The sequence below is a fragment of the Achromobacter sp. MUI-25009338 genome (genome assembly GCF_057359325.1).
The window spans coordinates 5,611,042-5,666,274 of sequence record NZ_CM170627.1 but is presented as its reverse complement, the minus strand read 5'-3'; the positions used below and the strand labels follow the sequence as shown (position 1 = coordinate 5,666,274).

Here is a 55,233-nt window from a genome sequence, read left to right as displayed (position 1 = left end):
AACCGTCCGCTGCTGGCCACCGCCGACCCGCGCGGCACCCTGCGCGAGCTGATGACGCTGCGCGAACCCCTTTACAAAGAAGTGGCCGACATGGTCGTGGAAACCGGCACCATGCCCGTCCACACCCTGGTCAAGGCCCTGCTGCCCCAACTGCAAGCCTTCGAGAAGCGCATATGAACGTAGTCGACGTCGAAACCCCGGGCGGGAGCTATCCCATCCATATCGGCCCGGGCCGCCTGGACGCCCTGGACCAGTGCATTCCGGCCGACGCCACCGCCATCGCCGTGGTGACCAATCCCACCGTGGCCGCCCTGTACGGCGAGCGCGCCGAAGCCGCGCTGGCCCGCAGCGGCAAGCGGGTGCTGCGCATCGAGCTGCCCGACGGCGAGGCCTACAAGGACTGGCAGTCGCTGAACCTGATCTTCGACGCGCTGCTGGCGCAGCGCCTGGACCGGCGCTGCGTGCTGGTGGCGCTGGGCGGCGGCGTGATCGGCGACATGACCGGCTTTGCCGCCGCGGTCTACATGCGCGGCGTGCGCTTCCTGCAGGTGCCCACGACGCTGCTGGCCCAGGTGGACTCCTCGGTCGGCGGCAAGACCGCCGTCAACCATCCGCTGGGCAAGAACATGATCGGCGCCTTCTACCAGCCGATCGCCGTCGAGATCGACACCGACGTGCTGGGCACGCTGCCGGCGCGCGAGGTATCGGCGGGCCTGGCCGAAGTCATCAAGTACGGGCTGATCCTGGACGCCGGCTTCTGGGCCTGGTGCGAGGAAAACGTGCAGAAGCTGCGCGCGCTGGACCCGGACGCCATCGCCTACGCCATCCGCCGCTCCTGCGAGCTGAAGGCGCAGGTGGTGGGCAAGGACGAACGCGAATCCGGGCTGCGCGCCATCCTGAACCTGGGCCACACCTTCGGCCACGCCATCGAATCGGGGCTGGGCTACGGCGCCTGGCTGCACGGCGAGGCGGTGGGCTGCGGCATGGTGCAGGCCGCCGAGCTTTCCGCCGACGTGGCCGGGTTCGACCGCGACGACGTGGCCCGCGTGCGCGCCCTGGTGGCCGCCATCGGCTGCCCGGCCGTGGCGCCGGACCTGGGCGCGGACCGGTGGCTGGAACTCATGCAGGTGGACAAGAAAACCGAGGGCGGCTCGATCCGCTACGTGCTCATGAACCGCATCGGCGCGGCCGTCATCCAGGCGGCGCCCGACGATGCCGTGCGCGCCGTGCTGGCCCGCACCACCCAATAACCGCGAGGAGGGCGGTGTTGCAGATGAAAGAACTGGCTTCCTATGCATCCCACCCGTCTCAATCGCGCGGACGGACCTATGCCGAGCCGCCGCCGGAAAACCGAACCGAATTCCAGCGCGACCGCGACCGCATCGTGCATTCGGGCGCTTTCCGGCGCCTGGAGTACAAGACCCAGGTCTTCGTCAACCACGAAGGCGACCTGTTCCGCACCCGGCTGACGCACAGCCTGGAAGTCGCGCAGATCGCGCGCACCCTGGCCCGCAGCCTGGGCCTGTCGGAAGACCTGACCGAAGCCATCTCGTTGGCCCACGACCTGGGCCATACGCCTTTCGGCCATGCCGGCCAGGACGAGCTGAACGCCTGCATGCGCGAACTGGCGCCCGAGGCCGGCGGCTTCGAGCACAACCTGCAGAGCCTGCGCGTGGTGGACGAGCTGGAGGAACGCTATGCGGACTTCAACGGCCTGAACCTGTGCTTCGAAACGCGCGAGGGCATCCTGAAGCATTGCTCGGCGGCCCACGCGCGCCAGCTGGGCGAAGTGGGCGAGCGCTTCCTCAACCGCACCCAGCCCTCGCTGGAAGCGCAGCTGGCCAATCTGGCCGACGAGATCGCCTACAACAACCACGACATCGACGACGGCCTGCGTTCCGGCCTGATCACGCTGGAGCAGCTGCAGGAGGTGTCGATCTTCGAGCGCCACCACGCCCACGTGCTGCTGCGCTATCCCGGCCTGGCGCCGCGCCGCGCGGTGGCCGAAACCATACGGCGGATGATCAACACGCTGATCGTCGACCTGACGCGCACCTCGCTGGCGCGCATCCGCGAATACGCGCCGGCCAGCGCCGACGACGTGCGCCGCGCCCCGCCGCTGGCGAGCTTTTCCGAAGAAATCCGGCGCGAGGCCGATCAGCTGAAGAAATTCCTGTTCGACAACCTGTACCGCCACTACCGCGTGCTGCGCATGACCACCAAGGCGCGCCGCATCGTGCGCGAACTGTTCGTCGCCTTCCTGGAAGATCCGCGCCTGCTGCCGCCCGACTACCGCCGCCCGGCGCCGGACCAGCAGCCCCGCGCCATCGCCGACTACATCGCCGGCATGACGGATCGCTACGCGATCCGGGAGCACCGGCGCCTGTTCGAGATGTCGTGACGGCGCATCACCGGTGCTTGCGGTACGGCTCGTCCTCGGGCACGAAGGTGGCTTCGGCGCGGGCTTCCTGCATCCACGACTGCATGGCGGGCAGGGCCAGCACGGCGTCCATGTAGTCGCGCACCGGGCCGGCGGCTGCGATGCCGTAGGTGGTGAAGCGCGACACCACGGGCGCGAAAAAGGCGTCGGCGATGGAGAACGCGCCGAACAGGAACGGCCCGCCACGGCCGAATTCGGCGCGGGTGTCCTGCCAGAGGGCCTGCATGCGGGCGATGTCCTGGCGCGCGGCCTCGGGCAGGTCGATGCCGGGCAGATGGGCTTCGATGTTCATCGGCAGCGCCTGGCGCAGCGCGCCGAAGCCGCTGTGCATCTGGGCGGACAGCGAGCGCGCCCGCGCGCGGGCGCGCGCGTCCTGCGGCCACAGCTGCGCCTCGGGATGGCGTTCCGCCGCGTACTCGCAGATGGCCAGCGAATCCCAGACCGCGAAGTCGCCGTCCAGCAGCACGGGCACCAGGCCCGCCGGCGTGAGCGCGCCCAGGCGTTGCGCGAACGCCTCGGAGAACAAGGCGAGCTTCTGCTCTTCGAAGGGGATGCCGGCGGCGCGCAGCGCGATCCACGGCCGCATGGACCAGGAAGAGTAGTTCTTGTTGGCGATGATCAGGGTGTACATGCCGCGGGTCCCCTTATGGGTTGAGAGTGGTCACGATTGTTGCGCGGTGCGGCGCAGCAGCTTGCCCAGGTACTGGCCGGTGTGGCTGGCCTCGGTGGCGGCGACCTCCTCGGGCGTGCCCTGGGCGACCACGCGGCCGCCGCCGTCGCCGCCCTCGGGGCCCATGTCGACGATCCAGTCGGCCGTCTTGATGACGTCCAGGTTGTGCTCGATGATGAGCACCGTGTTGCCGCTGTCGACCAGCTGGTTCAGCACCTGCAAAAGTAGCTCGATATCGCGGAAATGCAAGCCCGTGGTGGGCTCGTCCAGGATGTACAGCGTGCGGCCGGTGCTGCGGCGCGACAGTTCTTGCGACAGCTTCACGCGCTGCGCCTCGCCGCCGGACAGGGTGGTGGCGCTCTGGCCCAGCCGGATGTAGGACAGGCCCACGTCGATCAGCGTGTGCAGCTTGCGCGCGATGGCCGGCACGGACTCGAAGTATTCGAGCGCCTGCTCCACCGTCAGGTCCAGCACCTCGCTGATGTTGCGGCCGCGGTAGCGGATCTCCAGCGTCTCGCGGTTGTAGCGCTTGCCGTGGCAGACGTCGCAGGGCACGTACATGTCCGGCAGGAAGTGCATCTCTACCTTGACCACGCCGTCGCCCTGGCAGGCCTCGCAGCGCCCGCCCTTGACGTTGAAGCTGAAGCGCCCCGGATCGTAGCCGCGGGTGCGCGCCTCGGGCACGCCGGCGAAAAGCTCGCGGATGGGCGTGAACAGGCCCGTGTAGGTGGCCGGGTTGCTGCGCGGCGTGCGCCCGATGGGGCTCTGGTCCACGCTGATGATCTTGTCGAAATTCTCCAGCCCCTGCATCGAGGCGTAGGGGGCGGGCTCGCTTTGCGCGTGGTGCAGCTGGCGCGAGACGGCGACGGCCAGCGTGTCGTTGACCAGGGTGGACTTGCCCGATCCGGAAACCCCGGTCACGCAGACCAGGCGGCCCGCCGGGATGCGCAGGTCCACGTTCTTCAGGTTGTTGCCGGTGGCGCCCGACAGCACCAGCCAGGGCTGGTCGTCGCCGACCGGGCGGCGCTCGGGAATCGCGATGGCGCGCGCGCCGCTGAGGTACTGGCCGGTCAGCGAGGCCGGGTCGCGCTGCACCGTGTCGGGGTCGCCCTGGGCCACCACTTCGCCGCCGTGCTCGCCGGCGCCCGGGCCCATGTCCACGACCCAGTCGGCCATGCGGATCATGTCCTCGTCGTGCTCGACCACGATGACGCTGTTGCCGAGGTCGCGCAGGTGCTGCAGGGTGCCGATGAGGCGGTCGTTGTCGCGCTGGTGCAGGCCGATGGAGGGCTCGTCCAGCACGTACATCACGCCGGTCAGGCCCGAGCCGATCTGGCTGGCCAGGCGGATGCGCTGCGCCTCGCCGCCCGAGATGGTGTCGGCGCTGCGGTCCAGCGACAGGTAGTTCAGGCCCACGTTGTTCAGAAAGCTCAGGCGCGCCTCGATCTCGCGCACGATGCGCTGCGCGATCTCCTGCTTGGCGCCGGTCAGGCTGAGCGCGCGGAACCACGCCAGGCAGGTCGACAGCGGCATGGCCTCGACCTCGTAGATGGCCTGGCCGTGGCGCTCGCCGCCGCGCGGGTCCTGGCCGATCAGCACGTTGCGCGCCTCGGGGCGCAGGCGCGAGCCGGCGCAGTCCGGGCAGGTCTTGATGTTGCGGTACTTGCCCAGCTCCTCGCGCACGGTGGCCGAATCGGTCTCGCGCCAGCGGCGTTCCAGGTTCGGGATCACGCCCTCGAACGTGTGGCGCTTGACCGTGCTGCGGCCTTTCTCGTTGAGGTAGAGAAACGAGATTTCCTCGTCGCCCGAGCCGTACAGCACCTTGTCGCGCAGCGCCTCGGGCAGCTCCTCGAAGGGCGTTTCGATGTCGAATTCGTAGTGCGCCGCCAGGCTGGTCAAAAGCGAGTGCGTGAACGCGTTGCGGCGGTCCCAGCCGCGGATGGCGCCGGCGGCCAGGCTCAGTTCGGGGAAGGCGACCACGCGCTTGGGGTCGAAGAAGCCGACCTGGCCGATGCCGTCGCAACTGGGGCAGGCGCCCATGGGATTGTTGAAGCTGAACAGGCGCGGCTCCAGCTCGGGCAGGCTGTGGCTGCAAACCGGGCAGGCGTAGCGGCTGGAGAAGACCTGTTCGCGCCCGCCGTCCATGTCCAGCGCCAGCGCGCGGCCGTCGGCCAGCTGCAGGGCGGTCTCAAAGCTCTCGGCCAGGCGTTGCTTGCTTTCGGGCCGGATGCGCAGGCGGTCGATGACGACGTCGATATCGTGCTTCTCGGTCTTCTTCAGCGGCGCCATGCCGTCGATTTCCATCATCTGGCCGTCGACGCGCAGGCGCACATAGCCCTGCGCCTGCAGGCTGGCGCATTCGTCCTCGAAACTGCCTTTCTTGCCGCGTGCGATCGGCGCCAGCACCGCCAGCCGGGTCTCGGGCGCCCAGGCCAGCGCCGCGTCCACCATCTGGCTGACGCTTTGCGCCTGCAGCGGCAGGCCGTGGTCCGGGCAATAAGGCGTGCCGACCCGCGCGTACAGCAGGCGCAGGTAGTCGTGGATTTCGGTGATGGTGCCGACAGTGGAGCGGGGGTTGTGCCCGGCGGCCTTCTGCTCGATCGAGATGGCCGGCGACAACCCCTCGATCAGGTCCACGTCCGGCTTGTCCATCAGCTGCAGGAACTGGCGGGCGTAGGCGGACAGGCTCTCCACGTAGCGCCGCTGGCCCTCGGCGTACAGGGTGTCGAACGCCAGGGAAGACTTGCCCGAGCCGGACAAGCCGGTCACGACCACCAGTTTGTGGCGCGGCAGGTCCAGCGAGACGTTCTTGAGATTGTGGGTGCGGGCACCCCGAATGCGTATCGCGTCCATCGGGCTCTTAAGCGGTTTCAAAGGCCAACTTGGTACTATAGCGCGCCGGCCCCCCTCGCGTTCCGGGCAGTCCTCCAGCCCTCGCAGGCCCCGGGGCCGGCGCCGCACCGCCAAATCAGACCGTGAGCGTATGACTCCCACGCGCGCGCATAGCCCCAGTCATTGTTGAAATTTCCGCATGCCGGCAGATAAAAAACTGAAATTGACCCCGTCCGAGCGCCGCGCCAGCGTGGCGCTGGCGGGCCTGTTCGCCGCGCGGATGCTGGGCTTGTTCCTGTTGCTGCCCGTGTTCGCCGTGGCCGCCAGCGGCATGCCGGGCGGCGACGACCCGGCCCGCGTCGGCCTGGCGCTGGGCATGTACGGCCTGACCCAGGCGTTCATGCAGATCCCGTTCGGCCTGGCGTCCGACCGCTGGGGGCGGCGTCCGGTGGTCCTGTTCGGCCTGCTGCTGTTCGTGATCGGCAGCGTCGTCTGCGCGCAGGCCCCGGACGTCTACTGGATCACCATCGGCCGCGCCATCCAGGGCGCCGGCGCGATCTCCGCGGCGGTCACCGCCTGGCTGGCGGACGCCACCCGCGACGAGGTGCGCACGCGCGCCATGGCCATGGTGGGCGGGTCGATCGGCCTGTCCTTCGCCGTGTCGCTGGTGCTCTCGCCCGTGCTGGTGGGCTGGTGGGGCCTGTCGGGCCTGTTCTGGACCATCGCCTGCCTGGGCGTCGTCTGTGTGGCCGTGGCGCGCTTCGTCGTGCCGGTGGTGCCGCGCACGCAGGCCCGCAGCATGCAGGCGGCCAGGCCGCGCGAGGTCCTGACCCACCGCGACCTGCTGCGCCTGAACTTCGGCGTGTTCGTGCTGCACCTGATCCAGGTGTCGCTGTTCGTGGTGGTGCCGGCGCTGCTGGCGCAGGCCGGCGGCCTGGACGCGCGCGACCTGTGGAAGGTCTATCTGCCGGTGATCCTGGTGTCCTTCGTGCTGATGGTGCCCGTGGTGTTCGTCGCCGAAAAACGCCGCGCCCACCGCGGCGCGCTGCGCGCGTCGGTGGCGGGGCTGATCGTGGTGTGCGCGCTGCTGCCGGCCGCCAGCCACGGCTTCTATACCCTGGCGATCGCGCTGACGGGCTTTTTCGTGGCGTTCAACGTGCTGGAGGCCCTGCAGCCCTCGCTGGTGTCGCGGGTGGCGCCGCAGGCCTACAAGGGCCTGGCGCTGGGCTTCTACAACACCGCCCAGGCCGCGGGCCTGTTCGCCGGCGGCGCGCTGGGCGGCTGGCTGGCCGCGCATTCCGGGGCCAGCGCGGTGTTCATCGCCGCGGCCGTGCTGTCGGCGCTGTGGCTGGCGGTCACCTGGGCGCTGCGGCCCCTGGCGTAAACCCTGGTGGGCGGCAAAGTCACGGATCTCGCGCCGAACGGCGTCCAACAGCGGGCAAATCCCGAAGCAACGGGGACGGTTTTGTCACTATTTCCGTTTGGCGCGCCGGACTCTTTTCGTCGATAATACATACCAATCCAAGGGCTTCACCCGGCGTCGCCGGTCATCGTAATGATGACCGGCGTGTTTCATGAAGCCGGTCTTCAACATCGCTTTTATGTTGTTGCCGGCGCGTCCGCGGCAACGCACAGGCGCAGGCTGTCAACAACAGAGGGACAACGGCATGGCATCGGTTAACAAAGTCATACTCGTGGGCAATCTGGGACGCGACCCGGAAGTCCGCTACAGCCCCGACGGGGCGGCAATCTGCAATATGTCCATTGCCACCACCTCCACCTGGAAAGACAAGGCTTCCGGCGAGCGCCGCGAAGAAACGGAATGGCACCGCGTGGTCATGTACAACCGCCTGGCCGAAATCGCCGGCGAATATCTGAAAAAAGGCCGCTCGGTCTACATCGAAGGCCGCCTCAAGACCCGCAAGTGGCAGGACAAGGAAACCGGCGCCGACCGCTACAGCACCGAAATCGTCGCCGACCAGATGCAGATGCTGGGCGGACGCGACGACAGCAGCGGCGGCGGCGCCAGCTACGGCGGTGGCGGCGGCTTCGACGAGGCCCCGCGCCAGCAGCGCGCCCCGGCGCAACGCCCGGCGCCCCAGCAGCGCCCGGCCCCCGCGGCGGCCCCGGCCAGCAGCGGCGCCAACCTGGCGGACATGGACGACGATATTCCGTTCTAAGCCGGGTGAATTCACGGCGGGTACAGGCCCGCGTCCCCTTGGGGGCGCGGGCTTTTTGTTTGTTGGCGGGGGTGTGAAATATTCAGTTTCACAAAACCGCTGGCGCTATCTACCTAGTAGTAGATAAGATTCATCCATCGACGCAGCACACCAACCGAATCCGCCGCCGTCGAAACCAGAAATACAGTAGTCCGTTTTTTTTATTTACCCAGTTATCTACCTATAAGTAGATAGTTTGTTTGAACAGCAACACCATCCTTATCCGGAGATTGACCATGAAGACCCTCGTATCCGCCCTGATCCTGTCCGCTTCCTTCATCGGCGCCGCCCAGGCCGGCGAACTGGACTATCCGCCCGCCCTGAACACGGAAAGCACGCTGACGCGCGCCCAGGTGCAGCAGGAGCTGGCCGCCGCCCGCGCCAATGGCGAGCTCGCGTTCGGCGAAGAAGGCTATGCCGCCACGACTTACGCCGCCCGCGCCGACAAGACCCGCGCCCAGGTGCAGCAGGAACTGGCCGCCGCCCGCGCGCAAGGCCTGACCGACAGCGCCGAACTGGCTTACCCGCCGGTGCAGGGCTGAGTTTTTTTCCCCGTCATCTATCTATACATAGATAGCGTCATTCACACCGCTATCGCCGTACCGATCCATTAGGAGCCCGACCATGAAGACCCTCGTATCCGCCCTGATCCTGTCCGCTTCCTTCATCGGCGCCGCCCACGCCGGCGAGCTGGACTATCCCCCGCCGCTGAACACCGAAAGCACGCTGACGCGCGCCCAGGTGCAGCAGGAATTGGCCGCCGCCCGCGCCGCCGGCCAGCTGGAGTTCGGCGAAGAAGGCTATGCCGCCACGACTTACGCCGCCAGCGCCGACAAGACCCGCGCCCAGGTGCAGCAGGAACTGGCTGCCGCCCGCGCCCATGGCCTGACCGACAGCGGCGAGCTGGACTATCCGCCCGTGCAAGGCTGAGCGTGATGCCGACGCATGCGGGCCCCGGGAAGCGGGAATCTTCCCGCCGGGGCCCGCGCGGGCGTTACCGCGGCGTAATCCGCCGCATCGATGACGAATCGACCTATTAGTAGGTAATATTCAGCCATGGACACTCCGACCCCCAGCACCACTCGCGAACTGCTACTGGCCCACGCCGAGAAGCTGATTCGCACGCGCGGATGCAACGGCTTCAGTTACCGCGACCTGGCCGAGCACGTGGGCGTGAAGACGTCCAGCATCCACTATTACTTTCCGGGCAAGGACGACCTGCTGTACGAAGCCGTCGAAGCCTACAGCGCGCGCGCGCTCGGCGCCGTGCGCAGCATCGACACCGCGCAGCCCGCGCGGGCGCAGCTCGACCAATACCTGTCGCTGATGGAATCGCGTTCCTGCGGTTCGGGCGAACTGTGCCTGGGCGGCATGCTGGCCGCCGAGGTCAATTCCCTGCCGGAACGGGTGCGCGGCGCCTTGCAGGGTTTCTTCCGGGCGCACGAAGCCTGGCTGGCGCGCGTGCTGGCCGAAGGCGCGGCGCAAGGCACGATGAAGTTTTCCGGCACCCCCGAGGCGGCCGGCCGCGCGGTGTTCGCGACGGTGCAGGGCTGCATCCTGGTGTCGCGCCTGTTCCAGCAGCCCGCCGCCCTGTGCGAGGCGATCGGCGCGTTGTATGTGCAATGCGAGGGCGCGGTCTAGTTTGTGGCGCCCGATGGGTTGCGCGCGCTTGCCGGTTGGTTTCTCATTCCGAATGTCTCGCGCTACACCCATCCTACGGTGGTGAGACCGTAGGATGGGTGTAGCGCGAGATTTTCTGAGCAAAAACTCATATTTCGAACGCGCGCAACCCATCGGGCGCCGCCCACCCCCTACTCCACAAGCAGGGCGCGCGCCATGTCGACGCTGGTGCGCTGCTGCACGCCCAGGTCCCGCATGCGCTGCTGGAACGCCGCCTGCGCGTCGGCGAAGCCGGCCACGGGGCTCATGCAGTCGGTCAACAGCACCAGCCGCGACAGCTCGCGGCCGGGCAGGTGCTCGGCCAGGTGTTCGACGGTGGCCTTGACGCAGTGGCTGCCGGCTTCGCCGGCGACCAGGATGATCTCGGCGCGGTCCAGCGCGTCGAGCAGGCCGCGGTTGAGCTGGCTGCGGGGATCGTCGGCGTCGGGCACTTCGGCCATCAGCGCGCTGTAGTGCTCGGTCCAGGGATTCACGCCCTTGGGGACCTTGCGCACGATGAACTGGCGCTCGTCTTCCCAGCGGCTGTAGGCGGCGCGCACGTCCGCATGCACGTTGTGGCCCCACGTGCCGATCTCGCAGTGCACGGGCCAGACCATCAGCGTGTAGCGGCCGCGCGCCTCCAGTTCGTCCAGGTAGGACAGGGTGCGCGGCAGGTCGTCGGCATGGCGCGGGCGGAACGCGCCGGCGCGCACCTGGGCCGCGGTGATCGGCGTGAACGGCGCCACCGGCTGGCCGTCGCCGGTGCACCAGAACGTCGGGTGGGCGATATCGAGCCGGTGGTGGGAATCCAGCGTGACGGTGATGGCGGTCAGGGCGGGGGCGGCGGCGTCGATGAAGCGCGCCAGCCGCAGCATGTCCTGGTGCGCGCCGGCGACCGGCAGGGCCGGCGCAAGCGCGGCGCCCGTCAGCGGATCGGTGGGCAGGTAGGCGGGAGGCAGGTCGCAGAAGTCGTTCTGCGGGTCGATGATCAATAGATGGCAGGAGCGCGGCATGACGACGTTCGGTAGGGGCGAACCGAAAATATAGAACGGGACGGCCATGGCAATCTAGAAAAGTACCAGATGCTCGGGGCGGTCGGGCAGTTGCCGCAGCAGGGCGCGCCATAGCAGCCAGAGACGCAGGCCGGCGGCCAGCGCGATGAGGGCGATCAATATCCACATGTAAGGCTCCCGAGTGTTTCGCACGACCGTGCGAAATTGAGCGTAAGCAAAGCGCCGCGCCGGTGCGTCCGGGCGGCGCTATCCGATGTACTTGAAGCTGCGGTAGGTGGAAATCAGGCGTTCATAGGCGGCCCGCACGCGGTCGTGGGCCTTGGGGTCGCGCAGGAAGCGCGCGTCGTGCATCAGGCCGATCATCAGGCTGTAGACCTCGAACACCAGCTGTTCGGGGTCGGTGTCCGGGCGCAGGTGGCCGGCTTCCAGCGCCTGGTTCACGGTGCGGACCATGGCCGCGCGCCAGCGCCGCAGATTGTGCTCCAGCACGCTGCGCAGCGGCGATTCGACGTCGTCGTACTCGAAGGCCCCGGCCACGTAGATGCAGCCGGTCAGCATTTCGACGTTGCTGGCGCGGTCTATCCACAGCGACACCAGGGCGTTGAGCCGCGGCAGGCCGCGGGCGTAGGCCATCGCGGGGGTGAAGACCGCGGCCACGAAGCGCCGGTCGTACTCGTCCAACACCGCCTGCTGCAGGGCCTCGAGCGAGCCCACGCGCGAGAACACGCCGCTCTTGCTGATGCCCAGGCGCCGGGCGACCTGGCCCAGCGACAGGCTTTCCAGGCCCTGCGCGGCGGCCATGTCCAGCGCGGCGTCGACGATGGCCGCGAAGGTCAGTTCGCTTTTCTCGGTTTTGGCGGTCATGAGGCAAATTTAGCACGACCGTGCGAAAAAGGCGCCGATTTTTTTTCCGGCAGACAAAAAAAGCCCCCACGCCGCGCACGCTACGCGTGCTTGCTGCCCCCCGGCGACAAAAAAGGCCGGACAGCGGCGCTGTCCGGCCTGTTGGCATCGCGGCGCTCAGGCCTGGGCGGCCTTGAACTCCAGGCGGTACTTGTGCAGCAGCGGCTCGGTGTAGCCGTTGGGCTGCGTCAGGCCTTCGAACACCAGCGCGCAGGCCGCCTTGAAGGCCAGCGAGGTGTCGAAGTGGCCGGCCATGGGGCGGTAGAGCGGATCGCCGGCGTTCTGGCCGTCGACCACCTTGGCCATGCGCTTGAAGGTTTCCATGACCTGGTCGCGGTTGGTGATGCCGTGGCGCAGCCAGTTGGCGATGTGCTGGCTGGAGATGCGCAGCGTGGCGCGGTCTTCCATCAGGCCGACGTTATGGATGTCGGGCACCTTGGAGCAGCCCACGCCCTGGTCGATCCAGCGCACCACGTAGCCCAGGATGCCCTGCACGTTGTTGTCCAGCTCCTGCTGGATGTCGGCGGCCGACCATTTGGACGGGTCGCCCACCGGCACGGTCAGCAGGCCCTGCAGCAGTTCGTCGCGCACGCTGTCCAGGCTGGTGCGTTCCAGTTCCTGCTGCACCGCCTGCACGTCGACCTGGTGGTAGTGCAGCGCGTGCAGCGTGGCGGCCGTGGGCGAGGGCACCCAGGCGGTGTTGGCGCCGGCCTTGGGATGCGCGATCTTCTGTTCCAGCATGGCGGCCATCATGTCCGGCATGGCCCACATGCCCTTGCCGATCTGGGCGCGGCCGCGCAGGCCGGCGTCCAGGCCGACCAGCACGTTGTTGCGTTCGTAGGCGGCGATCCAGGCGGTGGACTTCATGTCGCCCTTGCGCATCATCGGGCCGGCTTCCATGCTGGAGTGCATTTCGTCGCCGGTGCGGTCCAGGAAGCCGGTGTTGATGAAGGCCACGCGGCTGGCGGCGGCCTCGATGCAGGCCTTGAGGTTGATGCTGGTGCGGCGCTCCTCGTCCATGATGCCCATTTTCAGGGTGTTGCGCGGCAGCTTCAGCAGGTCTTCGACGCGGTCGAACAGCTCGCTGGCGAACGCGGCCTCGGCCGGGCCGTGCATCTTGGGCTTGACGATGTAGACCGAGCCGGTGCGCGAGTTCAGCTTGCGCTCGCGGTCGGCCAGGGCGGCCAGGCTGGTGACCACCGCGTCCAGGATGCCTTCGGGGATTTCCTGGCCGTCGCGGTCCAGGATGGCCGGGTTGGTCATCAGGTGGCCGACGTTGCGCACGAACATGAGCGAGCGGCCGTGCAGGGTCAGCGGCGAGCCGTCGGGGCGGGTGTACTGGCGGTCCGGGTTCAGCTTGCGGGTGAAGGTCTTGCCGCCCTTGGTGACTTCCTCGGTGAGGTCGCCCTTCATCAGGCCGAGCCAGTTGCGGTAGATCTGCACCTTGTCGTCCGCGTCGACGGCGGCGACCGAGTCCTCGCAGTCCATGATGGTGGTCAGCGCGGCCTCGACCACCACGTCCTTCACGCCGGCGGCGTCGGTGCTGCCGATGGCGTGGGCGCGGTCGATCTGGATCTCGAAATGCAGGCCGTTGTTGACCAGCAGGATGGCCGTGGGGGCGGAGGCCGGGCCCTGGTAGCCGGCGAACTGGGCGGGCGACTTCAGGCCGGTGGCGCCGTCGGCCAGCGCCACGCGCAGCTGGCCGCCTTCGACGCTGTAGCCGCGCGCGTCGGCGTGCGAGCCCTGGGCCAGCGGGGCGGCGCCGTCCAGGAAGGCGCGGGCGCGCGCGATGACGGCCGCGCCGCGCTGCGGGTTGTAGCCGCCGCCGGTGTCGCCCGGCGTGGCGGGGATGGCGTCGGTGCCGTAGAGGGCGTCGTACAGGCTGCCCCAGCGCGCGTTGGCGGCGTTCAGCGCATAGCGCGGGTTGGACATGGGCACCACCAGCTGCGGGCCGGCCTGCTGCGAGATCTCGGTGTCGACGCGGTCGGTGCTGGCGCGCACGCTGGCCGGCTGCGGCAGCAGGTAGCCGATGCCTTCGAGGAATTTGCGGTAGGCGGCCGGGTCGGCGATGGGGCCCGGATGGGCGCGGTGCCAGGCGTCGAGCTCGGCCTGCAGGCGGTCGCGCTCGGCCAGCAGCTTGCGGTTCTTGGGGGCCAGGTCTTGCACCAGGGCGGCGAAACCCTGCCAGAACGCATCGGCATCCAGGCCGGTGCCGGGCAGCGCTTCCTGTTCGATGAATTGGCTGAGATTGGCCGCCACTTGCAGGCCGTGGTGCTGGATGCGTTGAGTCATGCGGTTCTCTGACGGTAAGTGAGGCTGGCCGGCGCCGCGCGCCGGGCGGTTCTTCGCGACATCATCGTCCGCGCCAGCGGCGATGTCCATATCAAAACCCGCTGGTCATACCAGTTTATTTTGGTCGCCCTGGGCAGACCTTGATTTTTTATGGTTTTATATCAGCTACTTACAGAGGCATGATCGGCCGGTTCCCATGGGGGGCGGGCTTGGTCATACCACTGGTACGGAGAGCGCATGTACGCGGAAACAGAAGCAAAACCCCGCCAGGTGGCGGACGAGGTGGCCGAGCGCATCGAGCGCCTGATCCTGGACGGCGTGCTCAAGGCCGGCCAGGCGCTGCCCTCGGAACGCCGCCTGACCGAAAAGCTGGGCGTGTCGCGCACGGCCCTGCGCGAAGGGCTGAAGCTGCTGCGCGCGCGCGAGATCATCCATACCTCGCAGGGCAAGGGATCGTTCGTGGCGCAGATCTCCAAGGTGGACGCCGGGCCGCTGATGCACCTGTTCAATTCGCAGCCGCGCACGCTCTACGACCTGCTGGAGGTGCGCTCGCTGCTGGAGGCGGAGTCGGCGCGCCTGGCGGCCATACGCGGCACCGAGGCGGATTTCATCATGATCCGCCGGCGCTATGACGAAATGGTGGCGGCGCAGGACGCGGCCACCGACATGACGACGCACGCGCACCTCGACCACGCCTTCCACCTCGCTATCTGCGAGGCCTCGCACAACCCGGTGCTGGTGCATACGCTGCAATCCCTGACAGACCTGCTGCTGGGTTCGGTATTCGCCTGCGTGAACAACCTGTATCACCGAGAGCCGGAAAAGCGCCAGATCGACCGCCAGCATGCGCGGCTGTTCAACGCCGTCACCGGGCGCCAGCCCGAGCAGGCGCGCAAGGCGGCCGCCGACCACGTGGACAGCGTGCGCCGCAGCCTGTCGGATATCGAGCAGGAAGAACAGCGCCTGGTGCGCGCCACGCTGCGCCTGGAAGGCTGGGCCTAGGGTCTAGCGCCCCAGCATCGACAGCGCGATGCCGAGCACCGATTTCCTGAAGGCGCGAGGCCGTTGCGGCAGCGATGAAAAGCGGCCCAGCAGGTGGCTGTACGACACCGTCTTGGTGATGCCATTGAGCAGCATCATCGACATGACCATGGGATCGTGGCGCGCCATCTCGCCGGCGTCCATCGCCGCGGCCAGCAGCGGCGTGAGCACGCGGTAGTACGGCCGCATCACGCGCTCGACCAGCAGGTCGAGCCGCTCCCCGTCTTCCAGCGCCGCCGTGGAAAAGAACAGGCCGAGGTCCGGTTCGCCGATGACCCGGTCGACGAAAAGCGCCAGCGCCCGCTCGACCCGTTCCCGTGGGGCCATCGGCTCGCTGGCCAGCTTGCGCGTGGCCTCGACCATGGGCTCGGCCCGTTGGGCGATCCGGTCGATGATGGCCGTCCACAGTTCCTGCTTGGAGCCGAAGCGATGCGCGATCAATGCCGCGTCGACGCCGGCCGTGCGTGCGATCTCGCGCACGCTGGCCGCTTCGTAGCCGTGGCGCGCAAATACCTGCTGCGCCGTATGGAGCAGCGTGTCCGGGTCCACGGTCTCCCTGACGGCCGGCCGTCCGCGCGCGCGCTTCGTTCCATCGCAGGAATCTGGAAAAGACAATTTCATCGCTCGCCTGTCGTTGATTAATTCATCAGGCGATGAATATACTGGATTCAAGGCTTTCCGCGGCATCGCCGGATCATCGGCATTTTTCAAAGGAGTGCATCATGAACAATCTGAATGGCAAGGTTGCCGTCGTCACGGGCGCGGCCAGCGGCATCGGCAAGGAAATCGCCATGACGCTGGCGCGGGCCGGCTGCGCGGTCGCGATCGCAGACCTGAACGTGGACGGCGCGAATGCGGCCGCGCAGGCGATCCGCAGCGCCGGCGGCAAAGCCGTGGGCGTGGCGATGGACGTCACCGATGAAGCCGCGGTCAACCGGGGCATCGATCAGGTGGCCAAGGAATTCGGCTCGATCGATATCCTGGTTTCGAACGCCGGCATCCAGATCGTCAATCCGATCCAGGACTACGCTTTCGCCGACTGGAAGAAGATGCAGGCGATCCACGTCGACGGCGCGTTCCTGACGACGAAGGCCGCGCTCAAGCACATGTACAAGGACGACCGGGGCGGCATCGTGATCTATATGGGCTCGGTGCATTCGCACGAGGCCTCGCCCCTGAAATCGGCCTACGTCGCGGCCAAGCACGCGCTGCTGGGCCTGGCCAGGGTGCTGGCGAAGGAAGGCGCGCCGCACAACGTGCGCTCGCACGTCATATGCCCCGGTTTCGTCAAAACGCCGCTGGTCGACAAGCAGATTCCCGAGCAGGCGAAGGAACTCGGCATTTCCGAGGAGGAGGTGGTGCGCGACGTCATGCTGGGCGGCACCGTCGATGGCGTTTTCACCACCGTCGAGGACGTCGCGCAGACGGTGCTGTTTCTTTCCACGTTCCCGAGCGCCGCGTTCACCGGCCAGTCATTCGTCGTGAGCCACGGCTGGTTCATGCAGTAAGCCGCGCTCAGAGGGCGACCCCGGCCAGCGCCAGGGGCTTGCCTGCATACACCCGGCCGTAGCGGTTGTGCACAAAGGTCTCCAGGTCGATCGCTTCCTGGCCCACGAAACCGCGCTGCGGCAGCACGCCCTGGGCCACCAGGTCGAGCGCCGCGCAGATGCCCGCCGCCGTGGACAGCTGGATCGCGCTCAGGCGGTGGCCTTCCACGTCCGCGCCGAAGATGCGCACCGGGTAGGACTCTTCTTCCAGCCGGCCGTCGCGCCGGCCCGAGGCCGAAGCCTGGATCACGATCACGTCCTGGCCGGTGGTGGGGATGGCCGCTTCGAAGATCTCCTTGAGCAGGTCGCGGCGGTCGCGCAGGCGCAGATCGTTGAGCAGCAGCTTCATGATGGCGCAGTGTCCGGGGTAGCGCACGGACTTGTAGTCCACGTTGCGGGCGCGGCCCAGCAGGGTGGCGGGCAGGGTGCCCAGGCCGCCCGAGGTGTTGAAGGCTTCGTACTCCACGCCGTCGAGCGCGAAGGTTTCGTAGCCTTCCAGCGCGGGCACGCTGGTGAGCTGGCCGTCGACGATGGCCTCGCACGGGTTGCAGTATTCGTTGATCAGCCCTTCGGTGCTCCAGGTCAGGTTGTAGCGCAGGCCGTTGGAGGGATAGCGCGGCAGGGCGCCGACGCGCATGCGCAGGTCCAGCAGGGTGTCGAAGCGGCGCGCCAGCGCGTTGCCGACGATGCCGATGAAGCCCGGGGCCAGGCCGCATTGCGGCATCAGCACGCCGCGGGACTCGGCGGCCAGCGACTGGATGGCGTGCGTGCTGGCGACGTCCTCGGTCAGGTCGAAATAGTGCACGCCCGCTTTGGCGCACAGGCCGGCCACCGCGATGGCGCGATGGAAGGGCAGTGCGTTGACGACGGCGTAGCGGCCTTCGATGCAGCGCGCCACGGAGTCGTCATCCGAAATCTGCCGGGTTTCGCAACCGAGTTCGGCCACGGCCCGCAGCCGCGCGGGGTCCTGGTCGGCGACCAGCACGCGATAATCGCCGCTGCGTTCGAGCATCAAGGCGATGGCGAAGCCGATCTTTCCGGCGCCCAGGAGCAGGATGGGACGGGGCGATGATGCGAGGGACATGGCGCGGACTCCTGTGGATAGGGGAAGGCAGTGGCCTCATGCTATGCCCGCGTGCTGTCGATGTGTAGAGAGCAGAAAGTCGAATCGGCTTACAAAATAGTCGATTTGACATTAATAAACGTCGAATCGGCAAAAAACAAAGCCCCCCGGCGGGGCCGGAGGGCTTTGGGGCGCTGTTCGCGGCCGCGGGGGGAAGCGGCCGTGGGAGGGGATCAGCTGCCCAGGGGCGGGTAGTCCAGGTTGCCGAAGGTGACCAGGCCTTCCGCCTTGGCTTGCGCCAGTTCGGTCTGGACCTGGGCGCGGCTCAGCGTGGTGGTCTTTTCGGCGGCGGCGACGGGCGGATAGTCCAGGTTGCCGAAAGTCACTTCGCCGGCGTTCTTGGCCTGGGCCAGTTCGGCCTGGACCTGTTGCGAGGTCAGGCTGGACGTCTGGGCGATGGGGGCGGGATAGCCTTCTTCGCCGAACGTGTACTGGCCGGATGCCTTGGCTTGTTGCAGTTCGGCCTGGACCTGGGCGCGCGTGACGCCTTGGTCGGCTTCGGCGGCTTGGGCGCCGGCGGCCAGAACGGACATGGATAGCATCAAAGCGGTAGCAAGGGTTTTCATGGCAGACCTCCGTTGATCTTGAGCTTGGGAGCCGAACCGCCGGCCTGATTGCCTGGGGGTTCGCTTGCTGTGTCCCGATGAGTTGCATTCTGTGCGCAATCACCCCTGGGATAAACCCTTATTACCTGAAAACATTTTTCCAAAATCTTGGCTAATCGGGTGCTATTTCACCAAATAACCCCATCAATGGTGATGTTTCCATTGGATGACGCAATAGGAGGCCGCGCCCCTTGCGGCGGGGCGGGAAGGTGGGACGAACGGGATCAGCGGTTCAGTTCCGCCAGGGCGGCGTCGTATTCGGCGCGGGCCTCGTCCAGCTTGCGCTGGGCCTTGTCGATCTTGTCCTGCTTGCCCTTGGCGCGGGCCGCCTTGAGTTCGCTTTCGCGCTCGGCCACTTCGGCCTGCTTGTCGCGGACTTTGGCTTCGCGGCTGTCCTGCAGCCGGCTGTCGGTGCAGCTGGCGCGGGCTTCGGCCAGGGCCTTGCGCAACCCGGCTTCGCGCCGCGTGTTGTTCTGCGCCTGGGCCGCGGCGATGTCGTTTTCGATATGGCAGAACTTGGCGGCGCAGCCGCGCGCCGCGGAGCAGTCGGCGGCCTGGGCCGGCAGGGCGCCGAGCGCGGCGGCGGCCGCAGCGGCCAGGACCAGGGGTTTGAGCAAAGCGGGCATGCGGATCTCCGTCAAGGGGGAATGGCGGCCGTCTGCGCCCGAACCGGCGCGTTTCAGCGGATCAGGGTGCCCGCCAGCGCGGCGGCCACCAGCAACGCGCCCAGCCAGAGGTTGGCGCGAAACAGCATGAAATTGCGGTCGGGACGCTGGATGTCGAACACCTTGAGCTGCCAGGCCAGGTGCACCGCCACCGCCGCCATGCCGACCTGATAGGCCCACGACAGGCCGATGGCGTAGCCGCCCCAGGCCCACAGCGCCACGGTGGCCGCGTAGAAGCCGCCGATCCAGAGCTTGCCCTGGTCGCCGAAGCGCATGGCGGTGGAGTGCAGGCCCAGGCTGCGGTCGTCGCGCACGTCCACGTAGGCGTAGATGCTGTCGTAGCCCACCTGCCACAGCACGGCGCCCGCCCACATCGCGATGGCGGCCAGCGGCACATGGTTCTGCGTGTCGGACCAGGCCATCAGCATGCCCCAGTTGAAGCAGATGCCCAGCACCACCTGCGGCCAGTACGTGACGCGCTTGCACAGCGGATAGATGAAGACGAAGGGCAGCACGGCCAGGGCCAGCCAGCGGCTCATTTCGTTCAGGAAAAACAGCAGCGAGCCGCAGACCAGCAACTGCCCGAGCAGGAACCAGACGGCGTTCTTCATCGTGAGCTGGCCGCTGGTCAGCGGCCGGAAGCGCGTGCGCTCGACGTGCTTGTCGAAGTTGCGGTCGCACATGTCGTTGACCGTGCAGCCGATGCCGCGCATCAGCAGCGCGCCCAGCGAAAACACGATCAGGCGCTGCAGATCGGGCAGCCCGCCCGCGGCCTGCACCAGCGCGGCGACGGCGGGCAACAGGGTCAGCCAGGTGCCGATGGGCCGGTCCAGCCGGCAAAGCCGGGCATAGGGCCGCCACGATTTCGGCAGCCAGCGTTCAACCCAGTCGGTAAAGACGATGTCGGAGAGGTCGACGGGAGATTGTTGGGGGGCGCTCACTGTCACGGCGAAACGGAGGAAGGAAAACCGACAGCATAAAACAACCGCGCGCCGGCTTCCTGTCCAGCAGAACCCCGAGCGATTCGAGGCACCCTCACCGCACGCCACAAGCGCTCCCAGATCGGGGCCGCACGGATCCGGCTCCGCCGGTCCGTAGCGGCGCCCCCTGGGGGGAAGCGCCAAGGGCGCTTCGGGGGGGGAAACTTACAGCGCTTTCAGCAGCTTGCCGAGGATCGCGATGCCGGTGCGGATCTTGTCTTCCGGCACCGTGGCGAAGCTCAGGCGCAGCGTGTTGGATTTGCCGGCGCCGCAATAGAACGGCGCGCCCGGCACGAAGGCCACGTTCTGCGCGATGGCCTTTTGCAGCAGCGCGGTGGTGTCGATGTGCTCGGGCAGCGTCAGCCAGATGAACATGCCGCCTTCCGGCTTGGTCCAGGTGACGGTGGACGGGAACTCGCGCGCGATGGCGTCCAGCATGCAGCGGCCCTGCACGCGGTAGATCTCGCGCACGTTGGGCAGGTGCTCTTCCAGGAAGCCGTCCTTGACGATCTCGTACACGGCCATCTGGGTCAGCGTGGGCGTGTGCAGGTCGGTGGCCTGCTTGGCCTGCACCAGTTTGTCGATGAGCGGGCGCGCGGCGGCGATGTAGCCCAGGCGCAGGCCGGGGGCCAGCACCTTGGAGAACGTGCCCAGGCGCACGACGTTGGCGCCGTATTCGGCGGCCAGCGCGATCAGGCCGGGTTGCGGCTCGCCGGCGTAGCGCAGTTCGCCGTAGGGATCGTCCTCGACGATGGTGAGGTTCAGTTCCGCGGCGCGCTTGACCAGCGCGATGCGGCGCTCCAGGCTCAGCGTGCGGCCGGTGGGGTTCTGGAAATTGGGCAGGGCGTACAGGAAGCGCGCGCCGGCGGCCAATTCAGGGGTGATGGCTTCCGGGATCAGGCCGCCTTCGTCGGTGGGCACCGGCACGAACTTGGGCTGGTACAGGCTGAACGACTGCAGCGCGCCCAGGTAGCTGGGGTCTTCGACCAGCACCTTGCTGCCCGGGTCGATCAGCACCTTGCCCAGCAGGTCCAGCGCCTGCTGCGAGCCCGACACGATCAGGGTCTGGTCGGGCGTGACGTTGGCGCCGGCCTTGTTCAGGTCGTCGGCGACCCATTGGCGCAGCGGCGCGTAGCCTTCGGTGGGGCCGTACTGCAGGGCGGCGCGGCCGTTGGTGGACAGTACCTTGTCGAATGCCGCGCGAACTACCTCTACCGGAAAGCCGCCGGGCGCCGGCAGGCCGCCGGCGAACGAAATGACTTCGGGACGCTCGGTTACCTTGAGAATCTCGCGGATGGCGGAGCTGGTGAGTTGCTGGGCGCGTTCCGAAAAGGAAAACGCAGGTTCGAGAGGCTTGTCCATGGAGTGCTTCTTGATCAAGAAGGGTAGGAAGGTTCGGGCATTTTTTTCCCTTGGGGAGGCCCGGTTGAGAAATTTGCGAAAAGCATTGTCCCACATGGCGGCAGCCCGGCCCCCATAATGGCGGCTGGCCCTAAAATCACCTGCATCGATAATCGCCTGTACAGTTACATTTCCGCCATGTTCGAAGCCGCCCCGATCCAAGCCGATTCCAAGGCCGCCCTGTACGCCGGGCTGGCTGCCCAGGCCCGCGCCCTGCTCGAGGGCGAACACGACCGCATCGCCAATGCGGCCAACCTGAGCGCGCTGGCCTACCAGGCCCTGCCGGACCTGAACTGGGCGGGCTTTTATTTCTATGACGGCGCCGAGTTGGTGCTGGGGCCGTTCCAGGGCAAGCCGGCCTGCGTGCGCATCCCGCTGAACCGCGGCGTCTGCGGCGCGGCCGCCAGCCAGCGCCGGACGCAGGTGGTGCCGGACGTGCATGCGTTTCCCGGGCACATCGCCTGCGACGCGGCCTCGCGTTCCGAAGTCGTCGTGCCGCTGGTGCACCGCGGCGAACTGATCGGCGTGTGGGACGTGGACAGCCCGCTGCCCGGCCGTTTCGACGAAGACGACCGCCAGGGCATGGAAGCCCTGTGCGCGGTATTCCTGGCCAGCCTGGCGTGATCCGCGGCGCCGCCGCCGTTGACAGGGCGGCGGGCTGCCGGTAGATTTGCCGTCTTTCGCGCTCGCCGCGCACCGATTTCCCGATTCATGATTCCTCAGGCCAACCAATCCGCTTTCCCGCTTCGCGCCCTGTGCGCGATGCTGGCTTGCGCCGGCCTGAAATCCAAAAAACAGCCGCTCATCTGACCGGAGCATGCTGTTCCGTCAGATGGGCGACGGAACAGCGGCCTCCTGGCGGCGCATGGCGCCGTCCGCGCATCCCCTCTGATATCCCGAGCACTTCTGTACGGTCCAACCACGGTCCGTTTCACACCGAAGGAGTGTTCACATGCAATCTCATCAATCTCCGATCCAGGGCGTCTGGGTGCCGCTGGTCACGCCGTTTTCCGGCGGCGCCGTCGACGGCGGGGCCTTGCGCCGCCTGGTGCGCCACTATGCCGCCGCGGGCGTGGACGGGCTGGTCGTCTGCGGCAGCACGGGCGAGGCCGCGGCGCTCGACGACGCCGAGCAGCTGGCGGTGCTGGACGCCGTGCTGACCGAGGCGGGCAGGCTGCCCGTCATCATGGGCCTGGCCGGCAACCACCAGGGCCACGTGCTGCAGCGCCTGGCGGCCTTCGGCACCCGGCCGCTGGCCGGCATCCTGGCGCCGGCGCCGTACTACGTGCGTCCGGGGCAGGAGGGCGCGGCCGCCTATTTCCGCTGCCTGGCCGATGCCTCGCGCTTTCCCCTGGTGCTGTACGACATACCCTATCGCACCGGCGCGACGCTGGAGACCTCGACCCTGCTGGGGCTGGCGGCGCATCCCAACATCGCCGCGATCAAGGATTGCGGCGGCTCGCTGGAAAAGACGGTGGCGCTGATCGCCGACGGCAATATGGCCGTGCTGGCGGGCGAAGACCTGCAGGCCCTGTCCGTGCTGTGCCTGGGCGGGGCCGGCATGATCGCGGCGGCGGCCCACATCCGGCCGGACCTGTTCGTGGCCATGTACCGCGCCGTGCGCACGCAGCAGCTCGACCAGGCCAGAAAGCTCTTCCATGCGCTGGCGCCGGTGATCCGGCTGGCGTTCGCCGAGCCCAATCCCGGCCCGGTGAAGGCGCAGCTCGAACGCCTCGGCCTGCTCAACGCGGAGGTGCGCCAGCCCATGCCGCGCGCAAGCGCGGAACTGGCGGCCCGCATGGAGGGCGCGGTCGCCGGACTGAACCGCCTGTACCCGGCCTAGGGCGGCTCGCGAGCTTTGTGGCGCCTGGATTCATTTTGTAATAAATATCCTGCCTGGAAGCTGACGGATTGCTTATGATGCGGCCATTCCTCGGGTGAAACAAAACGTTCATGGCCCTGGCTTTCGAATCGCTGTCCGCCTGGCAAGTCATGCTGGCGGGCTTGCTGTTCTTCGGCGGCATCTATCTGGTTTTCGGCGCGGCCACCTGGCTGTTGACGCATTATCTGCTGCCCGCGCTGGGCATCGGGCGCCCGCTGGACCCGCGTCCGCTCGGCCCGGGCCAGCTGCGCCGCGAGTTCGCGCAGTCCGGCCTGTCCATCCTGCTGTTCGGCACCGGCATGATTTTCCCGTGGGGCCTGGTGCAGCTGGGCTGGGCGCGGCTGGACCCGGACGCCGGCTGGCGCCAGATCGTGGTCGAGATCCTGGTGCTGGTGGTGTGGAACGACGTGCACTTCTGGATCAATCACCGCCTGCTGCACACGCGGCTGCTGCGCCGCTTCCACCTGCCGCATCACCGCTCGGTCGTGACCACGCCGTTCTCTACCTACAGCTTCCATCCGGTCGAAGCGCTGATGCTGGGCAACGTGATTCTGCTGCCCATGGTGCTGCACGATTTCAGTTTCTGGTCGCTGGCCTCGGTGCCGCTGTTCAGCCTGTTCTTCAATTGCATCGGGCACGCCAATTACGACTTCTTTCCGCGGGTGTCGTATGCGCACTGGTTCGCTGCCAGCCGCCGCCATCATCTGCACCACGCCTGCTACAACGGCAATTACGGCTTCCAGTTCACCTTCATGGACCGCCTGTTCCGCACCCGGCTCAAGGCCGAGGCGGCCGCGCCCCAGCTGGACGCCTTCCGGCAGCGAGAATCGCTTGGCGGGCGCGCTTAAGCGGCGGCGCCGGCTGCCGGCGCTGCGCAACCGGCGCGACTGGCAAAGCCTGGCCTACCTGGCCGCGCTGCCTGCGCTGGCCGCCTGGCAATGGGCGTACGGATTCTGGTGGCCGCTGTACGGGCTGATGCTGTTCCTGACGCTGGGCATCGGCGTCATCCACCACAACCATACGCACCTGCGCATGTGGCGCGGACGCCGGGCCAACCGCGCCACCGATTTCTGGATCACGCTGCTGCAGGGCCATCCCACCTTCGTGTTCTATCCCGCCCATGTCGCCAACCACCACCGCTACCGCCACGGCGCGCGCGACGTGGCGCGCACCTACCGCTTCGGCGGCGACACCAACCATCTGTGGGGCTACCTCATCCACCCGCTGCAGGCCGTGTGGGTGCTGTATCCGCTGTTTTTCGCGTGGCTGGGCCGCCTGCGCCGACATAGCCCGGGGGCGTGGCGCTACTGCATGGCGCAGTACGGCGCCTGGCTGGGGCTGTGGGGCGGTCTGCTGGCCGTCAACCCCATGAAGGCGCTGCTGTTCGTCATCGTTCCGCAGCTGCACGGCCTGCACTGGCTGCTGGCCACCAACTACCTGCAGCACGCGCATGCCGACGGCGGCCCGCGCGCCGTCGCCGGCCTGAACTACGCGCGCAACTTCGAGGGGCTGGTCAATCCGCTGCTGTTCAACATCGGCCTGCACACCGCCCACCACGAACATTCACGCGCGCACTGGTCCGAACTGGGCCGGCTGCATCGCGACCATTACCGCGACCGCGTGAACCCGGCGCTGAACGAGCGCGGGCTTGCGCCCTACATGCTGCGCGTGTTCGTACTGGCCGTCTTCGTGCCGCGGCTGCGCAGCCGTTCGCACATGGCGCCCGAGCACATACGCTAGCGCCGCCACCGATATTTCTCACTAGAGACCTGCCATGCCCATCGCGTTTCATCGTGTCTATCTGGAGAGCGCCGGCTATTTCATGCCGGGCGAGCCCGTGTCCAACGAGGACATGGACCGCTACATTGCGCCGCTGAACCGCATGTCCGGCCGCATCAAGAGCCGCATCCTAGCCGAGAACGGCATCAAGCAGCGCCACTACGCGATCGACCCCGAAGGCGCCACGGTGTTCACCAACGCGCAACTGGCGGCCAACGCCATCCGCGACTGCCTGCGGCGGCACGACAGCGACCTGTCCGCCGTGTCGCTGCTGGCCAGCGGCTCGTCCGGCGGCGACGCGCTGATGCCGGGCTTCGCCAACATGATTCAAGGCGAACTGGCCGCGCATCCGATGGAGACGCTGTCGGTGCACGGCATCTGCGCGGCGGGCGTGTCGGCCATCCAGACGGCCGCCCAGGGCGTGGAGCTGGGCGGACATGCCAGCGCCCTGGCCGTGGCCAGCGAGCTGCCGTCGCGGCTCTTCAAGCGCTCGCGCTTCGCCGCGCGCGGCTACGACGCCGACTTCGACGCGCACTTCCTGCGCTGGATGCTGTCGGACGGCGCGGGCGCGGTGCTGCTGGGCAATGGCGGGCGGCCCTTGCCGGGCGCTTCGCAAGGCGTGCGCCTGCGCCTGAAGTGGGTGCACCAGCGTTCGTTCTCGGGCGACTACCCGGTATGCATGCAGCTCGGGCTGTCGGCCGACCGCGCCCGCGGCCACCTGGACTATCCCTCATGGAACGAGGCCGAGGCCGACGGCGCGCTGTCGCTGCGCCAGGACATCCGCCTGCTGCCGCACCTGTTCGACATCGGCATCCACGAGTACGCCAAGCTGGTGCGCGACGGCTGGGTGGACCCCGACCAGGTGGACCACTTCCTGTGCCACTACTCGTCGGAGAAGTTCATCCCGGTGGTGGAAGACCTGATGGAGAAGGCCGGCCTGGTGATCCCGCGCGAACGCTGGTTCAGCAACCTGGCGTGGCGCGGCAACACGGGCGCGGCGTCCATCCTCATCATGCTGGCCGAGTTCCTGGAAACGCGCGAGATCAAGCCCGGCGAGCAGATCTTCTGCTACATCCCGGAGTCGGGCCGCTTCATGGCCGCCTACATGCTGCTGGAGGCCGAAGCCGTGCATGCCCCGAGCGTGGCCGCCGGCGCGCCCGCGGCCGCGCCGCGCGAAGACGCGCTCAGCGACGACGCCGCCGCGATCGCGCCGCCGCACGATCCGGACGGGGCGCCGCAAGGCCTGGGCCAGCTGCTGACCGAACTGGCCGCGATCTGGCACGACTATCGTTCGCGCGTGTGGCGCACGCCCGTGGTGCGGCGCCTGCGCGAGCGCCGGTTCCGGACGGCCGACTACCTGAACTGGATGGAAAACTGGATTCCTCAGGTGCGCGAGGGCAGCAAGTGGATGCGCGAAGGCGCGGCCTCGCTTTCCGGACAGTACGCGCCCCTGGCCGCGCTGATCGACACGCACGCCGGCGAGGAACAGAACGACTTCCAGATCCTGTTCAACGACTACCGCAAGGCCGGCGGCGCCATCGAGGACATCGACGCGCTGCGCCGCAATCCGGGCGGCGAGGCGCTCAACGCCTACCTGCACGGCCTGGCCGCCACGCGCGACCCCATCGGGCTGCTGGGCGCGATCTACATCATCGAAGGCACGGGCCAGCGCATCGTGCCGGCGCTGCTGCCGCTGCTCAAGGCCAGCCTGGCGCTGCCGCCGGACGCCTTCCGCTTCCTGGAATACCACGGCCACAACGACGAACACCACCTGGCGCGCTGGCTGTCGGCGGTGGAGCTGGCGCTGGACTGCGACGAGGACGGCCGCGCCGGGCAGCGCATCGTCGACACGGCGCGCCGCACGGCCGCGCTGTACCTGATGCAGTTCCACCACGTGATGGAAGACGACGCGTCATGAGCAAAGAACCCGAATTCCTGTCCAGGCCGCACGATCCGGCCGACCCCAGCCCGTGGCTGGCGCTGTACCTGGACCGCAGCACGCCCCTGCCGGACAAGGTGAAGAAGGCCTGGCTCACGGATTCGAGCTGCGCCTCGCGCCAGTACCTGCTGCCGTTCCTGCGGCCGCTGGCGCGCGCCTGCATCATCCTGATCCAGGTGATCAAGACCTTCCTGCCGCGCCGCTGGTCGCATTCGAAGCTGCTGCACCGCATCCTGGCATGGGGCCTGAAGCGCTTCGTGTCGCCCGAGGCCAACTGGCTGATCCTGCGCCATTTCCACCTGGGCGCGCAGATCCTGTCGTTCATCGCCGCCAATTCGCCCGTGCCCATCACGACCACGCCGCTGGAGCCGCGCAATATCGACGACCTGAAGGACGAGCTCTTCGTCAAGCATGACCTGAACCTGTTCAACTTCGTCATCCGCCTGAACCAGGCGCTGCGCGAGGCCGGCGTGGAGATGCATGCGCCGCAGCGGGTGGATTTCTCGATGATCGACGATCCCGGGCTGCTGCTCGAAGACATGCCGCAAGGCCGGCTGAATTTCCTGGACCTGCAAAGCGCCATCGAGCTCTTCACGCCGCTGTACCAGCTGATGCTGACCGACAACGACTTTTGGCGCGCGGCCAATTCGCTGCAGCTGGACGAGACCATCGGCATCTACGCGGCCAAGCTGCTGGGCGCGCCGCAGCACCTGATCCTGGTCAACAACAACCATCCGCTGGTGCCGATGTCGACGCTGCGCGCGGGCTACCGGCTGGTGCTGCACGGGCTGTCCACCGAGATGCTGCACAGCCTGCTGATGGAAATGAAGGCGGCGCAGCAGGGCGCGGAACCGCCCGCGCCCATCGCCTGACGCCTCAGGGCTTGTCGGCGTACACGCCGAAGCGCTGCAGCTGGGCCTCGCTGTTGGCGATTTCGCGCAGGCTTTCCTTGCCGCTGTGCGCGACCAGCATGGCGGCCAGCGTCTGCGCGATGGACAGGGCCGGCACCACCGAAGGAAACAGCGAGGGCGTGTCGCTGGCCACCAGCAGCAGCGCCCTGGCGCCCGGGGCGATGGGCGAGACCGCGCTGTCGGTGACCGCCACTACGCCGGCGCCGCGCTCGCGCGCGAATTCCACCGCCGCGACCGCCGCCCGGGCATAGGGCGCCTGGCTGAACGCGATCAGCGCGTCGCGCGGGCCGATGCGGCGCAATTCGTCGGCCAGCGTGCCGCCCACGCCGGTGAGCAGCGTGACGCGGTCCAGGAACATGCCGCAGACGTAGCTGAAGTGATAGGCGGCCGGATACAGGCTGCGCAGGCCGATGACGTAGATGCGGCGCGCGCCGGCCAGCGCGCCGTGCGCGGCCTTGAGCGCGGGCAGGGCGGCGGGGCCGAGGCTGCTGCCCAGGTTGCGCACTTCCGCCTCCAGGATGTCGGCCACCAGGCCGGCGTCGGCGTCGCGCTGCGGACGCTTGCGCAGCGCGGTGGCGCGGCCCGAGAAGCTGGCGCCGCCGGCGGCCAGCCAGTCGCGGTATGGCTGGCGGAAGGCCTCGTAGGTGTCGAAACCCAACTGGCGCGCCAGGCGCAGCATGACGCCGGCCTGCACGCCGGCATGCCCGGCCGCGGCGCGCATCGACTCCAGCGCGATGTCCTTGGGATGATCGATCGCGTAGCGGGCCGCCTGCCGCAGCCTGGGCGGCAGGGTGGAAAACTGGGCTTCGATCAGTTTGTCGATGGCGGCTTTATCCATCTGCGCTCCGGGTAAGGTGCCGCGTATTATGGCGTATCGTCGGCCAGCGCCTGATCGATCGCGCGGGCCAGCGCGTCCACCGCGAAGGCCAGCTCGTCGGCCGTGCTGATGTAGGGCGGGGCCAGCAGCACATGGTCGCCATGCGTGCCGTCTATGGTGCCCGCGCCCGGATAGCACAGCAGGCCGAACTCGCGCGCCTGCGTCTTGATGCGTGCGTGCAGGCGGCGCTGCGGCGCGTAGGGACGCAGGCTCGCGCGGTCCTCGGCCAGCTCCACGCTCCAGAACATGCCGCGGCCGCGGATGTCGGCCACGTGCGGATGGCCGCCCAGGCGCGCGCCCAGCATGGCGCCGAACTGCGCGCCGAGTTCGCCCACGCGCTGCACCAGGCCGTCGCGCAAGACGATGCGCTGCACCGCCAGCGCGGCGGCGCAGGCCACCGGATGGCCGACATAGGTATGGCCGTGCTGGAACGCGCCCGAGCCCGCGTTGATGGCCCCGATGACGCGGTCGTGCGCCAGCACGGCGCCGATGGGCAGATACCCGCCGCCCAGGCCCTTGGCCAGCGTCAACAGGTCCGGCGTCACGTCTTCCTGCTCGAAGGCGTGGTAGCTGCCGGTGCGCCCCAGCCCGCACATCACCTCGTCCAGGACCAGCAGCACGCCGTGGCGGTCGCACACCTGGCGGATCTTGCGGAAGTAGCCGGGCACCGGCGCGACCGTGCCGGCGGTGGCGCCCACCACGGTTTCGGCGATGAAGGCGGACACCGTGTCCGGGCCCAGCCGCACGATCTCGGCCTCCAGTTCGGCGGCCAGGCGGTCGCCGTACTGTTCGTCGGTTTCGTCGGCCTCGCGGTAGTGCAGCGGGAAGCAGGGCGAGACATGGTGGCTCTCGATCAGCACGGGCTGGTAGAGCGCGCGCCGGCCGGCGTTGCCGCCCACCGACAGGGCCGCCAGCGTGTTGCCGTGATAGCTCTGGCGCCGGGCGATGTAGCGGTAGCGCCCCGGCTCGCCGCGCTCGACGTGGTATTGGCGCGCCATCTTCAAGGCGGTCTCGACCGCTTCCGACCCGCCCGACACGAAATAGGCGTTGCCCAGGCCGGCCGGGCTGTTGGCCGCCAGCAGCTCGGCCAGCTCCTCGGCCGCCGGCGTGGTGAAGAAGCTGGTGTGCGCATACTCCAGCGCGTCCAGCTGCGCGACGGCCGCGGCCCGCACTTCGGCATGCGCATGTCCCAGGCACGAGACCGCCGCGCCGCCGGAGGCGTCGAAATAGCGGCGGCCGGTCTGGTCGACGATGAAACAGCCCGCGCCCTTGACGGCGACGGGCAGGGGGCTGGCGTTGCGATGGATGATGCGGCTCATGGTGTAGGCGAGAGGGTTTGTCAAATAAAACACATGGTATATTTGTTGGAAAAATAAACCAAACGGTTTTATTGCCGTATCGGCGAATTCGCTCAAGGGGGCGTCATGAACTTTTCCAGTCTGTTGCGTGTTTGGACTTTGGGGATCGCGGCGGCCGCCGCCTTGGGCGCGGCGGGGCCGGCGCAGGCCTGGCCGGACCAGCCGCTGCGGCTGGTGGTGCCGTTCGCCGCCGGCGGCACCACCGACCTGCTCGGCCGCCTGATGGCCGAGGGCCTGGGCGCCGAACTCGGGCAGTCCGTGGTGGTGGTCAACAAGGCGGGCGCGGGCGGCAGCCTGGGCGCCGCCGAGGTGGCGCGCGCGCCGGCCGATGGCTACACCCTGCTGCTGGGCACGCCCGGCACGCAGATCATCAACGCCTACGTCTACAAGCAGATCGGCTACGACCCCGCCAGGGATTTCGCGCCGGTCGCTTACGTGGCGCAGGTGCCCAACGTGGTGCTGACGCATCCGGGTTCCGGCCTGAGGAACATGGACGACCTGCTGCGCACCGCGCGCGCCGAGCCCGGCCGCCTGAACTGGGGTTCGCCGGGCGTGGGCAGCTCGGGCCATCTGGCGCTGGAGATGGTCAAGCGCATGGGCAAGGTGGACATCCGCCACGTGCCGTACAAGGGCGCAAGCCAGGCCAACAACGACCTGCTGGGCGGGCAGATCGACCTGTCGGCCGACAACCTGCCCACCGCCCTGCCGCTGATCAAGGCCGGCAAGCTGGTGGCCCTGGGCGTGACCTCGGCCCGGCCGGTGCCGGCGGCGCCGGAGGTGGCGGCCATCGCGCAGGCGCTGCCGGGCTTCGACCTGACCTCATGGTTCGTCATCATGGCGCCCGCCGGCACGCCGCAGCCGGTCGTCGACAAGCTCAACGCCGCCGCCCAGCGGGTGCTGGACGCGCCCGCCACGCGCCAACGGCTGGCCGCGCTGGCCGCGCAGCCGATGGGCGGCCCGCCGCAGGCGCTGGCCCGGCACCTGGAGGCCGAACGCGAGAAATACCGCGTGCTGATCGAGGGTACGGGCATCCGTCCGGAATAGGCAGGGCAGGGGACACGCATGGGCAAGGGCACGAAAAAACGGCTGGCGGTGGCGCGTTTCTGGTACGAAGGCAACGCCTTCTGTCCGGTTCCCTGCGTCATGGCGGACTTTGAACGGCGCGAGTGGCGCAAGGGCGGCGACGCGCTGGCCGCGGCCGCCGGCACGGCCACCGAATTGGGCGAAGTGGCGGAATTCGCCCGCGCGCATCCCGACTGGGAGGTCGTCGTCCTGCGCTGCGCTTCCGCCTTGCCCGGCGGACCCATCGAGGACGCCGTGCACCGCGCCTTCATGGACGACGTGCTGGCCGACCTGGCGGCGGGCGAGGGCTGGGACGCGGTGTACCTGTCGCTGCATGGCGCGGCCATCACCGACCGGCGGCAGGCGCCCGACCTGGACTTCGTGCGCGCGGTGCGCGCCCTGCTGCCCGGCGTGCCCCTGGGCGCGAGCTTCGACCTGCACGCCAACCTGTCTCCCGCCCTGGACGGCCTGCTGGATTGCGCCAGCGGATACAAGACCTATCCCCATATCGACATGCGCGAGGCTGCAGGGCGCGTGCTGGACATGCTGGTCCGCACGCAGGCCGGCGCGCTGTCGCCGCGCGTGCTGCTGGCCAGGCCGGACCTGCTGCTGTCCAGCTTCAACATGCGCACCGATGCCGGTCCGATGCGCGAACTGCAGGGTCTCGCCGCCGCGCAGGCGCAGGGCGGCGTGGCCGAGGTCGCGGTGTTTGGCGGCTTTCCCTACGCCGACACGGCCGACACCGGCGCCTCGGTGCTGGTGGTGGCGGACAGGGCCCGCGATGCCGATGGCGCGCAGGCCGAGGCCGCGGCCGCAACCCTGATGGCGGCCATGCGGCGCCTGGCGCCGCAATTCGCGGTCAGCCTGCCCACGCCGCAACAGGGGCTGGCGCAGGCCGTGGCCCTGGCGCGCGCCGGCGGCGGCCTGGTGGCCGTCACCGATCCGGGCGACAACCCGCTGTCGGGAGGCGTGTGCGACACGCCGGAACTGTTTCGCGCGCTGCTCGACGCGCGGATCGAGCTGCCTTGCGTATTCGCCAGCTTCGCCGACCCCGACGCGGTGCGGCTCGCGCACGAAGCGGGCCTGGGCGGGCTGTGCGAACTGGCGCTGGGCGGGCGCGTGAGCGCCGATTTCGGTCCGCCGGTGCGCGCCGCGTTCCGGGTCGAGCGCTACACGGATGGCGAATTCAGCAACATCGGACCGATGGAGACCGGCGTGCGCACGAGCTGCGGACGCACCGCGCTGCTGTCGCTGCGCGACCGGCCGAACCTGCGGGTCATCGTCACCGAGTCGGTGGCGCCGGCCAACGATCCGGGTTTCTTCGCGCTGCACGGCATCGCGCTCGATCAGGTGCGCCTGCTTTGCGTGAAGGCCAAGAACCATTTCCGCGCGGCCTTCCAGCCGCTGTGCGCGGCCATCATCGACGTGGACGCGCCCGGCCCCGCGGCGCTGGACCTGCGGCTGCTGCCGTTCCGGCATGCGCGCGCGCCTCGGCCTCGGTGTTGACCCGGCGTTACAGGGCGGGGGGCCTTGCGCTATATTGCGACCCTTGTGCGCAAGTCCCGCCGGGCGGGGCGCACGCGCGTTGAACCCTCTTACCCGGAAGCCGCTTTATGCCCCAGACACTTGAAGTCATCGCCACCCTGTTGTTTGCCGTGGCGGTTCTTCATACTTTCTCGGTCCCCGTCTTCGCGCGCCTGGCGCACCGCGGCGGGCCGCATGCGGGCATCTGGCATCTGTTCGCCGAGGTCGAGGCCGTCTTCGGCGTCTGGGCCTTCGTGCTGATCGTGGCGATGGCGGCGTTGGCTGGGCCGACGCACGCCATCGAGTACATGGACACGCGCAATTTCACCGAGCCGCTGTTCGTGTTCGTCATCATGGTGGTGGCGGCCAGCCGGCCCATCCTGGAACTGGTGGGGCTGCTGGTGCGCCTGGTGGCGCGCGTGCTGCCGCTGCCGCGCGAGCTGGCCACGTTCTTCGTGGTCATGTCGCTGGTGCCGCTGGGCGGCTCGTTCATCACCGAGCCGGCCGCCATGACGCTGGCCGCCATCCTGCTGCGCGACGCCTATTTCCGCACCAGCGGGCGCGCCGGCTTCAAGTACCTGACCCTGGGCGTGCTGTTCGTCAACGTGTCCATCGGCGGCGTGCTGACCTCCTACGCCGCGCCGCCGGTGCTGATGGTGGCCTCCACCTTCGGCTGGGATTCCAGCTTCATGATGCAGCATTTCGGCTGGCGCGCCGCGATCGCCGTGTGCCTGAACGCCGCCCTGCTCACGATGCTGTGCCGCAAGGCGCTGCTGGAACGCTCGGTCGGCACGGGCGGCGGCGTGGACGGTCCGGAAGGCGCGGACAAGCGTCCGCCGGTGCCCGTGGTGGTCATGCTGGTGCACGTCGCGTTCCTCGTCGCCGTGGTGCTCAGCGCCCACCATCCGGCCATCTTCCTGGGCCTGCTGATGATGTTCATCGGCTTTGCCGAAGCCTACAAGCGGCACCAGAGCCGCCTGATGATCAAGGAAGGCCTGATGGTGGGCTTCTTCCTGGCCGGGCTGGTGGTGCTGGGCGGCCTGCAGAAATGGTGGCTGCAGGACCTGCTGGGCGGGCTGGAGCCTTTCGTCCTGTTCTGGGGCGCCACCGCGCTCACGGCCATCACCGACAATGCGGCGCTGACCTACCTGGGCTCGCTGGTCGAGGGCACCGGCGAGGCCTGGCGCTACATGCTGGTGGCCGGGGCGGTCACCGGCGGCGGCCTGACCGTCATCGCCAACGCGCCCAATCCGGCCGGCTTCGCCATCCTGAAAAACCACTTCCCGGACGGCAGCATTTCGTCCGGCCGGCTGTTCCTGTCGGCCCTGGCGCCGACCCTGGTGGCGGCCGTGATGTTCCTGCTTCCGGTCTGAGACGGCGCTTCGGGAAGGCCCGCCGGCACGTGCCGGCGGGGACGGACACCGGCGGTTCAAGAAAAACCGCTAAAATTCAAGACTTTCCCCGTTTTTTCCGGCCTCGCCCACCCGCCGCTTTGGCCCGGATCAGGTTTTCCACCCGGTCCGAACCCGGACCTTGCGTCCGGCGCCAGGCGGTTTTTGATTTGCCGGGCCCGCGCCTGGGAGCCCCTTGATGCCCATCTACGCTTACAAATGCAGCGCCTGCGGCCATGCCAAAGACGTCTTGCAGAAGATTTCCGATGCGCCGCTTTCGGTTTGCCCCGAGTGCGGCCAGAGCACGTTTTCCAAGCAGGTGACCGCGGCTGGATTCCAGCTCAAGGGCTCCGGCTGGTATGTCACGGACTTCCGCGGCAACGGCAGCGCGCCGGCCGGCGCGCCGGCTCCGGCCGCGGGCGCCGCGCCGGCGGCAGCCGCCCCGGCCGCGCCCGCGCCCGCCGCGCCCGCCGCCGGCAGTCCCGCCTCCTAGAGCGCGCGCGATGCGTATGCGCGTCATCAAGAAGTACTTCATCACCGGCCTGCTGATCTGGGTTCCCCTGGTCATCACGGTGTGGGTGCTGGGGCTGCTGGTCGCCACCCTCGAAGGGTTCGTGCCCGGCTTCCTGTCGTCCGAATCCCTGTTCGGCATCGACATCCCCGGCTTCCGCTTCGTCCTGGTCGTGGTGGTGGTGCTGCTGACGGGCATATTCGCGGCCAACCTGATCGGCCGCACCATGGTGGACCAGTGGGAAAGCCTGCTGGGCCGCATACCGCTGGTGCGGTCCATCTACAACTCGGTCAAGCAGGTCAGCGATACCGTGCTCGCGCCGAACGGGCAGGCGTTTCGCCGCGCGGTGCTGGTGCAGTATCCCCGGGTCGGCAGCTGGACCATCGCCTTCGTCACCGGCACGCCGGGCGGCGAAGTCGCCGACAACCTGCCCGGAGATCACATCAGCGTCTACGTGCCCACGACGCCGAACCCGACCTCGGGCTTTTTCCTGATGATGCCGCGCGCCGATACCATCGACCTGCAGATGAGCGTGGACGCGGCCCTGAAGTACATCGTTTCCATGGGCGTGGTCGCCCCGGTCCAGGCCTCCGGGCCTGCGGGCCGGCCGGCCGCGCCCGTCCCGGCGCCCGGCGAATCCGATCCGCCCCGCGCCGATTCGTAACCCTTACGCTACTACCAAGCACATAAACGGAGTCATCCCGCATGCGTACCTGCTACACCGGCCAGGTTTGCCGTGACCATCTCGGCCAGACTGTCACCCTGTACGGCTGGGTGAACCGCCGCCGCGACCACGGCGGGGTCATCTTCATCGACCTGCGCGACCGCGCCGGCCTGGCCCAGATCGTGTTCGATCCGGACAACGCCGCCTTCGCCACCGCCGAGCGCCTGCGCAACGAATTCTGCATCCGCGTCACCGGCCTGGTGCGCGAGCGTCCGGCGGGCACCGCCAACGCCGAGCTGGCCTCGGGCGAAATCGAAGTGCTCTGCAAGGAAGTCGAAATCCTGAACGCCTCGGTCACGCCGCCGTTCCAGCTCGACGACGACAACCTGTCGGAAACCACCCGCCTGACGCACCGCGTGCTGGACCTGCGCCGCCCGCAGATGCAGCGCAACCTGATGCTGCGCTACCGCGTCTCCATCGAAGTGCGCAAGTTCCTGGACCAGCTCGGCTTCATCGACATCGAAACCCCGATGCTGACCAAGAGCACGCCCGAAGGCGCGCGCGACTACCTGGTGCCCTCGCGCGTGAACGCCGGCCACTTCTTCGCGCTGCCGCAGTCGCCGCAGCTGTTCAAACAGATGCTGATGGTCTCGGGCTTCGACCGCTACTACCAGATCACCAAGTGCTTCCGCGACGAAGACCTGCGCGCCGACCGCCAGCCCGAATTCACCCAGATAGACTGCGAAACCTCGTTCCTGAACGAAGTCGAGATCCGTGAAATCTTCGAAAGCATGATCCGCCACGTGTTCAAGGTGGTGCAGGACGTGGACCTGCCCACCCCGTTCCCGATCATGCCCTGGACCGAAGCCATGCGCCGCTACGGCTCGGACAAGCCGGACCTGCGCGTGAACCTGGAATTCACCGACATGACCGACGTCATGCGCGACGTGGACTTCAAGGTCTTCGCCGCCGCCGCGGCCGCGCCGGGCAGCCGCGTGGTCGCCCTGCGCGTGCCGGGCGGCGCCGAAATGTCGCGCAGCGAAATCGACGGCTACACCCAGTTCGTCGGCATCTACGGCGCCAAGGGCCTGGCCTACATCAAGGTCAACGACGTGGCCAAGGGCCGCGACGGCATGCAGTCGCCCATCGTCAAGAACCTGCACGACGCCGCGCTGGCCGAACTGGTCAAGCGCACCGGCGCGCAGGACGGCGACATCATCTTCTTCGGCGCCGACCGCGAGAAGATCGTCAACGACGCCATCGGCGCGCTGCGCGTGAAGATCGGCCACAGCGAATTCGGCAAGAAGGCCGGCCTGTCCACCGGCGGCTGGAAGCCGCTGTGGGTGGTCGACTTCCCGATGTTCGAATACGACGAGGAAGACGGCCGCTACACCGCCGCCCACCATCCCTTCACCAGCCCCAAGGACGGCCACGAGGACTTCCTCGAATCCGATCCCAGCAAGGCCTACGCCAAGGCCTACGACATGGTGCTCAACGGTTGGGAAATCGGCGGCGGCTCGGTCCGTATCCACCGCGAGGAAGTGCAGAGCAAGGTGTTCCGCGCGCTCAAGATCGGCCCGGAAGAAGCCCGCGAGAAGTTCGGCTTCCTGCTCGACGCGCTGCAGTACGGCGCGCCGCCGCATGGCGGCATCGCCTTCGGCCTGGACCGCATCGTCACCATGATGACCGGCGCCGAATCGATTCGCGACGTGATCGCCTTCCCCAAGACCCAGCGCGCGCAGTGCCTGCTGACGCAGGCGCCCTCGGAGGTCGACGAGAAGCAGCTGCGCGAACTGCATATCCGCTTGAGGTGACCCCCCCCCCGGAGCGCCTGCGGCGCTTCCCCCCAGGGGGGGCGCCGCGCGGGACCGGCAAAGCCGGCTCCCGGCGGCCCCGCTTGAGTGGCATTGCGTGCTTGCGCAGGGCGGGTCTTGAAGGCGCAGGTTTTTGACGTTTGCATCGGTTTGAATTGGAGTAATCTGGCAGACGCCGTCTGAGTCGGCGGTTTTTCTGTTTTGAAAGGCGCCATCGCTTCCATGTCGCTCATCCGTGTCGTCAGCTACAACATCCACAAGGGCCGCTCGGCGCTGGGCCGGCGCGACTCGCTGAATGAACTGCGCCTGGGTCTCTACGGCCTGCGTCCCGACCTGGTTTTCCTGCAGGAAGTCCAGGGCCGCAACGAACAGAAATCGCTGCTCGACGCGCAGCACGAATCGCTGGCCGCGGCCTTGCGGCTGGACGTGGCCTACGGGCGCAACGCCGTCCGCCACGAGACCGACCACGGCAACGCGCTGTTGTCGCGCTTTCCCATCCTCGACCACGAGAACCAGGACATCTCGGACCATCGGCTCGAACAGCGCGGCCTGCTGCATGCGCGTATCGAGCTCGACGGGCGCGCGGTGCATTGCTTCGTCGTGCATCTGGGCCTGTTCGCCGGCAGCCGCAGCCGCCAGATCCTGGCGCTGACCGAGCGCATCCGGCGCATGGTGCCGGACGGCGAACCCATCCTGATCGCGGGCGATTTCAATGACTGGGGCGACCGCCTGGCGCCCCTGTTCGTGCAGCAGCTGGGCCTGTACGAAGTGTTCTCGCATGCCCCGCGCAGCCACGGCGGCGAACTGCCGCGCCTGCGCGATTCGGTCAAGCGCCTGAGCAACGCGCTGCGCGGCCTGCCCAACGGCGGCATCTCCGTCATGGAGCGCACCAACCAGCTGGGCATGGACGGCAGCTCGCGCCTGCTGCTGCCGCCGCCGCGCACGTTTCCCGCCGTGTTCCCGTGGTTCCGCCTGGACCGCATCTACCAGCGCGGATTCGCCGTGCGCAGCGCGCGCGTGCTGCGCGGCCGGGAGTGGGCGCGCCTTTCCGACCATTCCCCCCTGCTGGCGGAGCTAGAGCTGCCGTGAGGGCCGAGCAGTCCCAGCTGGACTGGACGCTGGGCAACGACATCCGGTTGCTGCAGAACGGTTCCGACTTTTTCCCGGCGCTGTGCGCGGCCATCGACGCGGCCCAGGTCAGCGTGCACCTGGAAACCTACATCTTCATGCCCGACCGCACCGGCGCGCGCGTGCTGGACTGTCTGGAGGCGGCGGCCCGGCGCGGCGTCAAGGTGCGCGTCGTGCTCGACGGCTTCGGCAGCGCCGAGAACGTCGACCTGCTGCGCACCCGGCTGACCAACGCTGGCGCGCAATGCCGCGTCTTCCGCCCCGAGCCGCGCTGGTTCGCGCGCTACATCCCGTCGCGCAGCCGGCTGCGGCGCCTGCATCGCAAGGTCACCGTGGTCGACGGGCAGATCGCCTTCATCGGCGGCATCAACATCATCGACGACTACGACGACAGGGACCCCACCGACGGCCTCACCGGGCCGCGCTACGATTTCGCGGTGCAGGTGCAGGGGCCGCTCGTGACCGCTGCCGCCTATGCGCAGGAGCTGCTGTGGGTCAGGCTGAACTGGGCGCGGCTGCGCCGCCATCCGCGCGACTGGAACCGCATGCGGCTGCTCAAGCCGCGCCACGCCTCGGCCGCGCCGCGCGGCCATCTGCGCGCCGCGCTGGTGCTGCGCGATAACCTGCGCTTTCGTCAGACCTTCGAGCGCGCCTACCTGTATGGCATCTCGCAGGCGCGCCGCGACATCCTGATCGCCAACGCATACTTCTTTCCGGGACGCCAGTTCCGCCGCGCGCTGGCCAAGGCCGCCGCCCGCGGCGTGCGCGTGCGCCTGCTGCTGCAGGGCAAGATCGAATACCGCATGCAATACCACGCCACGCGCTCGCTGTACGACCAGCTGCTGCGCGACGGCATCGAGATCTACGAGTACATGCCCAGCTACCTGCACGCCAAGGTCGCCGTCATCGACAACGTGGCCACCGTGGGCTCGTCCAACCTGGACCCCTTCAGCCTGCTGCTGGCGCGCGAGGCCAACGTGGTGGTCGACGACCAGCCGTTCGCCTGGGACCTGCAGGAACGGCTCGAAGCCGCCATCCGCGAAGGCGGGCGCTTCATCCGGCCGCTGGACTACCAGCGCCGCGGCTGGCTGCGGCGCTGGGTCGACGCGGTTTCCTACACGCTGCTGCGCATCGGCGTGGCGTTGACAGGCACGTCCGACAAATACTGAGCCGGCGCGTTCAGCGGCGCCGCTTGAACAGGTCCAGCGCCAGCGCGGTGCCGACCAGGATGATCGCCGCGCCGGCGGCGATCGACGGCGTGATGCGCTCGCCCAGCAGCCAGGCGCCCCACACCACGCCGAACACCGGCACCAGGAACGTGACGCTCACCGCGCCGGTCGGGCCGACGTTGGCGATCAGGCGGAAGAAGATGATGTAGGCCGCGCCGGTGCAGACCACCGCCAGCAGGATCGTGGAGATCCACGCCTGCGGCGAAGCCGGGGTCGAAGGCCAGAACGCGATCGCCAGCGGCAGCAGCGCCAGCGACGCGCCCACCATGCTGCCGGTCGCGTTGGCCAGCGGGTCCACGCCGCTCAGGAAACGCTTGGTCCAGTTGGCCGCGATGCCGTAGAACACCGGCGCCGACACGGCGGCCAGCACGGCGGGGCCGGTGCCGCCCTGGCCGAAGTCCAGCTTGTCCCACACCAGCACCACGATGCCGGCCACGCCTATCATCAGGCCGAGCGAACGGGTCCAGGCCAGCCTGTCCTTCAGCCACAGCCAGCCGATGACCGCGCCCCAGACCGGCGTCACCGCGTTGGCGACGGACAGGAAACCCGCGCCCAGCGACTGGGCGGCGTAGGCATACAGCAGGAACGGCACGGCGGCGTTCAGGATGCCCACCATCAGCAGCGCCTTCCAGTGCCGCGCGATCACCGCCAGCTTGCCGCGCCATATGGCCGCCGGCAGCAGCACCAGCGCGGCCAGTCCCACGCGCAGCTCGATCAGCGCCACCGGCCCGAAGTCGGCGACGGCCACGCGCATGAACAGAAAGGAGCCGCCCCAGACGGCGGCCAGCAGCAGCAGGTCCAGCAGATCGCGTTGACGCATGTTCGGTTCCGGGCGGGTTGACCGCCGCGTTTCACTTCCGGTTGGAGGCCAGGTTCTTCATCTTGACCCGGTGCGCCAGCAAGGCGCAGGTCAGCGACAGCACGATACACAGGACCAGCCCGGCGCGCACTCCGTTTAGTACCGTGCTGTGCGAAATAATGATCCCCACCACCGCCGTGCCCAGCGCGCTGCCGATGGCGCGCGTGGTCTGCACCAGCGCCGAGGCCACGCCGACGTCGCGCCGCTCGCTCAGCATCTGCATGAACAGGGTCAGGTTCGGAAGCAGGAACCCCAGGGCGCAGCCGTTGACAAAAAACGCCGCCAGGATCCACCAGGCCGAGGTGCCCGGGGAGATCAGCAGCACCATCAGCGAACCGGCCGCCAGCAGGCCGCCGCCGAACACCATCAGGCGCTGCGGCTCCGACTGCTTGGGAAAAAGCCGCCCGTTGATGATGCTGCCGACCGAAATCGCGGCCACCAGCGGCGTCAGCAGCAGCCCGGCCTGGCTGGGCGTGTAGCTCAGCACCTGCTGCAGCAGCAGCGGGCTGTAGAAAATCAGCACGAACATCACCGCGCCCACCATCATCGCCGCCACGTTCAGCAGGCGCGACTGGCTCGCGGCCAGCACGCGCAGCGGAAAAATCGGCGAGCGCACGCGGCGCTCGATGGGGATGAGTATGGCGATGGCCGCCGCGCCCGCCAGGGCCAGCGCCGCGCCCAGCATGGGCTGAGCATGGTCGCCGCTGGCGAACGCAAGCTCCAGCGCTGCCAGCGGCGCGCCCACGGCGATGCAGAGCAGGACCGCGCCCAGCCAGTCGATCTTGCGGCTGGCGTCGTGCACGGGCCGGATCCGGGGAAAGTAGCGCGCCACCAGGAAAAAAGCGCCCGCGGCGGCGATTGGCGCAATGAAGAAGGCCGCCCGCCAGCCCAGCGCCTGCGTCGCGGCCCCGCCCAGCACCGGACCGATGCCGCTGGCCATGGCGAAAGCCGCCGACACCAGCGCCATCCAGCGCACCCGCTGCTTGGCGTCGGGAAACAGGTCGGCCGGCGCGGCGAAGGCCGTGGCGATCATCATCCCCCCGCCTATGCCCTGCAGCGAGCGGAACACGATCAGCTGCATCATGTTCTGCGCCAGGCCACAGGCGATCGAGCCCAGCGCGATGATGAGCACCGACAGCAGCATCAGGGGCTTGCGCCCGAACATATCGCCCAGGCGCCCGAAGACCAGGATCGAGGCCGCCGTGGTCAGCAGATAACCCGTGCCCACCCAGGCATAGAGCGCCATGCCGTTGAGCGCCTCCGCCACGCGCGGCAGGGTGGTGCTGATGATGGTGGAATCCAGCGCGGCCAGGACGACGGTGGCGGACACCCCCGCCATCCCCATCAAGAGATCGCGTCGCGTATGGGCGGGGGGAGCAGGGGGTGTATCGGGCGGCATCGTCATGCCGCAGAGCATATCACCGGCGCGTCAGGGTTTTTACTTGTAGAACGTGTGGTAGCCCAGGAACACCGCGATGACCAGCAGCACCATGATCCACGACCAGCGCGAATTCGACAGCCCGCGCGGTTCCGGCTCGGGCGGCGGGGGCGGCGGCGCGAGCCGGGGCTGGCTCGCCATATGGTCGATGAAGGCGGCGAAGAACTTCTGGATGATCTTGTCGCAGCCTTTGAGCAGCACGCTCTCGCCGCACTCGGCCAGCTTGCCGCCGGCCATGCAGGCCACGGTATAGGCCAGCCGCGTGCCGTGGTCCTTGGCGCTGAGATTGATCTGCGCGGTCCCGATGGCCAGGCAGGCGGCGCGGCCCTTGCCCTCGAAAGCCAGGGTACAGCTGTTGTGCGGGTCCACGTCGGACATCAGGATCTCGCCGTCGTAATCGGTGTCGATCCCCGCGACCTTGGCGCGCAGCTTGAACGCATACTCGGTCGGACTGAGCCGGACCACCTCCACGCAGCCGGGTATGCATTTCTGCAACACGACCGGGTCCGTCAACGCATCCCAGGTCTGGTGCTGGGTAGAAGGAATCCACTGGGCATCTGCAATGCGCATGGCTGTCTCCTTGTAGCAGTTGTATACCCATTGTCCTGCCAAACTGTCCGCTTGGCTATCGCTCCTGCTATCTTGGAGACTGGCACGGCGAGGAAATTGCTGCGTCAGGGATTCCGAGCCAAGGCCGTGATCCAATGTCGGGTAGAGAGGTCGTGAGCCGCGTTCTGTTCCTTCCCGTGCAATTCCTGGAGGATTCCGGTGGCCATTTTCTTGCCGGCTTCGACTCCCCACTGGTCAAAAGGATTGATTCCCCAGATCAGCGCCTGCACGAAAATCTTGTGTTCGTAGAGTGCCAGCAGCGCGCCCAACGCATGAGGGGTGAGGCGGGGCAACACGATCAATGTGGATGGCCTGCCGCCCGGGTGCTTGCGATGTCGCGCCAGCCATTCGGCTTTGTCTTGCGGTAAGCCCTGTTCCAAGAGGGCGGCACGATCGGCATCGAACGAGGTGCCTTGCAGGAGCGTCTGGCGCTGGGCAAGGCAATTGGCCAGCAGCATGGCGTGCTCTTCGGTCCATTGGTGATCCGCCTCGCGGCACATGATGAAATCCACCGCCGCGCCGTCCGTGCCTTGGTGCAGCCATTGGAAAAAGGTGTGCTGACCGTCGGTGCCCGGCATGCCCCAAACGGCTGGACCGGTCGGAACCCCGACGGGCCGCCCTGCCAGATCCACGGATTTACCCAAAGACTCCATGTCGAGTTGCTGCAAATAAGGAGCCAGAAACTGCAGGCGTGCGTCGTAAGCGGCGATGCTGAGCGAACCGTAACCAAGGAGGCTGCGGTTGGCCACGCCCGCCAGCGCAAGTTGGGCGGGTGCGTTCTCGGAAATGGGGGCTTCGGCGAAGTGGACATCCATGGCGGAGGCGCCAGCGCGTATGTCTTCGACGACGTCAATGCCCACAGCCATGGCGACCGGCAGGCCGACAGCCGACCAGAGCGAGTAGCGCCCGCCGACCCAGTCCCAGAACTCGAAAATCTGATCGATGCGTATACCCATGGCCTGCGCCGCGGCCGGCCGCGCGGTGATGGCGACCACCTGTTCATAAGGACGCTCGATTCCGGCCTGTTCGAGCCAGCGGACCGCACGTCGCAGATTGGCCAGGGTTTCCGTGGTGGTGAACGACTTGGATGTGACAATGACCAAGGTGTTCTTAGGATCCAGCCCCAGGATGGCGTCCTCCAGGGCATGTCCGTCGATATTGGCGACGAATCTCAGGGCTCGTCGTGCGCTGTTGCCGCCGCAGGCGTCGGTGACCAGTCGGACACCCCAATCGCTGCCGCCGATTCCGATGTGGATCACGGATTGCCACTTGCCTTCGCTATCTGCCTGTGCCACGAAATCGCGTACGCGCCGGCATTCGCGCGCCACGGCCTCGATCGGCCTGGATGCGCGAAGCATCGTATGCCAGGCGGCGCGGTCTTCAGTCCGGTTGACATGTTCGCCGGCCAACAGCGCCGTACGGGCTTGTTCGAAGCCGCGGGAACTGAGGAGTTCGTTTCCTGCTGCTCGCATGGCCGGTGACGTAATATGGGCGCTTAGGTCGACCGTAAGACCTGCAGCCTCAATCAAACGGAGTTCATTAGTACAGAAAGACGCGTTTTGAACGGCTTTGGCATAAGCCTGCCATTCAGGCAATTGCGGCAAATTTGCGGGTGCGGCGGTGTCTACAGGTCTCATAATTCTGAGAATACGTCTTAGTACTTGGATGGCTATCCCGAGGTGGCGCGGCGCGGAAGGACCATTTGTGGTTGCAATTCAGATGCGCGAGTTTACCCGGTTGTCGGGTGCCGGCAGTGCCCCTTTTTATTTTGCAAGCGCCGTTGCCATTTTCTTGCAGAACTGTCCTATTTAATTGCATTGTTTATCTTCGTCTGACGCTACAATCCTGCTAGTTCTCCTTCCAGCTTCCCTTTTCCATGTTGTACGTCCTCGTAGCGTTCCTGGTATCGCTGATCTCCACCTTGTTGATTGTGCGCTACCGCTCTTGGCATGATGGCCTCACGGCTGATCATGATTTGGAGGGAGTCCAGAAGTATCATGTCGCCCCAGTGCCGAGGGTAGGTGGGCTGTCGCTGCTGGTGGCCAGCGGCGTAACCTGTGCGCTGGTAGCGGTGCGTGAGCCTGATGTACTGCCAGATATGGTGCTATTGCTGGCAGCATCAATGCCCGCATTTCTCGGCGGGTTTGCCGAGGATCTGACCAAACAGATTCGAGTGCTCGTGCGGTTGGGCCTGGCAATATTTTCTGGGGCGGCTGCCTATTATTTGTTGGGCGCAGCAGTAACTCGCGTGGACATTATCGGGATAGATTGGCTGTTGCAGTTTTCAGTCGTTTCCCTGGTTTTTACGTCGGTAGCTATCGGCGGCGCCGCCAATGCGATAAATATTATCGACGGCTATAATGGATTGGCTGCCGTCGTTTCGGCAATGATACTGGCTGGGTTTGCCTATGTATCATTTTATCTGGGCGATCGGTTTTTGCTGATCGTGGCGCTGAGCACGCTGGGAGGCATTGTCGGATTTCTGGTCTGGAATTATCCGCACGGACATATCTTCCTGGGTGATGGCGGAGCCTATTTCCTCGGCTTCATAATTGGCGAGCTGTCGGTGCTGATGCTGGCGCGGCATCCGGAAGTGTCGGCTTGGTTTCCGCTCTTGTTGTGCATTTATCCGGTATTTGAAACCCTGTTTTCCATTTACCGAAAAAAATGGCTTCGAGGGCGTTCGCCGGGCGCGCCGGATGGCGTACACCTGCATATGCTGATCTACAAGCGCCTGGTGAGATGGGCCATCGGGTCGCGCGAGATGCGCCACCAGACACAACGCAATGCCATGACGTCTCCCTATTTGTGGTTGCTATCGTCGCTAGCCGTCATCCCGGCCGTTCTGTTCTGGCAGCAACCCTATTTGCTGATGTTCTTTACGGCGGTGTTCTCCACCACTTATGTCGTGCTTTATCGTCGGTTGGTGCTGTTTCGCATGCCGAAATGGATGATTCTGAAAAAAAAGAAACGTCAGTGACGAAGTTGCCGTACAAATCCGGCTGTCTTTCTTTGGTGCGACGAAGAGCCCGGCCGGCTCGTGACGGATCGCAGGAATGCGCAATGTTGTTGTAAAGTTCGGGCTGCGTTGAACGGTGCCCGTCCTCATCGAGGGCGCTGCCAATCACCATCTTTGCTCATGCCCACACGAATCCTCATCGTCCGCACCTCGTCCCTGGGCGACCTCGTCCACATGCTGCCGGCTATCACCGATATAGCCCGGCACGTTCCTGACGCCGAGATCGACTGGGTAGCGGAGGAGGCCTTCGCGGAGATTCCCGCCTGGCATCCGGCGGTCAATGAGGTCATCAAGGTGGCGCACCGGCGCTGGCGCAAGGCCTGGTGGTCGCCCCAGGTGCGGGCCGAGCGGCACGCCCTGAAAGAGCGGCTGCGGGCCAAGCAGTACGACGTGGTGCTGGACATGCAGGCGCTGTTGAAATCGGCCTGGCTGGTGCGCCAGACCCGCGGGGTGCGCCACGGGCTGGACTGGCGTTCGGCGCGCGAGCCGCTGGCGTCGCTGTTCTATAACGTGCGCCATCGGGTGGAATTCTGGCAGCCGGCGGTCATCCGCCAGCGCAAGCTGGCCTCGCTGACGTTCGGCTACCAGTACGCCGGCCAGCCCGATTTCGGGCTGCAGGCGTTTTCGCGCCAGGCCGCCCAGGCCCGCGAGGACGAGGCGGGGGCGGACCAGGGCCAGGCCGAGCCGCCGCGCCTGCATCACGTGGATACGGATCACGGCTACGCGGTCATCATGCCGTCGGCCAGCCGCGACGACAAACTCTGGCCCGAGGACGATTGGCGCGCGGTGTTCCGCCGCCTGCGCGACGCGGGATGCACGCTGCGCCTGCTCTGCGGCAACGAGCAGGAGGCCGAACGCGCCAGGCTGCTGATCGCCGGCATGGACGGGGCGGAAGTGCTGCCGCGCATGGATCTGACCTCGGTGGCCCGGCTGCTGGCCGGCTCGCGCCTGATGGTGGGCCTGGACAGCGGCCTGACCCATCTGTCGGCCGCGCTGGGCCGTCCCACCATCGGCATCTACCGGGCCTCGACCCCGGTGCGCACGCCGCTGGTCGGGTCGAACTACACCGCCAGCCTGGGCGACCGCGGCGCGTCGCCGTCGCGCGAGGCCGTGATGGCGTCGGTGGAGCAGGCGCTGGCGGCCCAGTGACATGAACCGCGGCGTCTACACACTGGCGCTTCGGGCCCTGTCGCCGCTGATCTGGCTGTGGATGGGCCATCGCGCCCGGCGCGCCGGCGGCCAGTGGGAGATCTTTTCGCCGCAGCGGTTCGGCCGGCTGCCGGCCGCTTCCTCTTCCGATTCCCAGGCGGCGCCGGTGTGGGTGCACGCCGTGAGCCTGGGCGAGACCCGGGCCGCGCAGCCGCTGTTGCAGGCGCTGCTGGACCGCGGCCTGCCGGTGCTGCTGACCCACGTGACGGCCACCGGACGGGCCGAGGGCGCGCGGCTGTTCCAGGACGCCATCGGCCGCGGGCAGTTGCGCCAGGCGTGGCTGCCGTACGATTTTCCGGGGGCGACCCGCCGTTTCATGGCGGCCAGCAGGCCGCGCTGCGGCCTGCTGATAGAGCGCGAGGTGTGGCCCAATCTGCTGGCCGCGGCGCGCGCGGCGGGCGTGCCGATGGGGCTGGTCAGCGCGCGGTTCTCGGCTTCTTCGTTGCGCCAGGCGGGCCGGATGGGCGGCGTGATGCGCGAGGCCCTGGCCGGGCTGGACGCGGTGCTGGCCCAGACCGCCGAGGACGCCGCGCGGCTGGCGCAGGCCGGCGCCCGGCAGCCCGTGGTGACCGGCAACCTGAAGTTCGACCTGGCGCTGCCGCCGACGCAGGTGCAGGCCGGCCAGGCCTGGCGCCAGCGCCTGGGCCGGCCCGTGGTGGCCGTTGCCAGCACGCGCGAGGGCGAGGACGGCGCCTTCATCGAGGCCATCAAGCGCCATGTCAAAGTATCAGGGACGCATGATGCGCCCCTGTTTCTGCTGATTCCGCGCCATCCCCAGCGTTTCGACGAGGCCGCGCGCCTGCTGGACGAGGCCGGCCTGGCGTATGCGCGGCGTTCGGCGGGCGCGGAGCCCGGCGCGGACACCACGGTGCTGCTGGGCGATACGCTGGGCGAAATGGCTTTCTACTACGCGGCCTCGGACGTCGCGATCGTGGCGGGCAGCTTCGCGCCGCTGGGCGGGCAGAACCTGATCGAGGCCTGCGCGGCCGGGGTGCCGGTCATCGTCGGGCCGCATACGTTCAATTTCAAGCAGGCGGCCGAGGACGCCATCGAGGCGGGCGCGGCGCAGCGCGCGCCGGATGCGGCGCAGGCGGTGGACGCCGCGATGGCGCTGCTGGCCGACGAGGCGCGGCGGCGGCGCGGCGGCGAGGCGGCGCGGGCCTGGTTCGGCGCGCACGCGGGCGCGACCGGGCGCACGCTGGACGCCTTGGCGTCCTGGCTGGACTAGGACCCGCTGCGGGGAACCAGCTTGACCGCGCCGGGGTTCAGTTCCTGGCTGAAACGGCGGGTGTCGCGTCCTTCGTCCTCGGGGCGCATGCCCAGCCAGCCCTGGCCGAGCGCGTAGACGCCCAGGTTCGCCAGCAGGATGAGTACGAAAAGCACGCGCATGCAGGCCTCTCAGTCGGCGGCCGGCGGGTTGGCGCGCGCGATCGCGGCCAGCCCGTCCAGCACGGGATGATCCAGGTAGACCGGCACGGGCGTCGCGCCGAATGCGCCGCCCGCGTCGGCCAGCAGGCGTTCGATTTCCTGGTGGACTTCGGGCCAGCCGCCGCCGGCGGCAAAGATCTGCGGCGTCTGGCCGTAGCGCTGGCGTCCGGCCAGCCATTGGCGCACGACCGCGCCGGCCTGCGCCGCGGCGATACCCGAGGCGATGGCTTCGTGCGTGTCGGCGGGGTAGGCCACGACCTGGCCGTTGGCCACCGGCAGGTTGGCGGTGCCGTGCGCCAGGGCGTTGCGCATCATGGCGGGACCGGGCAGGATCAGGCCGCCGGCGAAGACGTTGTCGGGGCCCACGGTGTCGATGGTGGTGGCGGTGCCGAAGCTGGCCAGCACGAAAGGCGGGTGGTCTTGCGGCAGGCGCGACAGCACGCCCAGCAGCGACGCCCAGCGGTCGGCGCCCAGCTGCGTGGGCTTGCGGTAGCCGTTGACCAGGCCCAGCGTCGCGGCCTGGGAGGGCGACCAGGTCATGCCGCAGCCGTGTTTTTCGAGGATGGCGGCGATGGCCTTGCCGCGGGCCTCGCCGGCGACGTTCACGCCTATCGCGCGCTGCGGGCGGCGCGGCAGCGCGGCCAGCCAGCGATCCAGGGCGTCCAGGTCCACGCCCTCGAAGGCGACCGCCGCCGGTTCGCGCGGCGCGTCGGCGTTGGCGGCGTCCAGCCAGCCTACCTTGAGACGGCTGTTGCCGGAGTCGATGAGAATAATCATGCTTGGCGTCGGATCGAGATTTCGCCGACCAGGATCGGCTGGGCGCCCTCGGGCGTTTGCACCAGCAGGCGGCCGTGGTCGTCCACGCCGCAGGCGGTGCCGCTAAGAAGGATAGCGCCCTTGTCCAGGACGTTGACCTTGCGGCCGGCCAAAGCGTCCACCTGGCCGAAACGCTGCCTGAATGCGCCGAAGCCCGCGCGCTGCAGCTCCCGGACCGCTTCGTGCCACGCCGTGGCGCTGGCGCAGACCAGGTCGGCGGCGCTGGCGGCGCGCCCCTGCACCTGGCTCCAGTCGGCGACGTCGCGCCCGAGTTCGGCCGACAGGCGCTCCGCGTCGCGCAGGTTCACCCCCATGCCGATGACCACGGTGTAGCCGGCGTCCGGCCCGCCCGGATTGCGGGTGGTCTCGACCAGCACGCCGGCGAGCTTGGCGTCGTGCCACTGCACGTCGTTGGGCCATTTCATGCACAGTCCCGCCGATTCCGGGCCGGCCACGGCGCGCAGGGCCTCGCACGCGGCCACGCCGGCCAGCGGCGACAGCGCGGGCAGTTGCGCGGCGGGCAGGTGCACGTCGAAGGCGCAGGAGAACATGAGATTGGCCCCCGAGCGGTTCTGCCAGGGGCGGCCCGCGCGGCCGCGTCCGGTCTCCTGCAGGTGCGTGCCCAGCAGCCAGGGCTTGCCGCCCGCGCCCGCGCGGGCGCGGGCCAGCAGGTCGGCGTTGGTCGATCCGGTGCTGCCGGTCCAGGAGACGTCTTGAAACGCGGGCAGGCGCGTGGCCAGTTCCCGGGCCAGGTCATCGGGCGCGGGCAGATCGATGGTTCGGGCTTGAGCGGACATGGCGGCGATTGTAGGGCACGCAAGCCCGCGCTCGCGGTCGGCACGCGCCTGCGTATATCATTAACGATACATTTTGCATTGGTAAGCTCCCTGCATGCCGCATTCCGTTTCGTCCGCAACCGTCGCCACGCCCCTGCGCCATGAAGGGGGCGTCTGCCATGTGGCCGGCGACTGGAGCGTGCTGGCGCTCGCAGAACCCGGCGAGGTGGAGCGCCGCCGCCAGGCCCTGGCGCAGGCGGCCCGCGATGGCGCGCGCTGGGACCTGCACCGCATCAGCCGGCTGGACACCATCGGCGCGCTGCTGATCTGGCAGGCCTGGGGCGAAAAGCTGCCCGAGCGCGTGCGCTGGTCGCCGGGGCCGCAGGACGTGTTCAACGCGCTGGCCATGAACAAGGGCGGCACGCCGCAGGCCGCGCCCAAGGGCGATCCCTGGGCCTGGCTGCGCGCGGTGGGGGACGCGGTATTCAAGGCGGCCGCCAACGGCCGCGCGCTGCTGACCATGCTGGGGCAGCTGGTGCTGGACCTGGGCGGGCTGCTGCGCCGCCCGCGGCTCGGGCCCTGGCGCGAGATCTCGGCGCAGATCTACCGGACCGGCGCGCAGGCGCTGGGCATCACGGCGCTGGTGGGCTTTCTGATCGGCGTGGTCCTGTCCTATCTGTCGGCGCAGCAGCTGCAGATGATCGGGGCCGACCGCTTCATCGTGCGCCTGCTGGGCGTGTCCATCGTGCGCGAGCTCGGGCCGGTGCTGGCCGCCATCCTGGTCGCGGGCCGGTCGGGCTCGGCGATCACGGCGCAGATCGGCGTCATGCGGGTGACGCAGGAGCTCGACGCGATGCTGGTCATGGGCATTTCGCACGGGCAGCGCCTGATCCTGCCGCGCGTGATCGCGCTGGCCGTGACCATGCCGCTGCTGGTGCTGTGGACCGACGCGATGGCCATCCTGGGCGGCATGCTGGCCGCGCAGGTGCAGCTGGGCGTGTCGGCGCAATGGTTCCTGCAGTCGCTGCCGGACGCCATTTCGCTGACCAATTACTGGATCGGCATCATGAAGGGCGTGACCTTCGGCATGCTGATCGCGCTGATCGCATGCCACTTCGGGCTGTGCATCCAGCCCAACACGGAAAGCCTGGGGCGCGGCACCACGACTTCGGTGGTCACGTCCATCACCGGCGTGATCCTGCTGGACGCGCTGTACGCCGTGGCCTTCAGTTCGGTGGGCATCTGATGGACAGCGTCGCCCAGCACCGGCTGTTCGTGCAAGACGACGTCACCGTCGAGCCCGTCATCACGGTGCGCGGCCTGCGCACCGCCTTCGGCGACCACGTGGTGCACGACAACCTGGACCTCACGGTGTTTCCCGGCGAGATCCAGGTGCTGGTGGGCGGATCGGGCACCGGCAAGACCGTGCTGCTGCGCCAGATCATCGGGCTGGAGCAGCCGGCGGCCGGCTCGATCAAGGTGCTGGGGCACTCGCTGTCCGAGCTGAGTCCGGCCGAGCGCCGCAGCCTGTCGTACCGCTGGGGCATGCTGTTCCAGGCCGGGGCGCTGTTCTCGGCGCTGTCCGTGTACGACAACATCGCCTTGCCGCTGCGCGAGCTGCGCACGGTGCCCGAAGACCTGGTGCGCGACGTCGTCATGTGCCGGCTGGCGATGGTGGGCCTGTCCTCGCGCGATGCCGACAAGCGGCCCTCCGACCTGTCCGGCGGCATGGTCAAGCGCGTGGCGCTGGCGCGCGCGCTGTCCCTGGACCCGGAATTGCTGTTCCTGGACGAGCCCACGGCCGGCCTGGACCCGCTGCGTTCCGACGAGTTCGTGGACCTGGTGCGCAACCTGCACCGGCAGCTGGGCTTTACCGTGGTCATGGTGACGCACGACCTGGATACGCTGCTGGCCCTGGCCACGCGCGTGGCCGTGCTCGCCGACAAGCGGGTGATCGTGAACGACACCGTGCAGGAAGTCCTGAAGGTCGATCACCCGTTCATTCATACGTTCTTCCTGGGCGAGCGCGGCCTGCGCGCGCTGGGAGACATGGCGCCGAAGGGATTGCATCATGGAAAACCGTAGTCATGCGCTCATGGCCGGTATCTTTACGCTGGTCTTGCTGGCCGCCGCTGCGCTGGCGGCCATCTGGATCGGCCGCGACCGGACCCAGCTGCAACCATACGAAATCATCTCCGCCACCGCCGTCAGCGGCCTGAATCCGCAGTCCACCGTGCGCTACCAGGGCGTGCCCGTGGGCAAGGTGCAGTCGCTGGCGCTGAACCCGGACAAGCCGGGGCAGGTGCGCATCCGCATCGGCATCGCGCCGAACACGCCGATCACCGAATCGACCTGGGCCGAACTGGGCGTGCAGGGCGTGACCGGCATGTCCAACATCGAGCTGCGCGACGACGGCACTTCGAGCAAGCGGCTGGAATCCTCGGCGCTGCATCCGGCCGCCATCCCGCTGCGGCCGGGCTTTCTCGAGCGCCTCGGGCAGCGCGGAGACCAGCTCATCTCGAACGTGGAGCAGGTCTCCGAGCAGATGCGCCGCATCCTGAGCGAACAGAACGTGCAGGCGCTGACCGCCAGCCTGCAGAACGTCACCGACCTCACGCAATCGCTGAAAGAGGCCAGCAGCGGCCTCGGCCCGGCGATGGCCAAGCTGGGGCCGCTCATGGAATCGCTGAACGCCACCTCGCGCCAGGCCGATCACGCCGCGCGCGAAGTCGGCGGCCTGGCGCTGCAGGCGCGCCAGTCGCTGGCGCGCCTGACGGCGCCCGGCGGCGCCTTGTCGGTCGCCACCAGCAGCCTCAACGACATCGCCCTGGCCGCCGCGCGGCTGGATGGCGAAACCCTGCCGGCCATCACCGGCATGGCGGCCAGCGTCAACGAGGCCGCGCGCGGCGCGGCCATGACCCTGCGCCGTGTGGACAACACGCCGCAGTCCTTATTGTTCGGCCCGGCGCCCCGCGAGCCCGGACCCGGCGAGGCTGGCTTTGCCGGTTTCGGGAGATAGCCCATGATCAAGATGCGTAGCGCCGTTTTCATCCTGACCCTGGTCCTGGCGGGCTGTGGCTTTGGCCGCGTGCCGGCGCCGCCCACGGTGTTCGACCTGGGCCTGGACGCCGCGCCGGTGCCGGCGCTGCCGTCGCGCGAGCCGATCGCGATGACGTTCCAGGCCGTGCCCAGCCTGTCCGATACCAGCGTGATCTGGCGCGTGGGCGACAGCGCCGCGCCCAAGGCCTATGCCACCTACCGCTGGGCCTCGTCGCCCACCGAGCTGCTGCGCCAGCGCATCGCCGAGCGCCTGTCGCGCCAGGGGCCGGTGCTCAACGAACGCGTCAGCCTGCAGACGCCGCAGCTGCAGGTGTTCCTGTCGCAGTTCGAGCAGGTGTTCGCGGCCGACGGCAGCGCCAGCGAGGGGCGCATCCTGCTGCAGGCCGTGCTGGTGCAGGGCCGGACGGTGCTGGGCCAGAAGCGCATCGTGGCGCGGGCCGACGCGCCCACGCAGGACGCCGCCGGCGGCGTGGCCGCCTTGCGCCAGGCCAGCAATGACGCCGCCGACCAGCTGGCGCAATGGCTGGCTGCGACCCTGAAGCCCGCGCCCAAGGCGGGCGGTTAACATCCTCCTCTTCTTTCCGCTTTACGAGTTTCGCCATGTCCGCACGCACTGAAACCCACGCATTCAACGGCCCCGCAGGCCGCATCGATTGCGCCGTAGACTGGCCCGCCGGCGCGCCGCGCGGCTGGGCGCTGGTGCTGCATCCGCATCCGCTGCAGGGCGGAGCGCGCGAGAACAAGGTCGTCACGACCGTGTCGCGCGCCTGCGTGCAGCACGGCCTGGTGGCGGTGCGCCCGAATTTCCGCGGCGTCGGGCTGTCCGAGGGCGAGTTCGACAAGTCCGTCGGCGAGACCCAGGACATGCTGGCCGTGGTCGCGCAGATGCGCGAACTGCATCCGGAGCTGGCGCAGGCGCCGTGGGTGCTGGCCGGCTTTTCGTTCGGCACCGCCGTCGCCGCGCAGACCTATGCCGCGCTGGCCGAGCAGGGCGACGCGGTGCTGCCGTCGGCGCTGATGCTGATGGGGCCCGCGGTCAACCGCTTCCAGTCGCACGAGGTGCAGGTGCCGGACGACACGCTGATGGTGCATGGCGAAGAGGACGAAGTCGTGCCGCTGTCCGAGGCCATGGACTGGGCGCGCCCGCGCTCCATTCCGGTGGTCGTGGTGCCGGGCGCCTCGCATTTCTTCCACGGAAAATTGCTGGTGCTGCGCCAACTGGTGCAAGCGCGACTGAAGGTCTCCCTAGACTGAACGGGTTGCATCAAGTTGCATGTTTTCGCGGCGGCGGGAACCCTGCCCGGGCTGAACGGGTCTTAGCGTCTGCCTATAATTGTCAGCCACCTGACCCGCGCCGGCGGGCGTCAATCCTGGACCCACGTTGCCGATGAAGAATTTGCCCCACCCCGTTCACTCCCCCGCAGTCTTTACCCGCCGCCTGCTTAGCGGCGCGGTGTTGTCGGCGATGCTCGCGGCCTCGATGCCGGCCTGGTCGCAGCAACAGCAGGCGCCCGCCGCCGCGGCGCCGGCCACAGGCGCGGCCGCTCCCGCGCCCTCGGCTTCGGGCGTGGTGCCGGTGGGCGAAGTGTCGGCGGTGCCGGCGCCCACGATCGCGGCCAAGGCCTGGATCGTGATGGACGTGAACAGCGGCCAGACCCTGGCGGCCTCCAACCCGGACATGAAGGTCGAGCCGGCCTCGCTGACCAAGATCATGACGGCCTACGTCGTCTTCAACGCGCTCGAGGAAAAGCGCCTGACGCTGGAGCAGACCGTGCCGGTTTCCGAGCACGCGTGGCGCACCGGCGGTTCGCGCATGTTCATCGAGCCGCGCAAGCCGGTCACCGTGGACGAACTGAACCAGGGCATGATCGTGCAGTCCGGCAACGACGCCTCGGTGGCCCTGGCCGAAGCGGTCGGCGGCAGCGAAGGCGCGTTCGCCTCGCTCATGAACCAGGAGGCCGAGCGCCTGGGCATGCGCAACACGCACTTCATGAACGCCACCGGCCTGCCCGATCCGCAGCACATGACCTCGGCGCGCGACCTGGCGATCCTGTCGTCGCGCCTGATCACCGATCACCCGGACTACTTCCACTACTACAAGCAGAAAAGCTTCACCTACAACAAGATCACCCAGCCCAACCGCAACCGCCTGCTGTGGGCCGATCCCTCGGTGGACGGCATGAAGACCGGCCATACCGAATCGGCCGGCTACTGCCTGGTGTCGACCGCGATGCGCGGCGACCGCCGCATCCTGGTGGTGGTGGTGGGCACCGACAGCGAAGCCACGCGCGCCGAGGAAAGCCTGAAGCTGCTGAACTGGAGCTTCCAGAATTTCGACACCGTGAAGCTGTTCGACAAGAGCCAGCCGGGCATCGACGCGCGCGTCTGGGAAGGCGTGGCCGAGAACGTCAAGCTGGGTCCGCCCAACCCGGTGTCGATCGCGGTGCCGCGCGGCAAGGCCGGCGAGCTCAAGCCGGTGGCGCAGCGCACCGACCCGCTGATCGCCCCGCTGGCCAAGGGCCAGCAGGTCGGCACCCTGCAGTTCACGCTGGACGGCAAG

General features: G+C 68.2%; 53 protein-coding genes (2 of these 53 cut by a window edge). 33 read left to right on the top strand and 20 right to left on the bottom strand.

Features of this window, described 5'->3' with window-relative positions; all coding sequences use genetic code 11:
- The 3 genes in view from AC1IQ6_RS26825 to AC1IQ6_RS26815 are tightly spaced (at most 23 nt apart) and all read left to right on the top strand, a layout consistent with a single transcriptional unit that may run on beyond the window.
- Window positions 1-177, top strand: partial view of a shikimate kinase gene (locus AC1IQ6_RS26825; RefSeq protein ID WP_111826949.1) — the final stretch only. Its footprint begins 465 nt before the window's first position; the window shows 177 of its 642 coding nt (coding positions 466-642); the start codon falls outside the window, past its left edge; the stop codon is at window positions 175-177.
- Window positions 174-1,250 (top strand): 3-dehydroquinate synthase, encoded by a 1,077-nt coding sequence (gene aroB / locus AC1IQ6_RS26820; RefSeq protein WP_102775057.1) that lies wholly within the window; start codon window positions 174-176, stop codon window positions 1,248-1,250. The genes AC1IQ6_RS26825 and aroB overlap by 4 nt, the downstream gene beginning before the upstream one ends.
- A 23-nt stretch (window positions 1,251-1,273) precedes the next feature.
- On the top strand, window positions 1,274-2,401 hold the full coding sequence (locus tag AC1IQ6_RS26815) for a deoxyguanosinetriphosphate triphosphohydrolase (RefSeq protein ID WP_102775370.1): 1,128 nt from the start codon (window positions 1,274-1,276) through the stop codon (window positions 2,399-2,401).
- A gap of 7 nt (window positions 2,402-2,408) precedes the next feature.
- Here AC1IQ6_RS26815 and AC1IQ6_RS26810 read toward each other — a convergent pair whose 3' ends face one another.
- Window positions 2,409-3,071, bottom strand: coding sequence for a glutathione S-transferase family protein (locus AC1IQ6_RS26810; protein WP_102775058.1), 663 nt, complete (start codon window positions 3,069-3,071; stop codon window positions 2,409-2,411).
- A 30-nt stretch (window positions 3,072-3,101) separates the two neighbouring features.
- Window positions 3,102-5,963 carry an excinuclease ABC subunit UvrA gene (gene uvrA / locus AC1IQ6_RS26805; RefSeq protein ID WP_102775059.1) on the bottom strand — a complete coding sequence of 954 codons (2,862 nt, stop codon included), beginning with the start codon at window positions 5,961-5,963 and terminating at the stop codon, window positions 3,102-3,104.
- A gap of 178 nt (window positions 5,964-6,141) precedes the next feature.
- On the opposite strand from uvrA, the gene AC1IQ6_RS26800 reads away from it, so the two are divergent.
- The 5 genes from AC1IQ6_RS26800 (at window position 6,142) to AC1IQ6_RS26780 (ending at window position 9,802) form a co-directional block, all read left to right on the top strand.
- Window positions 6,142-7,326 (top strand): MFS transporter, encoded by a 1,185-nt coding sequence (locus AC1IQ6_RS26800; protein WP_102775060.1) that lies wholly within the window; start codon window positions 6,142-6,144, stop codon window positions 7,324-7,326.
- Between the two features lie 283 nt (window positions 7,327-7,609).
- Window positions 7,610-8,122 carry a single-stranded DNA-binding protein gene (gene ssb, locus AC1IQ6_RS26795; protein WP_102775061.1) on the top strand — a complete coding sequence of 171 codons (513 nt, stop codon included), beginning with the start codon at window positions 7,610-7,612 and terminating at the stop codon, window positions 8,120-8,122.
- A 275-nt stretch (window positions 8,123-8,397) separates the two neighbouring features.
- Window positions 8,398-8,703, top strand: coding sequence for a DUF4148 domain-containing protein (locus AC1IQ6_RS26790; RefSeq protein WP_111826946.1), 306 nt, complete (start codon window positions 8,398-8,400; stop codon window positions 8,701-8,703).
- 82 nt (window positions 8,704-8,785) lie between these two features.
- Window positions 8,786-9,091: a DUF4148 domain-containing protein gene (locus tag AC1IQ6_RS26785; protein WP_102775062.1), complete on the top strand. Its 306-nt coding sequence runs from the start codon at window positions 8,786-8,788 to the stop codon at window positions 9,089-9,091.
- 126 nt (window positions 9,092-9,217) lie between these two features.
- Window positions 9,218-9,802: a TetR/AcrR family transcriptional regulator gene (locus AC1IQ6_RS26780; RefSeq protein WP_102775063.1), complete on the top strand. Its 585-nt coding sequence runs from the start codon at window positions 9,218-9,220 to the stop codon at window positions 9,800-9,802.
- 170 nt (window positions 9,803-9,972) lie between these two features.
- On the opposite strand, the gene AC1IQ6_RS26775 is transcribed toward AC1IQ6_RS26780, so the two are convergent.
- The 3 genes from AC1IQ6_RS26775 to AC1IQ6_RS26765 all read right to left on the bottom strand — a co-directional run bounded on the left by AC1IQ6_RS26775 (window position 9,973) and on the right by AC1IQ6_RS26765 (window position 14,028).
- Window positions 9,973-10,833: a cysteine hydrolase family protein gene (locus tag AC1IQ6_RS26775; protein WP_102775371.1), complete on the bottom strand. Its 861-nt coding sequence runs from the start codon at window positions 10,831-10,833 to the stop codon at window positions 9,973-9,975.
- A 246-nt stretch (window positions 10,834-11,079) separates the two neighbouring features.
- Complete coding sequence (locus AC1IQ6_RS26770; RefSeq protein WP_102775066.1) at window positions 11,080-11,697, bottom strand: TetR/AcrR family transcriptional regulator; 618 nt, start codon at window positions 11,695-11,697, stop codon at window positions 11,080-11,082.
- A 156-nt stretch (window positions 11,698-11,853) separates the two neighbouring features.
- A complete protein-coding gene (locus AC1IQ6_RS26765) occupies window positions 11,854-14,028 on the bottom strand; it encodes a malate synthase G (protein WP_102775067.1) in 2,175 nt (724 codons plus the stop codon).
- Window positions 14,029-14,265: 237 nt separating this feature from the next.
- Between AC1IQ6_RS26765 and glcC the strand changes: the two genes are divergently transcribed.
- On the top strand, window positions 14,266-15,030 hold the full coding sequence (gene glcC / locus AC1IQ6_RS26760; protein WP_102775068.1) for a transcriptional regulator GlcC: 765 nt from the start codon (window positions 14,266-14,268) through the stop codon (window positions 15,028-15,030).
- Between the two features lie 3 nt (window positions 15,031-15,033).
- Here glcC and AC1IQ6_RS26755 read toward each other — a convergent pair whose 3' ends face one another.
- Entirely contained in the window at window positions 15,034-15,690 is a 657-nt protein-coding gene (locus tag AC1IQ6_RS26755) for a TetR/AcrR family transcriptional regulator (protein WP_111826944.1), read from the bottom strand.
- 101 nt (window positions 15,691-15,791) lie between these two features.
- Here AC1IQ6_RS26755 and AC1IQ6_RS26750 point away from each other — a divergent pair, with 101 nt between their 5' ends.
- Window positions 15,792-16,577, top strand: a complete 786-nt coding sequence (locus AC1IQ6_RS26750; RefSeq protein WP_102775070.1) for a 3-hydroxybutyrate dehydrogenase — start codon at window positions 15,792-15,794, stop codon at window positions 16,575-16,577.
- A 7-nt stretch (window positions 16,578-16,584) separates the two neighbouring features.
- Here AC1IQ6_RS26750 and AC1IQ6_RS26745 read toward each other — a convergent pair whose 3' ends face one another.
- The 5 genes from AC1IQ6_RS26745 to AC1IQ6_RS26725 form a co-directional block, all read right to left on the bottom strand.
- A complete protein-coding gene (locus AC1IQ6_RS26745) occupies window positions 16,585-17,700 on the bottom strand; it encodes a saccharopine dehydrogenase family protein (protein ID WP_102775071.1) in 1,116 nt (371 codons plus the stop codon).
- A gap of 212 nt (window positions 17,701-17,912) precedes the next feature.
- Window positions 17,913-18,305, bottom strand: coding sequence for a DUF4148 domain-containing protein (locus tag AC1IQ6_RS26740; RefSeq protein WP_102775072.1), 393 nt, complete (start codon window positions 18,303-18,305; stop codon window positions 17,913-17,915).
- Window positions 18,306-18,568: 263 nt separating this feature from the next.
- The gene (locus AC1IQ6_RS26735) at window positions 18,569-18,970 is read right to left on the bottom strand and encodes a DUF1090 domain-containing protein (protein WP_102775073.1); all 402 of its coding nucleotides are present in this window, start codon (window positions 18,968-18,970) and stop codon (window positions 18,569-18,571) included.
- Window positions 18,971-19,023: 53 nt separating this feature from the next.
- On the bottom strand, window positions 19,024-19,950 hold the full coding sequence (gene ubiA / locus AC1IQ6_RS26730; protein WP_102775074.1) for a 4-hydroxybenzoate octaprenyltransferase: 927 nt from the start codon (window positions 19,948-19,950) through the stop codon (window positions 19,024-19,026).
- A gap of 204 nt (window positions 19,951-20,154) precedes the next feature.
- Entirely contained in the window at window positions 20,155-21,351 is a 1,197-nt protein-coding gene (locus tag AC1IQ6_RS26725) for an aminotransferase-like domain-containing protein (RefSeq protein ID WP_102775372.1), read from the bottom strand.
- Between the two features lie 177 nt (window positions 21,352-21,528).
- On the opposite strand from AC1IQ6_RS26725, the gene AC1IQ6_RS26720 reads away from it, so the two are divergent.
- The 6 genes from AC1IQ6_RS26720 (at window position 21,529) to AC1IQ6_RS26695 (ending at window position 27,862) form a co-directional block, all read left to right on the top strand.
- Window positions 21,529-22,014 (top strand): GAF domain-containing protein, encoded by a 486-nt coding sequence (locus AC1IQ6_RS26720; protein ID WP_102775075.1) that lies wholly within the window; start codon window positions 21,529-21,531, stop codon window positions 22,012-22,014.
- 328 nt (window positions 22,015-22,342) lie between these two features.
- The gene (dapA, locus tag AC1IQ6_RS26715) at window positions 22,343-23,233 is read left to right on the top strand and encodes a 4-hydroxy-tetrahydrodipicolinate synthase (RefSeq protein WP_111826943.1); all 891 of its coding nucleotides are present in this window, start codon (window positions 22,343-22,345) and stop codon (window positions 23,231-23,233) included.
- Between the two features lie 110 nt (window positions 23,234-23,343).
- On the top strand, window positions 23,344-24,120 hold the full coding sequence (locus AC1IQ6_RS26710; RefSeq protein WP_111826942.1) for a sterol desaturase family protein: 777 nt from the start codon (window positions 23,344-23,346) through the stop codon (window positions 24,118-24,120).
- Between the two features lie 13 nt (window positions 24,121-24,133).
- The gene (locus AC1IQ6_RS26705) at window positions 24,134-25,012 is read left to right on the top strand and encodes a fatty acid desaturase (protein WP_440130668.1); all 879 of its coding nucleotides are present in this window, start codon (window positions 24,134-24,136) and stop codon (window positions 25,010-25,012) included.
- 34 nt (window positions 25,013-25,046) lie between these two features.
- The gene (locus AC1IQ6_RS26700; protein WP_102775079.1) at window positions 25,047-26,969 is read left to right on the top strand and encodes a StlD/DarB family beta-ketosynthase; all 1,923 of its coding nucleotides are present in this window, start codon (window positions 25,047-25,049) and stop codon (window positions 26,967-26,969) included.
- Window positions 26,966-27,862 carry a DUF6999 family protein gene (locus AC1IQ6_RS26695; RefSeq protein ID WP_102775080.1) on the top strand — a complete coding sequence of 299 codons (897 nt, stop codon included), beginning with the start codon at window positions 26,966-26,968 and terminating at the stop codon, window positions 27,860-27,862. Before AC1IQ6_RS26700 ends, AC1IQ6_RS26695 begins: the two co-directional genes overlap by 4 nt.
- Before the next feature lie 4 nt (window positions 27,863-27,866).
- Here AC1IQ6_RS26695 and AC1IQ6_RS26690 read toward each other — a convergent pair whose 3' ends face one another.
- Both AC1IQ6_RS26690 and AC1IQ6_RS26685 read right to left on the bottom strand, forming a co-directional pair.
- Window positions 27,867-28,739 (bottom strand): MurR/RpiR family transcriptional regulator, encoded by an 873-nt coding sequence (locus AC1IQ6_RS26690; RefSeq protein WP_485865565.1) that lies wholly within the window; start codon window positions 28,737-28,739, stop codon window positions 27,867-27,869.
- Between the two features lie 26 nt (window positions 28,740-28,765).
- Window positions 28,766-30,097: an aspartate aminotransferase family protein gene (locus AC1IQ6_RS26685; protein WP_485865564.1), complete on the bottom strand. Its 1,332-nt coding sequence runs from the start codon at window positions 30,095-30,097 to the stop codon at window positions 28,766-28,768.
- 105 nt (window positions 30,098-30,202) lie between these two features.
- Between AC1IQ6_RS26685 and AC1IQ6_RS26680 the strand changes: the two genes are divergently transcribed.
- The 8 genes from AC1IQ6_RS26680 (at window position 30,203) to clsB (ending at window position 39,399) form a co-directional block, all read left to right on the top strand.
- Complete coding sequence (locus AC1IQ6_RS26680) at window positions 30,203-31,180, top strand: Bug family tripartite tricarboxylate transporter substrate binding protein (protein ID WP_485865563.1); 978 nt, start codon at window positions 30,203-30,205, stop codon at window positions 31,178-31,180.
- Between the two features lie 18 nt (window positions 31,181-31,198).
- Window positions 31,199-32,704, top strand: a complete 1,506-nt coding sequence (locus tag AC1IQ6_RS26675) for a M81 family metallopeptidase (RefSeq protein WP_485865562.1) — start codon at window positions 31,199-31,201, stop codon at window positions 32,702-32,704.
- Between the two features lie 107 nt (window positions 32,705-32,811).
- On the top strand, window positions 32,812-34,095 hold the full coding sequence (locus AC1IQ6_RS26670; RefSeq protein WP_102775085.1) for a putative Na+/H+ antiporter: 1,284 nt from the start codon (window positions 32,812-32,814) through the stop codon (window positions 34,093-34,095).
- Window positions 34,096-34,312: 217 nt separating this feature from the next.
- Window positions 34,313-34,606: an FmdB family zinc ribbon protein gene (locus AC1IQ6_RS26665; RefSeq protein ID WP_102775086.1), complete on the top strand. Its 294-nt coding sequence runs from the start codon at window positions 34,313-34,315 to the stop codon at window positions 34,604-34,606.
- Window positions 34,607-34,622: 16 nt separating this feature from the next.
- Window positions 34,623-35,288 (top strand): DUF502 domain-containing protein, encoded by a 666-nt coding sequence (locus tag AC1IQ6_RS26660; protein ID WP_168202298.1) that lies wholly within the window; start codon window positions 34,623-34,625, stop codon window positions 35,286-35,288.
- Between the two features lie 41 nt (window positions 35,289-35,329).
- Window positions 35,330-37,102, top strand: coding sequence for an aspartate--tRNA ligase (gene aspS, locus AC1IQ6_RS26655; RefSeq protein ID WP_102775088.1), 1,773 nt, complete (start codon window positions 35,330-35,332; stop codon window positions 37,100-37,102).
- 222 nt (window positions 37,103-37,324) lie between these two features.
- Window positions 37,325-38,191 (top strand): endonuclease/exonuclease/phosphatase family protein, encoded by an 867-nt coding sequence (locus AC1IQ6_RS26650; RefSeq protein WP_102775373.1) that lies wholly within the window; start codon window positions 37,325-37,327, stop codon window positions 38,189-38,191.
- Window positions 38,188-39,399 (top strand): cardiolipin synthase ClsB, encoded by a 1,212-nt coding sequence (clsB, locus tag AC1IQ6_RS26645; protein ID WP_485865561.1) that lies wholly within the window; start codon window positions 38,188-38,190, stop codon window positions 39,397-39,399. Before AC1IQ6_RS26650 ends, clsB begins: the two co-directional genes overlap by 4 nt.
- Before the next feature lie 10 nt (window positions 39,400-39,409).
- Here the strand turns inward: clsB and AC1IQ6_RS26640 are convergent, their stop codons facing one another.
- From AC1IQ6_RS26640 to pgi, 4 genes are all read right to left on the bottom strand, one after another.
- Complete coding sequence (locus AC1IQ6_RS26640; RefSeq protein WP_485865560.1) at window positions 39,410-40,279, bottom strand: DMT family transporter; 870 nt, start codon at window positions 40,277-40,279, stop codon at window positions 39,410-39,412.
- Between the two features lie 31 nt (window positions 40,280-40,310).
- Entirely contained in the window at window positions 40,311-41,663 is a 1,353-nt protein-coding gene (locus AC1IQ6_RS26635) for an MFS transporter (RefSeq protein ID WP_247747783.1), read from the bottom strand.
- A gap of 93 nt (window positions 41,664-41,756) precedes the next feature.
- A complete protein-coding gene (locus AC1IQ6_RS26630; protein ID WP_102775092.1) occupies window positions 41,757-42,326 on the bottom strand; it encodes an SRPBCC family protein in 570 nt (189 codons plus the stop codon).
- A 104-nt stretch (window positions 42,327-42,430) separates the two neighbouring features.
- Complete coding sequence (gene pgi / locus AC1IQ6_RS26625; protein WP_485865559.1) at window positions 42,431-44,002, bottom strand: glucose-6-phosphate isomerase; 1,572 nt, start codon at window positions 44,000-44,002, stop codon at window positions 42,431-42,433.
- Between the two features lie 239 nt (window positions 44,003-44,241).
- Between pgi and AC1IQ6_RS26620 the strand changes: the two genes are divergently transcribed.
- The 3 genes from AC1IQ6_RS26620 to AC1IQ6_RS26610 all read left to right on the top strand — a co-directional run bounded on the left by AC1IQ6_RS26620 (window position 44,242) and on the right by AC1IQ6_RS26610 (window position 47,821).
- The gene (locus AC1IQ6_RS26620; protein WP_485865558.1) at window positions 44,242-45,345 is read left to right on the top strand and encodes a glycosyltransferase family 4 protein; all 1,104 of its coding nucleotides are present in this window, start codon (window positions 44,242-44,244) and stop codon (window positions 45,343-45,345) included.
- Window positions 45,346-45,504: 159 nt separating this feature from the next.
- A complete protein-coding gene (gene waaC, locus AC1IQ6_RS26615) occupies window positions 45,505-46,533 on the top strand; it encodes a lipopolysaccharide heptosyltransferase I (RefSeq protein ID WP_102775105.1) in 1,029 nt (342 codons plus the stop codon).
- Between the two features lies 1 nt (window position 46,534).
- Complete coding sequence (locus tag AC1IQ6_RS26610; RefSeq protein WP_479730665.1) at window positions 46,535-47,821, top strand: 3-deoxy-D-manno-octulosonic acid transferase; 1,287 nt, start codon at window positions 46,535-46,537, stop codon at window positions 47,819-47,821.
- On the opposite strand, the gene AC1IQ6_RS26605 is transcribed toward AC1IQ6_RS26610, so the two are convergent.
- The 3 genes from AC1IQ6_RS26605 to AC1IQ6_RS26595 are packed head-to-tail and all read right to left on the bottom strand — an operon-like array spanning window position 47,818 to window position 49,634.
- Entirely contained in the window at window positions 47,818-47,982 is a 165-nt protein-coding gene (locus tag AC1IQ6_RS26605) for a hypothetical protein (RefSeq protein WP_181391047.1), read from the bottom strand. The two genes, AC1IQ6_RS26610 and AC1IQ6_RS26605, sit on opposite strands and share 4 nt — an antisense overlap.
- A gap of 9 nt (window positions 47,983-47,991) precedes the next feature.
- Complete coding sequence (locus AC1IQ6_RS26600) at window positions 47,992-48,798, bottom strand: type III pantothenate kinase (RefSeq protein WP_102775107.1); 807 nt, start codon at window positions 48,796-48,798, stop codon at window positions 47,992-47,994.
- On the bottom strand, window positions 48,795-49,634 hold the full coding sequence (locus AC1IQ6_RS26595) for a biotin--[acetyl-CoA-carboxylase] ligase (RefSeq protein WP_102775108.1): 840 nt from the start codon (window positions 49,632-49,634) through the stop codon (window positions 48,795-48,797). The genes AC1IQ6_RS26600 and AC1IQ6_RS26595 overlap by 4 nt, the downstream gene beginning before the upstream one ends.
- A gap of 94 nt (window positions 49,635-49,728) precedes the next feature.
- Between AC1IQ6_RS26595 and AC1IQ6_RS26590 the strand changes: the two genes are divergently transcribed.
- The 6 genes from AC1IQ6_RS26590 to AC1IQ6_RS26565 form a co-directional block, all read left to right on the top strand.
- Window positions 49,729-50,859 carry an MlaE family ABC transporter permease gene (locus AC1IQ6_RS26590; RefSeq protein ID WP_485865557.1) on the top strand — a complete coding sequence of 377 codons (1,131 nt, stop codon included), beginning with the start codon at window positions 49,729-49,731 and terminating at the stop codon, window positions 50,857-50,859.
- Complete coding sequence (locus AC1IQ6_RS26585; protein WP_485865556.1) at window positions 50,859-51,698, top strand: ABC transporter ATP-binding protein; 840 nt, start codon at window positions 50,859-50,861, stop codon at window positions 51,696-51,698. The genes AC1IQ6_RS26590 and AC1IQ6_RS26585 overlap by 1 nt, the downstream gene beginning before the upstream one ends.
- The gene (locus AC1IQ6_RS26580) at window positions 51,685-52,632 is read left to right on the top strand and encodes an MlaD family protein (RefSeq protein ID WP_181391048.1); all 948 of its coding nucleotides are present in this window, start codon (window positions 51,685-51,687) and stop codon (window positions 52,630-52,632) included. Before AC1IQ6_RS26585 ends, AC1IQ6_RS26580 begins: the two co-directional genes overlap by 14 nt.
- Before the next feature lie 6 nt (window positions 52,633-52,638).
- Window positions 52,639-53,238 (top strand): ABC-type transport auxiliary lipoprotein family protein, encoded by a 600-nt coding sequence (locus tag AC1IQ6_RS26575; protein WP_102775375.1) that lies wholly within the window; start codon window positions 52,639-52,641, stop codon window positions 53,236-53,238.
- Between the two features lie 35 nt (window positions 53,239-53,273).
- Window positions 53,274-53,927: an alpha/beta hydrolase gene (locus AC1IQ6_RS26570; RefSeq protein WP_102775112.1), complete on the top strand. Its 654-nt coding sequence runs from the start codon at window positions 53,274-53,276 to the stop codon at window positions 53,925-53,927.
- Between the two features lie 133 nt (window positions 53,928-54,060).
- Window positions 54,061-55,233, top strand: partial view of a D-alanyl-D-alanine carboxypeptidase family protein gene (locus tag AC1IQ6_RS26565; protein WP_102775113.1) — the 5' portion only. The gene runs 96 nt beyond the window's last position; 1,173 of the gene's 1,269 nt are visible here — the first part of the coding sequence; the start codon lies at window positions 54,061-54,063; the stop codon falls past the right edge of the window.

Coding starts and splice junctions, on each gene's coding strand:
- AC1IQ6_RS26670 (WP_102775085.1), top strand. CDS start 32,812: ATGCCCCAGACACTTGAAGTCATCGCCACCCTGTTGTTTGCCGTGGCG.
- AC1IQ6_RS26775 (WP_102775371.1), bottom strand. CDS start 10,833: ATGCCGCGCTCCTGCCATCTATTGATCATCGACCCGCAGAACGACTTC.
- AC1IQ6_RS26745 (WP_102775071.1), bottom strand. CDS start 17,700: ATGTCCCTCGCATCATCGCCCCGTCCCATCCTGCTCCTGGGCGCCGGA.
- AC1IQ6_RS26635 (WP_247747783.1), bottom strand. CDS start 41,663: ATGGGGATGGCGGGGGTGTCCGCCACCGTCGTCCTGGCCGCGCTGGAT.
- dapA (WP_111826943.1), top strand. CDS start 22,343: ATGCAATCTCATCAATCTCCGATCCAGGGCGTCTGGGTGCCGCTGGTC.
- AC1IQ6_RS26755 (WP_111826944.1), bottom strand. CDS start 15,690: ATGAAATTGTCTTTTCCAGATTCCTGCGATGGAACGAAGCGCGCGCGC.
- AC1IQ6_RS26665 (WP_102775086.1), top strand. CDS start 34,313: ATGCCCATCTACGCTTACAAATGCAGCGCCTGCGGCCATGCCAAAGAC.
- waaC (WP_102775105.1), top strand. CDS start 45,505: ATGCCCACACGAATCCTCATCGTCCGCACCTCGTCCCTGGGCGACCTC.
- AC1IQ6_RS26785 (WP_102775062.1), top strand. CDS start 8,786: ATGAAGACCCTCGTATCCGCCCTGATCCTGTCCGCTTCCTTCATCGGC.
- AC1IQ6_RS26750 (WP_102775070.1), top strand. CDS start 15,792: ATGAACAATCTGAATGGCAAGGTTGCCGTCGTCACGGGCGCGGCCAGC.
- AC1IQ6_RS26680 (WP_485865563.1), top strand. CDS start 30,203: ATGAACTTTTCCAGTCTGTTGCGTGTTTGGACTTTGGGGATCGCGGCG.
- AC1IQ6_RS26610 (WP_479730665.1), top strand. CDS start 46,535: ATGAACCGCGGCGTCTACACACTGGCGCTTCGGGCCCTGTCGCCGCTG.
- AC1IQ6_RS26740 (WP_102775072.1), bottom strand. CDS start 18,305: ATGAAAACCCTTGCTACCGCTTTGATGCTATCCATGTCCGTTCTGGCC.
- AC1IQ6_RS26685 (WP_485865564.1), bottom strand. CDS start 30,097: ATGAGCCGCATCATCCATCGCAACGCCAGCCCCCTGCCCGTCGCCGTC.
- AC1IQ6_RS26570 (WP_102775112.1), top strand. CDS start 53,274: ATGTCCGCACGCACTGAAACCCACGCATTCAACGGCCCCGCAGGCCGC.
- AC1IQ6_RS26640 (WP_485865560.1), bottom strand. CDS start 40,279: ATGCGTCAACGCGATCTGCTGGACCTGCTGCTGCTGGCCGCCGTCTGG.
- AC1IQ6_RS26725 (WP_102775372.1), bottom strand. CDS start 21,351: ATGGACAAGCCTCTCGAACCTGCGTTTTCCTTTTCGGAACGCGCCCAG.
- AC1IQ6_RS26595 (WP_102775108.1), bottom strand. CDS start 49,634: ATGTCCGCTCAAGCCCGAACCATCGATCTGCCCGCGCCCGATGACCTG.
- AC1IQ6_RS26650 (WP_102775373.1), top strand. CDS start 37,325: ATGTCGCTCATCCGTGTCGTCAGCTACAACATCCACAAGGGCCGCTCG.
- AC1IQ6_RS26695 (WP_102775080.1), top strand. CDS start 26,966: ATGAGCAAAGAACCCGAATTCCTGTCCAGGCCGCACGATCCGGCCGAC.
- AC1IQ6_RS26765 (WP_102775067.1), bottom strand. CDS start 14,028: ATGACTCAACGCATCCAGCACCACGGCCTGCAAGTGGCGGCCAATCTC.
- aspS (WP_102775088.1), top strand. CDS start 35,330: ATGCGTACCTGCTACACCGGCCAGGTTTGCCGTGACCATCTCGGCCAG.
- AC1IQ6_RS26620 (WP_485865558.1), top strand. CDS start 44,242: ATGTTGTACGTCCTCGTAGCGTTCCTGGTATCGCTGATCTCCACCTTG.
- AC1IQ6_RS26660 (WP_168202298.1), top strand. CDS start 34,623: ATGCGCGTCATCAAGAAGTACTTCATCACCGGCCTGCTGATCTGGGTT.
- pgi (WP_485865559.1), bottom strand. CDS start 44,002: ATGAGACCTGTAGACACCGCCGCACCCGCAAATTTGCCGCAATTGCCT.
- AC1IQ6_RS26810 (WP_102775058.1), bottom strand. CDS start 3,071: ATGTACACCCTGATCATCGCCAACAAGAACTACTCTTCCTGGTCCATG.
- AC1IQ6_RS26600 (WP_102775107.1), bottom strand. CDS start 48,798: ATGATTATTCTCATCGACTCCGGCAACAGCCGTCTCAAGGTAGGCTGG.
- AC1IQ6_RS26720 (WP_102775075.1), top strand. CDS start 21,529: ATGTTCGAAGCCGCCCCGATCCAAGCCGATTCCAAGGCCGCCCTGTAC.
- AC1IQ6_RS26590 (WP_485865557.1), top strand. CDS start 49,729: ATGCCGCATTCCGTTTCGTCCGCAACCGTCGCCACGCCCCTGCGCCAT.
- AC1IQ6_RS26700 (WP_102775079.1), top strand. CDS start 25,047: ATGCCCATCGCGTTTCATCGTGTCTATCTGGAGAGCGCCGGCTATTTC.
- AC1IQ6_RS26605 (WP_181391047.1), bottom strand. CDS start 47,982: ATGCGCGTGCTTTTCGTACTCATCCTGCTGGCGAACCTGGGCGTCTAC.
- AC1IQ6_RS26630 (WP_102775092.1), bottom strand. CDS start 42,326: ATGCGCATTGCAGATGCCCAGTGGATTCCTTCTACCCAGCACCAGACC.
- AC1IQ6_RS26800 (WP_102775060.1), top strand. CDS start 6,142: ATGCCGGCAGATAAAAAACTGAAATTGACCCCGTCCGAGCGCCGCGCC.
- AC1IQ6_RS26690 (WP_485865565.1), bottom strand. CDS start 28,739: ATGGATAAAGCCGCCATCGACAAACTGATCGAAGCCCAGTTTTCCACC.
- AC1IQ6_RS26580 (WP_181391048.1), top strand. CDS start 51,685: ATGGAAAACCGTAGTCATGCGCTCATGGCCGGTATCTTTACGCTGGTC.
- uvrA (WP_102775059.1), bottom strand. CDS start 5,963: ATGGACGCGATACGCATTCGGGGTGCCCGCACCCACAATCTCAAGAAC.
- AC1IQ6_RS26780 (WP_102775063.1), top strand. CDS start 9,218: ATGGACACTCCGACCCCCAGCACCACTCGCGAACTGCTACTGGCCCAC.
- glcC (WP_102775068.1), top strand. CDS start 14,266: ATGTACGCGGAAACAGAAGCAAAACCCCGCCAGGTGGCGGACGAGGTG.
- AC1IQ6_RS26790 (WP_111826946.1), top strand. CDS start 8,398: ATGAAGACCCTCGTATCCGCCCTGATCCTGTCCGCTTCCTTCATCGGC.
- AC1IQ6_RS26710 (WP_111826942.1), top strand. CDS start 23,344: ATGGCCCTGGCTTTCGAATCGCTGTCCGCCTGGCAAGTCATGCTGGCG.
- aroB (WP_102775057.1), top strand. CDS start 174: ATGAACGTAGTCGACGTCGAAACCCCGGGCGGGAGCTATCCCATCCAT.
- AC1IQ6_RS26770 (WP_102775066.1), bottom strand. CDS start 11,697: ATGACCGCCAAAACCGAGAAAAGCGAACTGACCTTCGCGGCCATCGTC.
- ssb (WP_102775061.1), top strand. CDS start 7,610: ATGGCATCGGTTAACAAAGTCATACTCGTGGGCAATCTGGGACGCGAC.
- AC1IQ6_RS26735 (WP_102775073.1), bottom strand. CDS start 18,970: ATGCCCGCTTTGCTCAAACCCCTGGTCCTGGCCGCTGCGGCCGCCGCC.
- AC1IQ6_RS26585 (WP_485865556.1), top strand. CDS start 50,859: ATGGACAGCGTCGCCCAGCACCGGCTGTTCGTGCAAGACGACGTCACC.
- AC1IQ6_RS26675 (WP_485865562.1), top strand. CDS start 31,199: ATGGGCAAGGGCACGAAAAAACGGCTGGCGGTGGCGCGTTTCTGGTAC.
- AC1IQ6_RS26815 (WP_102775370.1), top strand. CDS start 1,274: ATGAAAGAACTGGCTTCCTATGCATCCCACCCGTCTCAATCGCGCGGA.